Here is a 45894-nt window from a genome sequence, read left to right as displayed (position 1 = left end):
GCACCATTCTTATTTTTTTCCAAGCGAGTATTAGCATTTTCGTTTGCTGCTTTGGCATTATTATTCGCCGCATTCGCAAAGTCATAAGCCGCTTTTACCGCCTTCGGTGTTGCCGCATGGGTTTCGCTATTGCTGTCCACTGCGCTGCTCAGGATGACAAATCCCTTCTCTTTCAGCGTCGCGTCAGGATGGTTACGGCTCTTTGCATGTTTCTGAATGGAGTCATCAACATATTCACGAGTCGCCAGAACCACTGACGGATCAACTTTCAATGTCACCGCGTTAGCGCTGCTGACAATCAGAATCATACGAATGGTCTGGGTACGACCGGAACCTTCCTGCAATTGAGGTTTGTAAGTTTCTGCGCAGTTACCTACTGCAATCAGAATACCGTCTTTATCGAACAGGCCAATTTCACGTATCCACCAGCCGCCTTCGCTTTCAGGGATAACCTGCTCTGCAATGATCTGATTAGTATTTTTAGGATCAATACTCAGCATGTTAATCGCCGCACGACGTTTTTCATTAATCAGTTTAGTTTGTTTGGTGTCCGGTGTTGGCAACTTGCCACCACCATCACCGACGGCCATATGGGTAATTTCAATTTTAGTCCCCAATGCCGCAGCATTTGCCAACTTATCTGCGCCTAACTGTGTCAGTAACGCAAAATATTTGGTACTCATGGTCTAATCCTCATGTCATCAATAATATGTATGCCCGCACCCACAATTTCTGAGCCGGATACTGTTACTTGTTCCGGGAAATAAGGGTAAACTGTCAGTTCGTCACCGCTGTAAGTTGCCGCCGAGTAGTGATATTCACCGCGTGTATCCAGATTGATGTCCAACCCAATCAAATGTCGGCTCACTGGCTTGGCATCAAAAATCAGGTTTTCCAATTCTTCGAACATTTCATGGGTGATACCGCTATCCAACACACCAATATCCAGTCGGAAGGTGCCCGGCGCATCGTTGGTCTGCCACCACTCTTTTACGCGGATGAGATAACCCAGTGGTTCGACAACCCGCCGAATTGCTCCGATTGTTCCTTTGTGTTTGTGCAGGAACAGCGAACTTTTGATGACCTCCCTCTTGGTACTCTCAGGCCAGTTCTCGTCCCAACGATCGACTGACCATGCCCATGCCAGATAAGGCAGCAGTGATGCCGGGCAGGTGTCTGGGTTCCACAGTTCACGCAGCGGCACTTTGACCTTCTGCAATTCCGCGCAGGCTTTGGCCGCTGCAATTTCTAGCTGAGTCGAGCCCATTGGTAGAAGGCGATCACTCATCCGAGCCTCCCATCGTCAGGGTGGTTTTGATGCAATAAGATGCCTGGGTTTTATCCAGCACCACGTCTTTCAACGGTGCTTTCAGTTCCACGCGCTGGACACCTTCCACATGCAATGCGGCATAAATCGCCGACAAGCGAATATCACGTCCCAGACGATGCTGTGCCTCGACATAGTGTTTCAGCTTCTGCTCTGCCGCCTTGCGGATAGGCTCCGACTCTGGTGTCGGGAAGATGTACAACACCGCATTAATTTCATATTCCACAATGTTGGCCGACTGGACTTTCAGACGATCCGCCACCGGACGCACGTTTTCGTCGTTCAGCGCTTTTTCGACTATTTCCAGCAACTCTTTGGAAGCAACGCCTTTGTCTTCTCGTGACATAATGGTCACAGTAACGTTAGCTGGCGACGGGCTGATTGCTGAGGCATCAGCAACACGGCCATCTGCACTGCGGGCATGATATTCATACGAACCAACCGGGCCGGCGACGCTCAAGCCTTCAAAAGCCTGTGGAATGCGAACACGATAGTCGTTGTCAGATTCCATTACCGCAGGGGTTGGTGGTACGGTAGAGTTATCCGCAGGACTCAGAACCATGCGGGATACATTGTTGTTCGCCCCCAGCTGATCCAAATCGCTGCCTGTTGAATAGGCCACCATCACTGCCCGAGCAGCTTCGTTAACCCGTTGTCGCAAGAGCAACTCGCGATAAACGTTCTCTTCCAACAACTTGACCAAAGGTTCGGATTCCAGTTGCAAAGTACGAGCAATGGCATCTTGCTGATCGTCTGGATAGAGTGATATCAGCCCTTTTTTACGCTCTTCCAGCAGTTGTTCATAATCCAGTGACTCAACCACATCCGGTGGTGGCAACTGGCTTAAATCGATTGTTGGCATGTTTTACCTCTCAGAAATAGCCTCATCGGGAATGGCTCACCGGAATAGAAAGTGAAAACTCCTTGGCGGATTGATGATAAGTACCTGTGATATCCACCACCATTTTGCCGTCCTGTAGGGTTTCCATCGTGATAGATGTCAGCGTTATACGTGGCTCCCAACGGCTGATTGCGGTAAAACTGGCCGCCATGACCTGAAGCCGGAGCGCCGGGTTCTGTGGCCAGTCGATCAGCTCAGGCAGCAAAGAGCCATAAGTACGACGCGCGATACGGCTGCCTACGGGAGTTAGTAAAATATCGCTGACGGATTGCCGGACGTGTGCCAAATCTGTCAACTCTCGGCCCGTTTGCCGATTCATTCCCAGATACATCATACGGGGCCTCCTGATGTGTCACCGCCTGACCTGATGCCGGTGTGTTTGTGGGAATCCACGACCACGCCGTTGGAACTGAATGTGCCTCCGGTGTGTTCAATATTGCCCGTCATTTTGCCGCCGTTGCGCACAATCAAGTTGCCTGTGCTCATCAGCTGCGTACAGATGACTTCCGGTGTATCCAGCGTAATTCGGGTACTGGCAACACAGGTGATTTCCGGCGCGGTAATATGGACGGAATCCGAAGCAGTCACTGTCGCGGTTTTAATGCCAGTCACAGTCAATGCGCCGGATTGCGGTTCATATTCCATCACGGCACCGTCCGGGAACTGGATATGTGCCGCTTCTGGTGATGTCGATGGAGCCGGAAACTCATCTGAAAAAATCGCTGGCAATACAAAGGCGGTGGTCAGCTCTCCGCCTATGGACAGTAATAAAACCTGCTCACCGACACTGGGTGCCCACCATGTGCGGGCGTTTCCCGCTCTGGATGTCAACCAGTGCAGCCAATTGGTTTCAAGATTGCCTGTCGCGACCCGGCACATTCCCTTTGTGGTATCCACTTGGGTAATAACGCCTGTTCGAATCAGGTTGCGCATTAAGCGCAGCAGTTCAGTGAGTTGTGTGTTCATGGCGTAAGAATGCCATGAAAAAGCAGGCGGGACATTAAACTGGGTTTGTAGGAAACAGCATACAAATCCAGAGATAAAATCCTTTTAAATCAAAAGATTTTAAATAAAACAAAAAGCCTTCTCCGGAGTGAAAGAAGGCTTTTTACGATTTATTGAATGATGCTGAACGGCATTGCAATGAGATGCGATTATTCTGGTTTACACTGCCGAGTAACATCACGTACATACTGTTGCAAATAGTCTAATTTGGTTTGGTCACTGATCATTCCGGCTCGGATATCGTAAATAGCGCGTCCAGCTTTTGCAGTGAGTTCGACTTGGGTTCCATTGCCCATGCTGCGGGCGCTGGTATCTCGGTTTTGGGTGAGCTGACAGGTAGCAAGATTGGCGCCAGCGATTTGCACCCGCCGATGACCAGCAGTAATGTCAGCACGCAAAGCCGCATTTTTTTCGGTAGCATAAGCTAACTTTCCTGAATAATATTCATCCAATTGCGCTGCCCGGTTTTGTGCATCTTTCATTTGCTGAATAACAGCCAACATTTCTGAACGTGCTTTTTGATTGATGGCAACAAGCTGTGCAGCATGTTGCTGTTTCAAATTCGCCACTTCATTGAGAGACAGAGAACGATGCCCCCACCAGCCAAGGCTTCCGCCAATGACCAAACTCACAATTAAAGGCATTTTCTTCATCGTTCTAATTCCCAGCAAATCGGTTCAGCCTCCCCCCTTAATCCCAAAGCTGGATAATGGGTTTACTGGCAGCAGGCATAAATTCTGGCATTTCAACTTTCGTTCCATGAGGCAATACCGCGCCAAAGTCAGCCAATCCGGGGTTTGCCTGCAACACACGCTCAGTCATTCCCAACGTGCGGCCGTAATGACGCCAACAAATGGCATCAACCGTTTCATTTTGTTGTGCAATAACTTGCATACACTCTCCTTTTCTTCGCAGAAAATAGTCAGTAAATCGGAGAGTTATGATCAAATAATCAGGAAAATACCTCAATGAGGTAAGATTGTTAGGTAAGTAGTACAAATGAAGAACAATTTTGAGTCTGCATATAAATTTGTTTCAGTAAGCACAAAGGCAGGAAATCATTTCCTGCCTTTGTGCTGTTTTATCTTAATTATAATTACGTGCTATCCCATCCATTGGAGAATACTGATTCTTTGTCAGCGTTAATCAGACAACCAACTATCATCTTCCCAAACCTCTTGAATGAGTTCCATTATGTGATCGTGTTCACTACTTTTTTTAGTCCCTGTCACTCTTACGGAGGTACTGCTACTGGCTGCAATTCTAAAATTTGTATCAGGATAATGTGGTAATATTCTTTTTTTTAATTCACTTTCTAGTGACGACATGACTGATTCAGAAACATTAGCTCGTTTATCGAAAAGTATCTCTATTCGCATCCTTTTCCCCCCGCCAAATCTATTCTTCTATTGAACCCGAATTCCTTAACATTTTGTTACCGGTCACCTCATTACCTAACAGATTACTATCCAGTTTACTCTGGTAACTGTTAAATCTTTTTTCATAAGGTGCAGATAGCTCCGCTATCCAAACCAGTGCCAGCTCTTTGTCTTCCGCATGATTACATTCGCAACTTGTTGCCATTCTAGCAATGAAATTGATACGTTGCGCTACCAATGATTCCATAAGAGATTCCACTGATTTATCCGTCTCCATATAATAAGCTGTATGTATATACAGTACACGTAATAAGACAAAATTTAAAGTAGTTTTTACCTTTTCTAGTGATTAAATTTGATAGTTAATAACTATTATCTTTTGTTTTCGTAGAATTATTTTCCAGTTTGATTGATTTTTCTACTATGACAACTTTGCGATCTGTAAAATACTTTATCTTTCTATTAGCCTGTTCATCCGTACAGTTATTGACAGAACTCCAAGATGGAAATTTTTTGCTCGTTTTATAAACAATCCGTTCTGCTCCTGATATGGCAGTAGATTCTGATTTAGGGACAATGGTCCATTGATGAATGCGTGTACAGATAAATCCTGCATAAGGCAAGAATGGTGAAGTCACGCCTTGTATAGATTGAACATCTTCACCATAAGGACTGCCAAAAGGGATATGCTGGTAAAATAAGCGAATAACTAAATCACAACGCGCAACCCACGGCCCACCCTGTGCTTGAGTATAAGCGGCCCAATTTCCTTCATCTGCCGCCTGCAAAACGGCATTTACCTTATTGTCAGGTAAACGTACTTCCCTGAGACGACGTAATTCGCGCCAAACCGAAACCGGGGCACCACCAATTTGTTGGAATTGACGAATACGCCAACGGCTCGCCCAAGCAGTCACTGATTTTGCCATATCGCGCAAGGATTCGCCGGTTTCATGGTCTTTTTCTTCTTCCAGCGCATAACCGTCAATATTTTTGGAAATGTACTTCGCAATGTAACCTGTTGCACTACCTTTGTTCGGATCGATCGTCCTATAATCAAAACGAGCTTTTTGAGCGTCATCGCTCTGTAACTCTTTCTGTTCTTCCTTGCAAGCGTAATGCTTAAGGATCCCTCTGACTTGCTGCAAATACTCCGGCAACATGAACAGCACCATATGCCAATGAGGAGTACCATCATGATGTGGTTCCACCACACGGAAACCAAATAGATTGATTCCTGCCCGAGCTAACGCAGCACGGGCTTTTGCCCAGACACTGCATAAATAACGTTGGGTATCACGTGGAGTTGCGCCATCCCAAGATTTAACAAATCCTCCCTTGTACTGGGTAGCATGATATTTTGCAGGAGCTGTGATGGTATAAAACTCACCAACACAGTTCATTTTATTGGCAACATCTTCAAAACCGCGCATTCTGACCATTAATTCACAACGTCTGATCGCAGGATTCGCGTTGCTATGAACAACTGTATCCGCCAGTGAAATTCGTTCCCCTTTTTCATTTTCTAAATCAAAGTGTTTGAAAAACTCGCGATTACGCCGTTTTTGTTCCAGCCACTCCCGCAATGCCTGGCGTGAAACATAAGGAGAAGCGGCTTGCTGTACCTGTCCAACGGCAATTGCCATATGTTCAGATTGGATATCACGCAGACGCTTTAAGCGAAAATACCACCAGCGGGCAGACATCATGCGCAACATGCCAGAACAGAGTTGATCGACCGATGGCATTTTTCGCCCGCAATTGAAACGCTGCCAATAAGGGGGGCGAGTGCCGCATTGCAAAGTCAGCTTTGCCAGCAACCGGTACAACCTAGCGACACGGGAAAATGACTCGTCTTTACAATCAACGGAAATTGATGCGTGCTTTTGGGAAAAAGCCGAAGAGTAATGCTCATAATTACCAGAAATAAAAATGGAAATGTCGTGAGCAAGTTTCAAAAGTTGTTTGCGATCATACGTCGCCACATTTTCCAATTGTTCAATAAAAGGAAAAGGTGCCATACCAGAAACACAATGGTGAAATTGATACCGTCCTTTTATTAACTGTAATCGCGGCAACACATTCTGCCCGACCGTTTTTCTCAGGAAAGAATTTGCATCACGGCGGCCTGAGCGATTAAAGATATCGACATAACGACGACTGAAGTATTTCGCCAGAAAATCAGGCATTTGTCCTATATATTGGTGACGCCATTGATGATCTTCCGCGTTGATTTCCCATAGCAAACGTTCCGCCATTGAAACGCCTTGCGGTGTATTTGGCTGGAACATCGCGGCTTGTTTATTCTTGGCTATCAGATAATCACTGTTCTGTTTATGAGTAATTACGTTACTATTCATCAAGTTCACCATATTAAGGACATGCAGGAGTCTGGCGTACTCATGCCATTTGTTACGTGTTTAAGACGCTGTAATTAACGAGATAGCTGCAATTACTTAGACAGTGTCAGGTACTTCGGAAACTGGCTGACAACGACCTTTATATGATTCATCGCCTTGATCAGAGCCTGTTTTTCCTCTTGGGTGAAATGGTTGAATTCATTATCGTGGCGGAAACGCGGGATATTCGCCAAATAGAAAATGGCAGATAACGCTCGTTTATTCTCTTCGTAGTGGCTGTCTCTTTTATCACGCATATCAGCAAAAAACCGATTTAACTCCCTTTCATTGTCACCCCAGTATGTCGCCCTGATCCTCGACAGGTGATTCAATCCTTCCAGCCGCTGACCGAGGTTAATCTGGGCAAACTTTTCTTTCTCAGTATTCGCCATATTTTCCCTCAACATTTTCCGACGAAATGATCCTCAATCATTTTCGAAATATTTTGATATCTGGATAAAGATTGAAATCTGGGCGTTCATGATGCAATATCTCTCAATGGTTTTTAGCTTAACCAATCTGGGCTCATCAAAGATCTCATATCGAGAACATTGATGAGATACTAATAGCTCTTATCTGTACTGTCAATGAAAAATACCAATATTGAGATCAAAATGGGGGCCGATAGTGGGGGAAGACCTGCTATTGAGCGTCTTGTCCGTGCATATGGGTTTAAATCACGCCAGGCCCTAAGTGACCATTTAGGCGTTTCCAAAAGCACAATGGCAAACCGCTACCTTCGTGATAGCTTTCCAGCGGATTGGATCATCCAGTGTAATCTCGAAACTGGCGCTTCACTACTGTGGTTGAGCACGGGTCAGGGAGAAATATTTCCAGATGGAGAAGACGGCAAAAAAACGGAACGATTGGAAGATATCATTGCTCCATCCATCTCTCGCGTAAGATTATCGGGCGGTAAGCTCAATGAAGCTGGCCCTGTAATTTTGGATAGCGAATTGATTCCTAAGGAACTCACAAATCCACTGATTATTGATGATGGTGCCTCATGGTATCTGCTGGATACTCAGGAAGACAATATTCAAGATGGCTTATGGCTGGTGGATATTGAGGGTATGCACAGCATCAAAAAGATTGCCAAAATTCCAATCAGTAAGATTCGGGTCAGCGATAATGACGTCACTTTTGATTGTGCAATCAGTGACATCAAATTCATCGGTCGCGTTACTCTGGTCATATCCAGACAATAGCAACCCGGCATAAAACGGTTTCCATCAAGGTTATCTCTATCCATTAGGATAACCTTGATGGCATTCAATCATTTTCATACAAAATTTGGTTTACATAAAATCTGAACGCCGAAGCCGATATAGAACTGCCGGAAAATCATACCCATTTTCCGGCAGTTTTATTTGGATTTTTATTTTATAGACGATTATCAGGCGCTATTTTTCATTTTTGATTTATCGCCTTGATTGTCTCTGATGGGAACAACCCGTTCCATTTCTGATTTTTTCTTATTCTCAACTTGTTCGGACTGACCAACAAATAGCCCGCCACGTCGAATTGACATACTACCGCAACGGCTAATGCCCCGTAACTCGCCATGTTCGAGAATATCCAATGTTTCCGCACAGCATGTACCTTCAACATGGCCATCAATGATAATTTCAGGTGCATTCAGCTCACCTTCCACTTTGCCGGCATGCATAATACGAATGGCGCCACCTTTGACACGAATATTGCCAATGACTTTACCCCAGACCTGAATATCACCTTCCATTTCTATATCACCCTTGAATACAGAGTTTTTAGCAATAATGGTATTTGGGCGAGTTTCAGCTTCAGGTAATTTTTTCTCTTCAGGCTTTATGCCCATAGCTGGTTTCGTAGCAATTGGTGCTTCTGTTGTTTTTTTTCCAAACATAGCGTTTATTCTCAATCTCATATTCGTAAAGTAAAACACTAAGGCTAAAAAAGATAAAATTGCTGTTATGGCACAACTAAAATGAGCACCATACAGATATAGCCCCAATGCAATTCCCCAAAGGAGCCATATACTGTATAAAAAAGCATTATCTGAAAAACGATACTTTTCCATATTTTTCTCGTTTTTGTAGTTTTTTCTTATATTTCATCAGCAAATATATCTATGCATATGCCTTAGCAGGTAATAGAAAACAGGCCGTGAAAACACATCTTATCATTGTACAAGTATAAAAAACAATCTACCAAGCTATAACAGAGGTATTTATAGTGTTATTACACGGATAAAGGTTTCATTTGAGTTTAATCCTCTGAATTGTCATTGAATTATCTCATATTTATTAAATAAGAAAATCCAGAAAGGTAAATTTAATTTTCTATTTGCAGATGGAAAAACCATATAACTTCATAAACTTATAACAATAAAAACAAAAAATTAATAAATCCGCATCATATTAGAGCTACAGAAAATATTGCATATCTATTGTCTTATAATTACCTATAAACATTTTATCGCCATTAGGTTTCTGGCTGTAACATGATGGCAAAGAAACACATTACTTAGAAGGTTAAATAGTCCTACCAAATAGCCATCTGATTTATAATTATTTTCTTTATAAAACAACCAAACAAAAGTTGGATTTTTAAATCAGCCAAATAGTGTTTTTATGTTAACTATTCTGAATGCACATAGATAACTTTCAGTTAAAAATCACTTGGTGAGTTAATTCACAATTTCTCCATTTTGTTAACTTTTTATTTAAATATATAAATTCATTTAAAAAATAAATTATTCTACATTTTAAATATTATCTAAAAAACATCAGATATCGATACTTATTCATTAAATCATCGCTATAAAAAACCACCCACAATGCAAAGTTAAGTAAAAATCATTAAAAATCAATCAAATAAAAATCATTAAAAGTATTGTTGATATTTGTTAAGGATGAAAAGTTTTAGGGTAAGTAAATCAACAAGCAGAACACATCAATATCCGTAAATTATTTCAACATTAATTATTAAACGAAAACAATCCCTTAAAACAGCCAGTTGAAGACAATCATATAAAGATCAATCAGCACAAGGTAAAAAACAAACAAACTATTTTCAATCACAAAATTTTTCACTTAAACCTAACACAAATATCTATTTATCTATATAATACTAAAAGTGATTTAATTGATGTTACGCATGAACTTTCGAGAACTTTCAATACTGCTTCAATCGGCATTCAGTTTTATCAAGATAATCCAAGTGCCATAAGGAAGTTTTTTCTTAATTCATTAATTAATAAAATAAATACACCATGCACTCATCAAAAAAAATGATTACTCATGATACGGAAAATTAGGAGTATTAAATGAAAAGGACGACGGGCTTAAATCAAAATAATATTTGCACAGTCCAATTAACCATGCCGGATTTCAATATCCTGGAGCATAAACAAAGAGGGCTGTATATTTTACTCGATGGTGAAATGGTGTGGAAAGATGGCATAAACACTTATCACATCACATCGAATGAGATCCTTTTTACCCATCCTGGAAGCTATGCAGCCAAAACCAATACAGAAAGTTGTCAGGTATTGTGGTTACCCTTACACATGGAGTTTTTACGCAATTTTTTAAAGCGTTTTGGATCATTATTAAGTCAGATAGAGAGGCAGGAGTTTCCTGCTCACAGGCTGATTCCTTTTAATCAGTTTCCCTTGCTGGCAGAAAGCATTCGCGGGCTAGCCAATTTACTAGCACATGATTCTCCTCCAGCGTTGGTTCAATTAAGAGTTGAAGAGTTATTATTGCTGCTTTCCTTGGGTAATCAAGGGGCATTGTTAATGTCTATTCTGCGGAAATTAAGCAACCGTCAGGTCGAACGACTGCAAACGTTTATGGAAGCTCATTATCTCAAAGAATGGAGACTGAATGACTTCGCGCGTGAATTCGGTATGGGGTTGACTTCCTTTAAAGAGCTTTTTAACAGTGTCTATGGTACTTCACCCAAGGCTTGGATCAGTGAGCAACGTATTCTTTACGCACATCAATTATTACTGAACAGTGAAATGAGTATCGCCGATATTTCATTGGAATCGGGTTTTTCCAGCCAGTCTTATTTCACTCAAAGCTATCGCCGACGTTTTAGCTGTACGCCTAACCGCGCCAGATACGGAAAAGATTAACGATTCGTTTAACAACTAACCTAAAGTTAGTCAACTGATACTCAATAATTGATACTCAACAACTAAAACTTAGTGCTATATCCCATAAACCAAGGCTTTCCAGTTTTATGTAAACCTGTTTTAGATCAAACTGAAAAGCCGCAATCACGATTATCCTTTGGATTACTTCACACTTTCCACGACTGATGGATCATGAATGATCGTTTTTATCGATCAATATCCTCTGATTGATCTGTGCAATCCATTGGACGGCACTATCTCATCTCACATATAGTCATGGTGACTCGTCACTATTTGGAGCTAACCCGACTAAGCTCTAAGTCACCACCAGGGATTTTATATTTGCCGTATCTTATGGCCTGCTTCCGTGCAGGCTTTTTTTTTGAAAATCTAACCTAAGAATATAAAGCAAAATATAAACTAGGTTGATTTTAATTTACGGTATAAAAATAGCTGGCAGGCCCGATACTAAAATGAGAATAAATCACATCAATAAAAATTAATGCGATGCACGATCTTTTTTATCGCTATCTGCACTATAAAAGATCGTACCCAATTTAATTCTTTCACGGCCAGAGGTCAGACGATGGCGATTAGTATCCCGAAGAGAATAAACACAACCACAATATTCCTGCTGATAGAACTCTTCACGTTTGCTGATTTCTATCATACGGGAAGATCCGCCGCCCTTGCGCCAATTATATTCCCAATACATTAAATCAGGATAACGAGACGCTGCGCGAACACCGCATTCATTGATCTGCTGCATATTTTTCCAACGTGAAATACCAAGTGAACTGGTAATCACAGGGAAACCATGTTCATGGGCATACAACGCTGTTCGTTCAAAACGCATATCAAAACACATTGTGCAACGAATACCACGTTCAGGCTCATTTTCCATGCCTTTCGCGCGTTCAAACCAATTATCACGGTCGTAATCTGCATCGACAAAAGGAATGCCCATCTGCTCCGCAAAACGGATATTTTCATTTTTGCGCAGTTCGTATTCTTTCAGAGGATGAATATTCGGATTATAGAAAAATATCGTAAAATCAATTCCTGAAGCCAACATTGCTTCCATTACTTCCCCAGAACATGGTGCACAACATGAATGCAACAGCACTTTTTGGTGACCGTTTGGCAGTGGAAGCGGGCTACGCTCATAGTTCAGTGACATAAGATTTCTTACCTGATTCAGACAATAAAAAATCAGGAAGAGGACAAACTCCCCTCCCTGTGTTTATTGGGCAGGCATATTACCCGTTTCTACTGCCTTACGACAATCTTTGTAAGATAATCAGGCTTCCTGCATTTCTGGCAAAATCTGACCACCATCGACAACAATCGTTTGCCCTGTAATATATTTCGCTTCATCAGAAGCCAAAAAACAGGCAGCATAACCAATATCTTCAGGCATACCCAAAGTCCGCATTGGGGTAGTATCTTTCACATGATTGAGGAATTCATCACCAAATTCCTTTAAGCCCTCAGTCATGATCAAGCCTGGCATAATCGCATTAATAGTGATGCCTTGCCCCGCGTATTCCAATGCAGCACTGCGCATGAATCCCAGTTGTCCTGCCTTACTGGCACCGTAGTGACTATAGCCCGAAATACCTGTTATCTCGCCTGTTATTGATGAAGTGATAACCACACGCCCATGACGCTGTTTTTCCATAACATTCAGCGCGGCCTGTACTAAGAAAAATGTCCCTTTAAGATTGACGGTATGCACTAAATCCCAATCTTCCGCGGTCATATCTTTCAGATAATGCTGTGGAAAAATACCTGCATTGGAACAAAGAATGTCGAGCCTGCCATACTTTTCAACAATCTTATCTATCGCGTTTTTACATGCCGTCTGATCAGTAACATCAAGAGGAATAAAATCGACTGCCAGTTCTTTGGCAATTGCTTCGCCCCTTACTACGTCAGTGCCTGCAATAATGGTAATAGCGCCAGCTTGCTTCAATACTTTGGCAATTCCTTTGCCGATGCCTTTAGTTCCACCTGAAATAAAAGCAATTTTTCCCGCTAAATTGAACATAGCATATCCTTTAGTATTAGTGGATAGAGTTTTTTATCTTAATTATAATTTTTCAATATATTTTCAAACCGTTACATCAGCAATTATAATAAATAGAATCAGTGTATTAAAAAAGTAAAATAAAGCAACGTGATAAAACCATTATTGGCATCAGTATAAAAACATCCACTTTGGATAAAACTGAAATTGCTTATTCGTCTGCCAGCGATTACTTTTAAATAACACACTATTTTTCCTAGAAATAATGATACTTCTCAAAAAATAATATGAGGTGGAAAGTATGATTCTCGATAATTCATTCTTAAGTGAATATACTGGTACAGCACTATCACCAATTTTATTTCTCAAAAGAGCCGTATTAAGCAATAGCAATGATATCGCTGTCATTGATGGAAAGCACCGTTGGACTTGGCGCCAATATGCCAATCGCTGTGAAAGAATTGCTATCTCTCTTCAACAAATGGGGGTGGATAAGGGAAGCGTCGTCTCAACCCTTCTACCAAATATCCACGAATTACTGGAATTACATTTTGCAGTTCCTTTGTCTGGTGGCATCCTTAATGCTTTAAGTACCCGGACAGATGCGGCTACATTAAATTTTGTCTTTGAAAAACTAAACCCCAAAATATTATTTATTGATAAAAGTTATCTTCCATTATTAAATCATGTCTCTTTCAACAATCCAGTTAAGATAATTATTATTGATGACAATAGCTTAACTACTCCTATACTCCCTACCAAATATAAAATTATCCCTTATGAATCATTGATAACCGAATATTCATCAAAAGCATTATCATTTATCCAGTTTGACGAGCAAGAAGCTATTAGTATCAATTCCACTTCAGGCACCAGTGGACAACCTAAATTAGTCGTTTATTCCCATCGTGGCACATTTTTAAATGCCATTTCCAATATTCTGGATTGGGATATGCCCAAGAATCCTACCTTTTTATGGACGCTGCCCATGTTTCATTGTAATGGCTGGTGTTTCCCATGGGCAATTGCGGCACGGGCGGGTACACACATCTGTATAAGGAAATTTGATGCAGAGGAAGCAATGCAACTTATACAGAAACATAATGTAACACACTATTGTGGTGCTCCGATTGTTCACTACTCTTTGGGCAAGATAGCGCAAAAATGCGGAAAACATTTTGGTGGCCGCGTTTATGGTCTTATTGCTGGTGCACCACCAACAGAAATGGCATTTTCACTGATGGATGAGGTTGGTATCAATGCGACACATGTCTATGGTTTGACCGAAACTTATGGGCCTGTGGTTGTTTGTGAAAACAAGTACGAATGGAACGAACTGCCAAAATCAGAAAAAACTTTACGGAGAATGCGTCAGGGCATTGTCTCCAATTTACAAGGGCAAGTTAGCGTTATTGATGAAAATAACCAACAAGAAGTTCCTTTTGATGGCAAAACCATTGGTGAGGTCGCTATTCGCGGTAATATTGTGGCAGCTTATGATCCTGTACGTCACGTCACACCGGAGATCACCGACCAATGGTTTTATACCGGGGATCTGGCAGTTGTTGATCCTGATGGCTATATTAAAATCATCGATCGAAAAAAAGATATCATTATTTCCGGTGGTGAAAATATTTCCAGTCTTGAGCTTGAGAATGCCCTATCCAGTTATCCTGGTGTTTTAGCTGCTGCTATCGTGGCGAAACCCGATCCCTATTGGGGAGAAGTTCCCCATGCCTTTATTGAACTTGACGAGAATACATCAATCACTGAGCAAGAATTAAATGATTACATTTGTACGGTAGTAGCACGTTATAAACGCCCCAAAGGATATACTTTTTTAACTATTCCCCGGAATGCCAATGGCAAAGTTATAAAAGATCAATTGAGAAAACGTATCAAAGAAGGCAGATTTATTCTGATTGTGGAATAAAAATATGACAAAAATCGTCAGCATCACAGAAAAGTTCAACTAATTTGTCCATGCCTGTTCCTTATTGAGATCGTTTTTTCTTGGTTGAAAGTTGATCTTGGAACAGGCACTGAGTTCAATTTTTTATCCAAGATTCAGGTGGTATTCTCTGTCCACTTATTATCGGTCATTTTCATGACTACATATTCCTTGTAAGGCTATATTAAAGCCAGTTGCTGACCAATTTGAATTAAAGTGCGAATACTATAGTCCAACTCCTCATCGCTCAGGTTGGCACTCAGGTTCATCCGTATTCGTGAACGTGTTTTGCTTACAGCAGGATATGCCACAGGATTAACATATATACCTTTCTCATGAAGCATTCGAGCCATGATGTAACAACGATGCTCGTCACCTGTCAGCAATGGCACTATGGCAGTTTCGCTATTGAGCAAATCGAATCCCGCATCATGTAATTTTTGACGGAAGTACTTGGCCTTGCTTTGTAATTCTAATGTCAACTGAGGTGAAACATCGAGGATGTCGATGGCACTGATGATCGAAGCCAGTACAGCCGGAGGCAGTGAAGCGGAATAAATATAAGGATTTGCGGCTATGCGGATGATTTTTCCGGTTTCTCTGTTGGTGCCAATGAACCCGCCAATGCCCGGCAAGCCCTTGCTCAAACTACCAGTGATAACATCAACCTGATCAGTCACTCCGAAGTGTGCGCAGCTTCCTCGACCGTTAGGGCCAACATGTCCAGTTCCATGGGCATCATCAACAATGACGAAAGCATTATATCTTTGTGCTAGCTCGACAATTCCGGGCAATGGTGCCAGATCGCCATCCATGCTGAAAACGCCATCGGTGATAATAAATTTGCGTGCTTGAAATGAAGTTTGGCGAAGCTTGTTTTCGAGACTTTTCAGAGAAACATGCCTGTAAACTTGAACCTTTGCGCCGCTCAGTTTCAGACCATCAACGATAGATTGATGGTTAAGGGTATCACTGAAAACTACGTCATCTTCACGGCATAGAGTGGAGAGAGCGGCGAGATTAGCGCAAAATCCAGAGCTGAAAGTAATAACTTCTTCCACGCCAAGAAACTTAGCCAGCCGTTGCTCCATTTCAAGATGTAGATCACTCGTACCATTGAGAAGGCGCACGCCGCTGGATGTGGTTCCATAGCGATGAATTGCATTGATGCTGGATTCGATGATCTGTTGATGGCCATTGAGTCCAGAGTAATTGTAGGAACCTAAATGCAAAACTTCACGTGCATACTTGCTATCGGGGCTGGTAGGACTGTAACTGACTGAAACATTCTTGCAAGGAATGCTATGAAATACTCTGCCAACCATATCCATTTTACCAGCGGAGATAAAATGATCGTACCGTGCAATTATACCCTGTAAATAATCATTAGATCGTGCAATATTACGGTGATAGTTATCTATTTTGGGGACAGTAAAACTCGGTTTACTCATGGAATTTGTTCCTTGCATATAAGGTAAGGAGTAAGGACAATAACAAGTACTCCAATATTAATAACCAGACTCAATCAAAGTAATGATTGCACATTTGGTATCGTTTTGAACTATCATACTTTCTGCAATTATTTTCAATAAAATTATTTTCACAAAAAAACACACAGCTATTTTCATTGAAATAGCACTATGCTTATTATTTTTGTAAAGGATATTTTTTAGTGTCAGATAAACATTATTTAATCTGAATTCTGGATAAATATCGGTGATATTATTCGTTGGAATATTAGCGTTATTGATAAAAATAGCCGGTAAGAAGTTCTACACACCATTTTGTAGCATCTCAATTCTATTTAAAATTAGATAAAACAAGTCCCTTTATGTCGGATAGCTTGCAATAACTATTATAACCAACCTTTATTTAAAAATAGCATCTATATATCCAGCCTTATATAAGATGGGCATTCTAATATTAAGCAGTAAAATCCTTCTGACTGGCAAGAAGTTTAGCGCCACAGGCCGTTAGCATACCTTCTAGAGATATCTCAAGCGAATTCCCTTGTTTAATTCGTCTACCGCAACTTTATTGGCACCACTTTTATCAATAGTCGCCACGTCAGGCTGCCCATGCTGACACATCGCCTTTTTAAAGAAACGCAGTGCGACCTTCTTATTCCGATGAGCCGTTTTTTGGGGTTTTTATTGATGCTGTTAACGAACAATTAGGATGGGTGGGGGATATCATTGCTATTGTGTGCATTATTCTGGGACAGCCAATACTAAAAACTCGCGGTAAGTTCGCTGGAGCAACCAAAGGAACGTCCTTGGCGTCAGTGTATTCGCGCAGATACTTGAATAGAGAATTGCCGTTTCAATTACCGACATTCACCAATGCCAGCTTGAAGACACTAAAACCTAAGTTGGTTAATAACCTAGGCGCTGTTGTTGGGCGAACAGTACCTGTCGTTGGGTGGGTTATTTTGGCTTATGACGTAACGACCATCGTATACAAAGCGACAACAAGATATAACAAAATTGCCCGTAAGAGAGACAAGATATGGTGAATGAAGTAGAGATTCTGGAGTTTTTCCGAAAAGAATTGCCAACAATTGTGAGCCTGACAGGGAAGCGGGAATATCTTGGTCTTGATGATTCATTACAGGAGTATTCTGAAGTGGATGATCTTGTTCCTGTCATCGATCTGTATAGTGATAAATTCAATGTCGATATTTCAGCTATGAACATTGAAAACTATTATCCTTGGATAATCCCGTGGTTCTTCAGAAAGTGGTTCACCAGCAAACCTGTTGAGCAGAAGAAATCCATCCTAACCGTTCGAATGTTCGCTGAATCCGCGACAATAGGAAAATGGATTTACCCATAATTTTAAGGGAGCATGTGGAAGAAAGTCTATAAGATCCTTGATGGAAAACATAAATCTATGGTCGCTTTCGTTTTTAAAGAAACGCAGTGCGGCTTTCTTATCCCGATGAGCCGTCAGCAAAAAATCAACGGTATTACCGCCCGAATCCACTGCCCGGTAAAGGTAACGTCATTGTCCTTTGATTTTGAAGGCCAGATACCCGCAAACACACTGAGCGAGGATATCAACAGGGTAATGCAGGCGTTTGAACGCTTTTCGAGTCAGGGACATCGTCAGTTCAACCAATAAAAAAATGCCATATTATCCAAACAGGACTTAATGCGACAGAACCTGTCAATAATATTGACAGTTACCGCCCCAGTCACATAGTTATATGACTGGGGCGCGCTTTGCATCCGATCTGCAATCCGAATGCCATTAGCTAGATATTATTTTTTGTCGGTTAGCATATGGTATGAAACTGCAATACCTGCGGCTTGACCAGCAAGTGAAGGCTCATCGCTGGCTAAGTAAAGCCCTGCAATATAGTGACCATCAACAGCGAATTTTCTGTATTTTCTGGCATAGCGTTGACCGATACTGAATTGACGACCATCACTTAACCTAAATAATGCTTCATCAACAGCACCATTTCCCCATACTTCCAAGCTTTCAATAAAACTATCATTTAGCTCAATTGAATTTATTTCTGATGTCACCGTGCCAAGTGTATAAGATGAATCGTTGGCAAATGTGATTTTAATTCCACCGACTCTAGGTGCGTTCCCAATTCTTCGCACATATCCAACCAATGATTTTATTTTATTGTATTTGCCATTAACTAAAGACGGCTTAAAAGGTTCCTGCATTTTATCGTCTTCTGTCAGAGCCTGAACTCTCGTTTTATTAGTAGGGCGATCAAATACCGTTGAATAACTGATGGTTTTAGGATAAAAACCACTTTCAAGGCTATTATTTTGTAGATGTTCAATTGATTCAATACATTCTAAACCGTGTAATAAACAATACCCTCTTACAGACAATAAATTATTAGTGATACTCTCTGCCGTCGATGTATTTATGGCATTATTATATTCATTAGTATACATCGTATGAATATAGTCTTTGGCCTTGCCAACCAATTTGGCGATAAGTTGTTTTAACTCATTAACTTCAATGTCTGTCAGCCCAATATCATTTTTCTTCTCTACCCCCATTTTCCAATAAGGGATCTGTAACATAATGGTATTAGTGTACATCGGCAGGATCTGGTAGTTTGTTTTATTATCAAAAGACTTAAATTTTTCATCTATACTAACCAGATATCTAGCCAGGAACATATATGCGTCATGACTTTCTTGACTGCCAGGCGAGGTTTCCAGCATGTATTGTACATGTTCCATTTTCCCATTGATTTCTTGTATATCTCCATTAAGTATTCCTTTAATAGTTTGTAGAGCAGCATTTTCTATCATCTGCTCTACTTTTTGGAGAATTTGCTCCCAAGTATTATCTTTCTGTTGAGGCCAAAATAGTCCTAACAGGAAGGACATTGCCGGACCTGCTCCCGGAATAAACCCTATGCCACCAATAATCGCATCTTTTACGATTGATGACATATCCCATTCATAATCAGGAGTAGACGTTGTATAAGGCACTATAAGCATGACGTCAGTGAGTACAGGTAATGTTTCATTTTCAGATACATTAATCGGTGTGGTATTCATAATGTTACTTTAATTCCTTAGTTAAATAGTACTTTAATTAGATAGTGCTTTAATTAGATAGTGTTTTAATTAGATAGTTATTAAATTAAAACCTGTTAGTTATAGATAGTTTTTCATCTTGTTACTTATTATATCCAGTAACAAAAGCTCGTTTATCTGTATCGTTATAAATGACGACCTTGCTGTAATACACAGAGTTGCTCGGTGATTGTAATATTCCGTCCTCCCCTGCTTTCACTGTGATAGAGGAATATTCGAACCATTGTGATGTGAAAGAATGAGACCAATAAAAAACAGCCCTAACTGATGATGCGGGGCCGGAATTGGCTACGTAGTAATTGGGGCGTGTTTCGGGAATAATCGGCGTGTCAATTCTTATTGCCTCAATAGAGGAGCGTGGTTCTATTGTCATATCCTTATAAATATTTACTGTGTAATTTTCTGATGCTGGTGTACCTGAATTATAATGTATTTTTGTTGAGGTGCTCTCATTGTTTTTTGTATCTGTAGATTCATTGGTATTTATGTTTATTGTAATCATGAAATATTCTCCTGAGTATTGTTGTATAACTATAGGGTTGTCTATCATTATGTAATGATCCACCCCTACAGTTAAGGTGGTTTCTTATTGAGTATGTTGAATCAATATATTATTCAGGAAGGTATTCTAATCGCACTGAAAAATAAATGTGAAATATAAAAAATGGCAACTTGGCTTAAAAATTATATAACTTATTAAAATAATACCAATAGTGATTAGATATAATTGATATATATCTTGCATTCACATAATAAGTTCAACACCATTATAAACGAAGTAAATGAGTTGGTATTTCTTTAAATAACTCATTCGGTTTTTTGTAACCATGTGTTTTACGATGGCGGTTATTTAATCGGTTTGCCACAAGGTTAATCTCTAGCTCTGCTACCTTATTAAAATCAGTTTCTTTTGGGAAGTAATCTCTGATTGAACCATTAGTATTCTCATTTATCCCTCTTTCCCAGGGGGAATACAGGTGAGCAAAATAAATTTTTTCCCCTAAATTTTTACTGATAAGCTCATGCCCGGCAAATTCAAGGACATTATCAAAGGTTATAGTTTTAACCTTTTGTTTTATAAGTGATAAGTACTTCGCTCAATGGTAAAAATAAAAACACTTACAAAGTAAACTTATAAAATTTATGCGTGTCATATTAACCATAATAATAAAATTAAGAAAATACCATGAAATCATTTTAATAAATATGATTGATAAGCAATACATTTTAAATATAATTTAAATAAATTTTATCATGATAAATTTATTTTTTTATTAGATTCTTTTTATGGTTTGTCTTTTATATTTTTTTGTTATTATATAGTCCGTAAGCAGCTTATAAGATGAAGTGTCGGGCCCAGTGGTATGTTGGTCGCGTATAAAATATGCTAATAACGTTAACTAATGAGGGTACTACAATGAGAACTATTGATATGTTAGTAGCAGTAAAAGCTGAAGAAATTATGAATGATTATGGCAAACTTAGCAAGGATATAAATAAGCCTTCCGCACTTCATCCTTCATCTATATATCATAAGTATATTCGCATATTGCCTGAAGATGACATGCTTGTTTCAGTAGATAATGAACTGAACATGATGATTAAGGCTGATGTCGGTGATACTGTTCGTTGGAATATAACAACATTAAATATTGATACTTTATATTCTTGTGCTTTAGTAAAAGCGATGCCAATGGATATGAGTTTAATGAGTAATGACACCACTCATATGATGGGCAAGCATGTCATGAAAAACTTTATGACATTCATGCCTGTCGTTAATATGGTAAATCCATTAAACATAGAGATGCAGCAAATGAAAGACTGTTGCTGGATGTCTACAATCACTGACCTGCCTCATCCTGGCACAGCACGCATTATGTATTATGAGTGTGTCATCGCAATTTATAGAGAAATGACTCTGATGGGCTATATTGCTCTGGAGCCAGGCATTATTCTGGATCAGAAAATGATAATGTCTTAATAATATATCTTTAGCTTAATACCCTTAGCTTAATTTATATTCTTAAAGGCCGTGCTATATACGGCCTTTTTGACGCAGGAAAACAAATCCCGCTACTTGCCAATGTTCCCATATGACAATACATCGTGCAGGCTGCATCAACCAGAGACATTGCAATAGCCGCCCCGCTGCCCTCCCCAAGACGTAAACCTAAATTCAAGTATGGGTGCAAATTCAAATGTCGTAGCGCCAGCTTCGCACCTTTTTCAGCCGACATATGGGACGGAATGCAATAATCCCGTGCAATGGGGGATATCTGACATGCTGCCAAGGCTGACGCATAAGACAAGAAACCATCAAGTACAACCGGCACGCCAGAAGCCGCAGCCCCCAGAATCACACCAGTCATGCCTACAAGCTCAAATCCGCCCACTTTTGCCAACACATCAATCGCGTTTTTGTTATCCGGCTGATTGATGGCAATCGCCTGTCGTACAACGGATTGTTTATGCATCAGCCGCTCAATGGGGAAATTAGCGCCCAACCCAACGACATCACAGGGATCACTTCCGGTCAGGACACTGATAACCGCAGCAGCCGGAGTTGTATTGGCAATCCCCACCTCCCCGACACCAAATACGGTTATTCCTGCCACAATGCGCTGTTTCACCAACAATGCGCTTGCCAACAACAACTTTTCTGCTTGTTCGTAATCCATTGCGGCACCTTGGGCAATATTGCCGCTACCTCGTGCAAGTTTAAGGGACAACATTTGTTCAATAGGATCACAATCAATGCCAATATCCACAGGTAAAACATACGCACCACTGTTTTTCGCCAGCGCACAAACACCTGTTAGCCCTTTCAACATATTACGTGCCTGTATGGCCGTAGCATTTTTAGGTGAAATAGCCACGCCTTCGTCATACACACCATGATCAGCACACATGACAATGATCTCTTTTTGCAGGTTTTGCAGACTTGAAATGCCTGGCATGCCAGATAAATGTATTGCCAATTCTTCAAGACGGCCCAAGCTCCCCAATGGCTTGAGCAAGCTGTCAATGTGCCGTGCCGCTTTTTCCATATTGTCCTGATTCAGGGGCCGAATCGCATCAAGCAATGATTGTAATGTCATGTTTATTCATCCAGCCAGCCAGCATTCTGTCCGAGCATTGAATACCCGCAAAGTGATAAATCCCGCATGATTATCGACGATACTGTAAGCCCCCTGCTGGAAGGGAAAAGACCACATGGCGGTTACCGGTAGCTTAAGTAATTTTGCAATCATCACACCTAAAACTCCCTGATGGGCAACTATTAGCCGATTAGCCAAAGCGGTAGCAGAACGTAACTCTTCGGTATATTCTTCCACCCGCGCTGAAAAATGTCGGAATGGCTCTCCTCCGGTTGGGCAACCATTTTGCCAATCTGACAACCAACGTGACCAAGCCTGTGGTTCCTCGTTCGCAATGTTTTCGTGATGACGCAATTCCCACTCCCCAAAATCCAACTCATTGAGACGGTGATCACTGTGTATGTTTGATTTACCGGATTTACCTGATTGAGAAATGATTTGTGCGGTTTGTTGTGCTCGCTGCATTTCACTACAGCGGATAGATTGGAAGGTTATATTTTTCAGCGCAACAGCGACCTGCTGCCCCTGCTGCACCCCAATTTCAGTTAAAGGCAAATCGGTTTTGCCACAAAAGACACCATCAATATTGGCTTGTGTCTGTCCATGTCGAACGAGAAACAATCGCATCTGATTATTCTCTCCAGATTGATTTTGTTTATTGCCAACTCATCATTTATTGCCAACTCATCATTTATTGCCAAATCATTGCCAACAAAAAAGTAACTTCTCCCACTTCAATAGAAGCCCCCAGCGTATCGCCCGTTTGTCCACCGAGACGATAATTGAAATAGAGAGCAAGCCCATAAACCACAAGCAATGTCACCATCATTGCCAATAAGGCTTTCCAGTTTCCTAATATCATCACCAATACCGCACCACTCAACAAAGTCAGCATAGTTGCAGAGAGAGTAATCCGGCCAATATAACTGCTTCCCATGCCCTCGCTTTCACGGGCATAAGGTTGCGCATACATTAAAAGCACCACGGCTGTACGCCCAACAATCGGGGCACACATCAACAAAGTAAGCAAGTAAAAAGGGGAATGATAAGATAATTCAGCGACAACTAATATTTTCAGAACGATACAGAAAATTAACCCGACACCGCCATAAGTCCCGAGTCGGCTATCACACATGATCTCCAGCATTTTTTCGCGCTGGCGGGCAGAAAAAAGCCCATCACAAGTGTCAGCCAGCCCATCTAAATGTAATCCTCCCGTCAAAAAAGCCAAAACCAACACATAACCCATCGCGCCGATATAAATTCCGCCACCCGACTGACTGATAGAAAGTGATACCAGACCAGCCAAACCACCAAGAATCAACCCGATCACAGGAAAATAGGGAACACCACGCCAATATTGGCGAAAATCGACACCTTCCGCCCATTTTTCGGGGATCGGAAGCCGTGTCATAAACTGTAGCATTGCCCAAAAAATATTCAGCTTCATTTAACCTTCACTCCAATGCCTGACACCATCAACCAGACTTCCTTAGCAGCCCGTGCCAATTTTTGATTAGCGCGCCCGGCAATATCGACAAAATGACGTGCCAGACGATTTTCAGGTGTGATGCCCATTCCCAACTCATTAGTCACCAAATACACGGGCATCGGACACATCAAGCTGGCATCAATCAAATCATCAATCTGATGGTGGATAAGCACTTCCAATGATGCGAAATCAAGTTCCTCAGGTGACATACCACCCGATAAGTCAAACAATAAATTGGCAATCAGTGTGGTAACACATTCTAGTATAACGCCCTCTTGAGGTTGGCGATGCTGGCGGATAACAAAGCCTAAATCCTGATGGCCTTCCCAAGTTCGCCAATGTGCCGGACGATCCTGTTTATGCCGCTCAATACGAGCCGCCATCTCTTCATCCGTGACCTGCGCCGTAGCGATATACAATACCTGCTCGCACTGTTCCGCAAGCAGGTGTTCAGCGTAGCTGCTCTTACCACTGCGGGCACCGCCTGTCACTAAAATCATGGCATGACTCCATCATGCAAAATTTCATCTCATAGAATGTCTTTACATAATGCCCTATTTTGTCTGAATTTCCTCTTGGTAATTTGTGATAAATCATTATTTATGTTCATTCATTAATTGATAAATCCGTGGGATATCCAGATGCTCACGCATACTGGCCGCCAATATATTGAACTGTTTTTCTTTGTGTTGGACGTAATTAAAGGCAACATTTTCCAGTGGAACGTAACCTTTTCTTATACGCAATTGATTTAATAGTGGGCGAGTGAACGTGTTTTGATCAAACAAACCATGCAAGTAGCTCCCCATCACCAAACCATCCCGCGCAACAGCACCATCAAACCAGATTTTTTCCTCGCCATTATGCAAGTGCATTTTGGCAAAAGGCACAGCTTGCTTACCAAGCTGCGTGGTTCCCATGTGAATCTCATAACCCGCAATCGGTTGTTCACTGCATAATTTCAACATGCCTGATAACGCAGGCACTACGATGCCTCTAACCTGTGCAGTCTGCTTTTCACTGGCAAATTCTGTTTCAGTATCCAGTAACCCCAAGCCTGCCATTTGAGTTAAGCCGGATTCCACTTCATCCACAATCTGCTTGCCCAATATTTGATAGCCACCACAGATCCCAATAATCGGTACACTTTCCTGCCGGGCTTTGATAATGGCCTGATCAAGACCTTGAGTTTTCAACCATGCCAAATCCTCCAAAGTATTCTTGCTGCCGGGAAGAATAATCAGATCAACGCCTTGAAGTTCAGAAGGCTCAGAAACATAACGCAAATGCACATCCGGTTGTGCCGCCAGTGCATTGAAGTCAGTGAAATTAGCGATATGGGGGTATTGGATAACAGCAATATTCAGGCAATTTTCATCCAGACAATTTTCATCTAAACAATTTTCATCCAAACAACCGTCTGTTTTTTGTTTCCGCCGATCATATTTGCCCACTTGCAAGGCGACGCTGTCCTCATCTTCCAGATCAAGATCCAGCCACGGCAAAACTCCCAGTATCGGTACTTGTGTCAGAGCTTCGATCTGATCGATACCTGATTGCAACAAAGATATATCACCGCGAAATTTATTGATGATAACGCCCTTGATCCGGGCTTTTTCCTCAGGTTTAAGCAAGGCTAATGTACCGTAGATCGACGCGAACACACCACCACGATCAATATCTGCCACCAGAATTACGGGAGTATCCACCAATTCGGCCATCCCCATATTGACGATATCGCGATCACGCAGATTGATCTCCGCCAGACTGCCTGCTCCTTCTAATACCATGATGTCCGTTTCTGCTGCCAACCCGTTATATGCCAGCAAAATCTGCTGAAGCAATTGGGGCTTATATTCGTGATATTCCACTGCATTCATGCTGCACATCACTTTCCCCATAAAAATCACTTGTGCCTTGCGATCGCTGGTAGGTTTCAACAATACAGGATTCATGCGTACATCCGGGGCAATTCCCGCCGCTTCCGCCTGAAATATCTGCGCTCGCCCCATCTCTTTACCATCTGCGGTAATCCCTGAATTAAGCGCCATATTCTGGGATTTAAAGGGAGTGCAACGATAACCATCCTGCGAAAATATCCGACAAAATCCCGCTACCAGCACACTTTTGCCTACATCAGACGCCGTTCCCTGAATCATCAGCGATAATGTCATTGTCTGTTCTCCCTCATTTCGTAGTTGCTTGTTTTTGATAGATCAAAGTTATGTCGTGGCTGGAAATAATGGTCCGTCTTCCTTCAATCAACGCGATAATTGCCAGTTTTTATTAACCAAAATCGTGGAGAAATACGATAACTCATGCTTCCAGTCTTTTTCACTAAAGGATAACGTGGCAAGATCGCGCCAACATTGTTCTGTCGGCAAAGTGGCATCTGCTATCATCAGAGCATGTTCCAGTAGATTGTGTCGATGCAGCAGGTCACGTATCAGGGGAAAACGCGAATAAACTTTCATCAGGACAATGCAGTCGTGATTGAGCAATGCTTGCTCTAAGACGGCTTCAGAAGCGGTACAGGAAATAACCGCCAAGGTTTGGTTTTCCATTGCCAGTGGCATCATGCTGACAGCGGAAATAGCAGAAAATGAGGTGATCCCCGGCACAATTTCCAACCATGAAGGAGGATTCATTTGTTTCGATACCATCCGTTCCAAAAGAAATACCCACGTGCTGAACAGCATGGGATCGCCCAATGTGATAAAACCGACTTTTCGGCCGCTGATAACGTCCTCTTTCAAGGTTTGCGCCACTTCATTCCATACCGCTTTTTTTTCTGCCATATCGGCTTTCATTAAAAAATGGTAGGTACAAACTTCGGTTTTCGGTGAAAGATATTCTTCAACAATGGAGTGGGCGAGGCTTTGGGCACCTTTTTTCCCCGTTGGGGTATAGACAACATCAAGCTCAGAAAGAATACGCGCCGCCCGTACAGTAATCAGGTCACTGGCTCCGGGGCCAACGCCCATGACATACAGCTTTCCTGCTTTTTCTTTTCCGTTCATTCGGCTTTCTCCTCATCATTCAGCGCGTAAGCAAGGTGATCGACAAACATCTGCCGAATCATTGGGTTTTCCCCCAACCCCTGTAACCAGGGAATTGCGACAATTCCCGCCTGCTCCAACTGTGATTTCCAAGAGTCTTCTTCATTTGAGGCCATATCATTGGTGGCATGATCGCCAGCTACCAACATCAATGGCATCAGATAAACTTTGCGGATCTTCTGCTCTTTTAATCCTTTGATGATCAGGGGAAGTTCGGGATAACTTTCAACCGCTCCTACCCGCGCCGGAAAATGGTAATGATTCATCAGGTGATCCAGACAAGCGTAGGCAGAAAAAGCAGGGTGTGTTGTACCGTGTCCCATAAAGACGACACATTCACTCTCCGCCAGTCGGGGAAGCTGGTGGCGCAGCGCCCGCATTAATTGCAGATAGTCATTAAAGTGGCTGAGTAACGGGGCGCCCAACACCAATCGTTTAAAGCGGGGGCGGAATTTCTCAACTTCACGCAGCACCTTTTCATATTCGTCGCCATTAATGATATGCAGGCACTGAACAGCGACATCGTTATAACCCGCGTGATGCAATCTGGTCAGCGCATCATGGGGAGTGTCAATGTGAATTCCATCACGCTGATGCAATTTTCGAATGATCATGCCAGAAGTAAATGCCCGAAATAGCGCCCTGTCCGGAAAAACTGATGCCAATTGCTGTTCACAGGCTTCAATATTGCTTTTTAGTGTTTCGGGATAGCTGGTTCCGAAGCTTATAACCAATAGTGCTTTTTTCATTCCGCTCTTTCCTTATTGGTATATTTGTCGGTCTATTTGCTGGCCTGTTTACCTTCAAACATTCGCCAATAGCCGTGCCATTGCTTCCAATCCGTTAACCTGTGTGATCCCCTCGCCTTCAAATTGATGCCTTGGGCGGCAAAGTACAATGCAGGGCAATCCGAGGGAAAGACAAGGTTCGACTTTTTCCTTGAAACCGCCTTGTTCACCAGACTCTTTGGTAATCATGACCTCCGCCTGACAATATTGGTAAAATGCCCGATTGAAATCGGCACTGAATGGGCCTTTCAGGGCAAAAATCTGATCGACTGACAAACCACAGGATTCACACATCGCCAAAACTTCCGCTGTCGGCAATACACGAGCCAACACGGTTTTTCCTTTCAGGTGAGTGACATAATCGGCCAATTGCTTACTGCCAGTCGTCAGCAAAATACGTGTTCCCAAATTGGCTGCCACTTCACACGCCTGTTCAATGGTTGCCACTTTATGGATGAGAGGATGTTCAACGGCGTCAATATCGCTGGGACGGATATAACGAATGAGAGGCACACTCAATGTTTGGCAAGCGCTGACAATATTTTGGCTCAAGCGTTCGGCATAAGGATGAGACGCATCAATTACCATTCTCACCTCCTGCTTTTGCAGGTATTCGGTCATGCCTTCGGCTTCCATCCTGCCAATGACAATTTCACCACGAATACCCGTTGCCTGCTGTGCTCCCGTTGGGGTCGCCACTGACAAGCAATAATCTATGCCGGCAATATCCATCATCACGCAAATCTGGCGGGCATCGCTTGTGCCACCAAAAATGTGGATCAGTGGCCGTTTCATAGCTTGTACCCTCTCGGCGTGATCATCAGCCCATCACGTATATAGGTTGACTGATTGCCCACAATCACCAGACTGCGCATATCAACACGGGAAAAATCCATTGCCGCAAAAGTCGTCAGCCACTTATCCTCATGTTTGCGCCCCGCCGCTTTCACCACCCCCACGGGAGTTTCCGCCGATTTCCACGGAGCCATCAGAGAAAATGCCCGTGCCAGATGTTCTTCCCGCCCACGGCTGCGGGGATTGTAGAAACAGACCACAAAATCAGCTTCTGCCGCAGCTTGTACCCGTTTTTCAATTACCGCCCACGGGGTGAGTAAATCACTCAGGCTGATATGACAAAAATCATGCATCAACGGCGCACCAAGCAAGGTAGCGCAAGCCGTGCTTGCCGTGACACCTGCCACCAGCCGAACTTCCACATTGCGCTTTTGCTGGCTGACCAATTCCAGAATCAAGCCAGCCATGCCATAAATGCCCGCATCGCCGCTACAAACTACCGCCACATTTTTGCCCTGCTCTGCCAGCTCAATGGCTATCTGACAGCGTTCAATCTCTTTGCACATGCCGGTTTTGATAATTTCTTTATCGCCCACCAGCGGTTTCACCAAATGGGTATAAGTTTTGTAACCCACCACGATGTCAGCCGCTTTCAATGCTGCAATCGCTTCCTGCGTCATCATGGCTTCGCTGCCGGGGCCAATTCCAATGACAGTTAACATGGATGCAATACTCCTAATGTGATGGTGACGCCCTGCTCACGCAGGGTATGTCCAACCAAGTGCCCTTGACTCATCAGCCAAGCCACAGGTTGGGAAACACAGCCTATGCCCACCGTTTTTCGGACAAATTCAGAGGCCGGAAATGCTTGTTCACACTGGGCAAGCTGATTAACAGAGAAGATTTGGAATGGAATCTGGCGTTTTTCGGTCAATTGGATTAACGCTGGCTCGGCTTTTTTCAATTCGATACTGCCAACGGCTTTTAGCGCCAAAGGTTCAAGGCCGTACTCCGCCAGATGGCGATCCAATAATTCAGCGAGCCGTTCTGCTTCCACTCCACGTCGGCAACCAATTCCTGCAACAATACGGCGAGGAATTAATTTAAAGGTGGGAATTGCCAATGCCAGATTTATACGTTCATAACTGACATATACCAGAGCATCCAGCTCAGGCTGATCATCCAGAGCATCAACGGGAATGAACCCGCGCGTGTCGTAGCGATCTTTTTCGCAACGCAAGGAGGGATGCCACCAAATTCCCACCCGTTTACCATTGACCAGCATTTGATTGACGGTTTTGACATTGGCACGGAAATTCTCCATTTCTCCGTCAATTTGTTGAGATAACAGATCCAATGCTGCGACGTGGTTAACATCAGTCGCAGTCGTGATCACCGCCTGACCATCAAGAATATCGGCGATCTGTTGTGCCAGCTCATTCGCGCCTCCCATATGCCCTGACAGTAAGCTGATGGCAAACTGTCCTTTTTCATCCAGCACCACAACCGCCGGATCGGTCATTTTGTCCTTGAGCAGAGGGGCGATAACCCGAATGGCAATCCCCGTCGCGCCAATCATAATCAACGCGCTGTATTGAATGAATGCCTTGCGCACCGTACTGGCAAAACCATCCTCAAAAGCCATGAATCCGCTGTCCGCGTCCATAAATTCACTCTCCAACAATTCAGGAGAAGTGAAGCAATCTATCGCCAAATGGGATTGCAAACGACGGGCCAATGCCATGCCTCCTTCTGTCAGACAAAACAAGGCATATTCTTTATTCACAACCGCTTTGCCCAGAACGGATTTATTCAGAATGCTTTTACCAACAGCGGATTTGCCAGAAACTGTTTTTCCAGAAACCGTTTTTCCAGAAACCGTTTTTATAGAAATAGCTTTGTCAGATGCCATTTTGTTAGGCGCTACGGTATTCATGGCTGAACCTCGCATCGTACAATTTTGAGTAGTGATACTCTTCCCCAAGAAAAGCCCCCACCAGAATCAAGGCAGTTTTACGAATGTCGGCGCAACGTACCTGTTCAACAATTGTCGCCAATGTCCCCCGCACAATCTGGCAATCCGGCCATGTCGCCTTGTAAACCACAGCAACAGGTGTTTGCTGCTCATATCCCCCTTGAATCAATCGCGCAACAACCCGCGCAATGTTCTGTACCGAAAGGAAAATCGCCATTGAAGTCTGGTGGGCGGCAAAGGCTTCCAACGTTTCCCGTGGCGGCATTGGCGTTCGGCCTTCCATACGGGTGATAATCAAACTTTGCGCGACTTCGGGCACGGTGTACTCCACCCCCAACTGCGCGGCAGCACCAAGAAACGAACTCACTCCCGGCACAGAGACAAAACCAATATCGTGATTTGCCAGCTCTTCAGCCTGTTCACGAATAGAGCCAAACAGTGATAAATCCCCCGTTTGCAAGCGAACCACCAACTTGCCCGCTTTCACACCATTCACCATCAATGCCGTGATTTCCGATAACGTCAGCCTCGCACTGTCATGGCATTCGGCATCTGCGCGGCAATACTCCAGCAACTCCCGATTAATCAGCGAACCGGCATAAATCACGACTTGAGCCTGCTGCAACAATTGATAACCTTTCAAAGTAATCAGGCTCTTATCTCCCGGCCCCGCACCAACAAACCAGACTTTTGCAGTATCAAAACTGGCTTTATCAATTTGTTCAGAATCAATTTTTTCAGAATCAATCTGTTCAGAATTAACGTGTTCAGACATTATCCTGCTCCTCTTGCCAATGCTTCTCTTGCCAACGTTCTTCTTGTTCAGAATCTTTTTGGCAGGACAGCAAATAGGTGGGATTGTTGGGTTTGAAATAATGCCCTTGTCCCAATGCCGTCAGTTCTCCCACCTGAATTTCACGTCCATCAAGCGCGGTTATCTGACAGGATTTCAGATGTGACAATGCTTGGGTGAAGTTTTCCAGCAAGATAAAAGTCATCACCAAACGTCCGCCTGAATTCAGGTGGACCAGCGCCCAATCAATGATTTCCGTCAGATGCCCACCGGTTCCGCCAATGAAAATTGCATCTGCGGTGTTGTCCAATGGCATGGGAGCAACCCCAGACTGGATGAGAATGCTATGGCAGCCAAAATGCCGAACATTTTCTGTAAGCAGTCGCAACGCTTCCTCTTTGCGTTCAATGGCGAGGATATCCAGTGTGGGATAGCGCAATGCCGCTTCAATACAGACGCTGCCAGTACCCGCACCAACATCAATAAAGCGGCGGGCATTTTCCAGCGCCAAGCGTTCCAACGCCAGCGCCCTAACCACTTCTTTGGTCATTGGGATGCGATGACCACGCAAAAACAGTTCATCTTTCATTCAGGATCACCACCATTTAGGATCGCTACCATTCAAGATCACTACTATTCAAGATCACTACTATTCAAAATCACTACCATTACCATTCAAGATAACGACTACATTCAGACCATAATTAATGTCGCCGTGTTGAACGATCTGTTCAGCGTTCAAACACATAATTTGCTCATGTTCCTGAGATAAATTTTCACCAATCACCATGCGGCGTTGCTGCCCTCGCGCCAGAATTTCTTGTGCAATCTGGTAAGGGCCAATGACATCATCCGTTACCATGGCGATTTTTTCGTGTTGAAGAAGCCAGTCAAAATCCGGTTTGCGGCCGTGGCTGCTGGTGAGGTAAATGTCGTTCATATCCAGCAAAATATGGGCACACAGATATTGGATCGAACTGATGCCAGAGATAATGCGAATATTTTTTTTACCGGAGTTTTGTCTGCCAGTAGGCAGCCCAGAGAAATGCTCAGTAATTCGTTTGCCAATGCCATAAAAAAGGGGATCACCCGAAGCCAGTACAACAACCTGCCGATGCTGATTCTGTTCGAGCCATTGCATCAATCCATCTATATCCGCATTCAAACCGCGGGTTTCACCACTGAAATGGGGAAACTCAGCAAGATGACGTTTTCCACCCACTAACACTTCTGCCTGTTTGATAGCATCCAGCGCGGCCAACGTTTGGTTTTCTGCGGCTCCGGGGCCAATACCAACAACGGTGATCATCGGCAACCCTCCCCAAAATCCTTCACAATCTCGTTCACAGGCCGATTGCAGCCCAATACTTGGTTATCAAAGGAGAACAGAATGGCATCACATTGCGGTTTACCGCTGGCAAAGCGCAGCATTTGGTCGATACGCCAACAGATTTTCTGGGCAATTTGGTGATATACCCCCTGCCAGCCCTGTTCAGCTATCAATTCAATGGCGGCTTCGGTGGTATCACATTGATCCACCGCCTGAATCAGTTCGAAAGGGGCTCCCATTAAGGCCAGATTGGCAATCAGCGTTTCCATGCGACCATCGGCAATATGGCTGTGGGTGTGAAAGATACCGGCGGCGATTTTCACCAATTTGCCGACATGCCCTACCAGCACTACATGGCGGAACTCCAAGCGCACCGCTTCTTGCAACATATAACCGACGAAATTGCTCATCGTAACGACACAGTTCGCATCAATGCCCAACTGTTGGCTGACAAAACGTTCACCATGATTTCCCGGCACAAAAATAACGCGATCTAACCCGCTGGCACGTTTGGCCTCCAATTCAAGCGCCAGAGAACGTTTCCAGCTCTCTTCCGACATCGGCGTCACAATGCCTGTCGTGCCGATAATCGAAATTCCGCCCTTAATCCCCAATCTGTCGTTATAGGTTTTCTTCGCTCGTTCCTCGCCTTCTGGCGCAAAAATGACAATATCAGCCCCACGATGCGGGCCAATTACCTCCCGCACCGTTTCCTCAATGGTATGCCGTGGGGTTTTATTAATCGCAGCCAAACCAATAGGCAAACCGACCCCCACTCGCGTTACCCTGCCAATACCTTCACCGCCATCCAGTGTGATCACACCGCTGTCATTGAGGGAGACACGGGCAAAAATCAACATTCCGTGGGTTGCATCCACATCATCGCCACCATCTTTACGGATAGCCGCAACCGCCTGCTGTCCTTCAATCAAGGGTTGCTCGACATTCAGGGCCAATGTGACACCAGAGGGCGTGACAATAGAAACCTGATGAATAACCTGCTGGCGCAAGATCATCAACGCAGCGACGCGAGCGGCTGCGGTAGCGCAAGATCCGGTGGTATAACCCTTGCGATATTGCTTGCCCCTGTGCCAGACCGTTCCGAGACCATCGGCTTGTTTATCATCAATAAATTGTTTATCACGGATTTCACTCACCCTTCACCTCCGGCACCCGATGGCATCCGGTAAAGGATGGCGTTGATAATGGCGGCTGCAATATTGCTGCCGCCCTTGCGTCCTTTTGCCGCAATGCAACTTAATCCACTATTGATAAGGTCATGCTTTGATTCCTCCGCGCCAACAAAACCGACGGGAACACCCACTACGGCAATCGGTGCAGATTGATGTTCCATCAAGCGAAACAGCGCAGTCGGGGCATTGCCAAAGACAAAGATCTTCTCCCCTGACTCTTGCAGGGCCAGATCAACGGCTGCCATTGAACGTGTGATTTGCTGTGCTTTTGCCATTTGAATGGTGCGGGGATCGCTGACATAACAACGGCATTCGCTACCGTACTGAGCCAAGCGGGTTTTATTGATGCCAGACAGCGCCATTGTCGTATCGGTATATAACGTACAGCCACGCAAAATACCGTCACGAATGAGGCGAAAAACATCAGGGGAAAAATAGAGAATATCCAACCAATCGAAATCGGCAGTGGTGTGGATCACCCGTTTGATCACCGCTTCTTGATCTGCATCTACAAAACGATAATCAGGACGCGATTCGAAAATAAGTCGGCTGATGATGTCGAAACTATTTCTTTCAATCTGTTGGGGTTGTTGGATGTAATTGCTCATTCTATTTCCTCCTTATATCGTCACACTGACCAAGCTATTCATCAAACTGACCAAGCTGTGCAGCAGCGAAAACAGCAGCAGCGCCATCACTGATGCCACCATCATCATTTGAACAGACAGTGGAATATCGTCAGGTGTGACCTCACGTCTTGCATCACCAATCCACGGCTTTTCAACGCGCTGGTTAAAATAAACACTCGGCCCGCCAAGACGAATGCCCAATGCCCCCGCTACTGTGGCTTCCGACCAACCGCTGTTAGGGCTACTGTGTTGATAGCGATCACGCCAGCCAATACGTAACGCCTGTCGAAAATCCAACCCCTGCCATTTCGCAGCCATTGCCAGCAGAAGCCAGCCCAAACGTGCAGGCAGCCAATTCGCCATATCATCCATACGCGCTGAAAACATCCCCAGCGCCCGATAACGGGGGGTTTTATAGCCAACCATTGAATCGAGGGTATTGACTGCTTTATAGGCCATCGCAAGTGGAGCACCACCAAGCATTAAGAACAACAACGGTGCAATCACACCATCTACACTGTTTTCTGCCACGGTTTCAATGGTAGCGCGGCTGATCTGTGGGACTTGCAATTGAGCCGTTTCCCGCCCGACAATTTTGGAAAGCTGCTCACGGCTGGTCAGCAAATCCCCCTGCCGTAATGCCTGATAAACCGCATTTGCCGACTCACCTAAACCACGTCCTGCCAGCACGGTATAAATCAGCCAAATCTCAACCAAACACCCTGACCAGAACGCCACACCATAAGCCAATTGCAAAACCCAATAGCTCGCCAGCCAGACACTTCCCACTACCACCAGCCATAACAGTACACCGCCCCATTTCAAGTCGGTTTCGGTTTGGCCAATCCGGCGGATAAACTGTTCAGTTTGATTGATAAGCTGCCCCATCCAGCGCACGGGGTGCGGCCAATGAGGAGGATCACCCAATTTCATATCCAGAATAAAAGCCGCAAACCACAGTAAGACGGTCATAACAGCCTCCGTGCCATCATCAGCCAACGATGAAGTAAACCGGGGCGTTGGGCAAAATGAATATGCAGATAGCCCGCCAGCGTATTGCCATTCTGGTAGCCGCCCAGCCAGTTTTTCTGCGCTTTTTTGAATGTCCCTTTTGATTCTGGAATATCACACGATTTGACACACTGAAAAATGGGCGGCTGCGTCGTGATAAAATCTGAGTAATGGAATTCATGCCCACGCAGTGTTTCCCCTTTCGCCACTAAAGGCGTATCGCACATTGCCGTGGCTTCACAGTAACCAAAGCGTTGCAGGTGATCTCCCATCTGGCTTTCACCGACAATCAATCCCACCATGTTATGCCGCACGCCATTTGCATCAATCAGGGCATCACTGAGATACATCAGACCACCGCATTCCGCATAAATGGGAATGCCTTTTTGATGTGCCCGACGTAATGCTTCATGCATGGCGTAATTGGAAGATAAAGTCTGAGCATAGATTTCAGGATACCCCCCACCCAGATAGATCATCTGGCATGTGGGTAACTGGTGATCATGCAGGGGACTGAAACGTTTGATCGTCACACCTGCTTTTTCCAATAACAGCAAGTTATCGGGATAATAGAAGTGGAATGCTTCATCTTCTGCCAAAGCCAACGTCAAACCTTGCCCCATCGCGGGATCAACAAGGGAATCGATATTTCCTTTTGGTAAAGAAGATAGCTGAGTCAATGTCAGCAATTTATCCAAATCCACCGAGGCTTCAATCTGCTGAGCAAGATAAGACCAGCATTCATCGCGTTGACTATTATTTTCACCATGCTGACCGTTTTTATCATGCTGACAGCCTTGTTCTTGTGCCGGGATCAGCCCAAGATGGCGGGAAGGAAGCGCAATATCAGGCATTACGGGGATTCGCCCCAAAACAGGAATACCGCAATAACGTTCGATCGCTTGCTTCAATAACTGAAAATGACTATCCCGATTAACGCGATTTATCAGCACTCCCACAATATTGACCGCCGGATCAAATTGCTGAAACCCCATCACCGTAGCTGCAATCGAGGTAGAAACCGCCTTACCATCCACCAATAACACCACCGGACAACCAAGCTGCTTTGCCAACGCCGCGCTACTGCAATAGTTGGGGTTAGTACCATAGCCATCATATAACCCCATAACGCCTTCAATAACCGCAATATCTTGATTGGTCATAGCTTGGTTAAACAAACCATTCAGAATGGATTCGGGGAGCATAAAAGCATCAAGATTATGTGAAGCAACCCCCGTCACAGCACGATGCCAACCACCATCCAGATAATCAGGCCCGATTTTGAACGGCTGTACCCGCAGTGAACGGTTCATCAAGGCTCGCATGATACCCAGCGCAACCGTTGTCTTCCCACATCCGCTACCTGTACCTGCAATGACAAAAGCATATTTCTGTTGCATGTGCTTGCCCCAAAATATTTAAACCCTGCATTGGTTTTCAATTGACATTAGCGTTAAACCAGTATTGATATTAAAAACTAAAACTAATGTTCTCATTCATTGATATTTATCAAACAAAAGGCTTTTAATTCTTTTCTGACAAATCAATTAATATTTCACGAACAATACAAACATCAATAGTTTCTTTATTTTTCAATAAATTAAACCTTATAATGAAAAATTATTATCACGAAATTAATTACAGTTAAAAAATAGAAAATGGATTTATTTAAAAATACACATTTTTTATATTTATAAAAATACCCATGATCACTTTTGTGATCTTGTTCATGATTCTTAAGCTATAAAAAATGTTTTTATAATAAAGAAAATAAAAATTAATACACAAACACAAATGCATCAATTAACCGCCAAAATTTAACCCTATGAATTTAAATAATAAAATAAAGATTCATCCATTAATAAAATGAAAAAATATTCCTAGCGGTAAATATTTTCAATGGAAAACATCATTCATTTTTAAAATAATTAAAATTTAAAAATACGAACATTGATATAAATCAAATTTTCCAACACCATATTGAAGTAATAATTATCAAAAAATTTAGATTGAAATAACGCCATTCATAAATGCAAGAAAAAAACATCAAAAAAATCAACTAAAGCATAAGACAGAATAGGCAAGCCTTTATAACAAATAAAACTCCGTCTTAATTATCATGATGAGAATACTTTTCCATTTCTTTAATTATTTATATTTTAAACCCATAGAGGTAATCCAATGAATAAAGGCAATGTATGGTTAGTGGGAGCCGGCCCCGGTGATGCTGGTTTAATCACAGTCAAAGGACTGCGCTGTATTCAATCTGCTGATGTCATTGTTCATGACCGTCTCGTCAATCCTGAACTCATTGCTCAAGTGCCTGATCATTGTGAAATTATTAATGTTGGGAAAGAACATGATTACCATCCCATTCCACAGGAAGCGATTAATCAAATTCTGGTAAAACATGCACAGGCGGGAAAACAGGTTGTTCGCCTAAAAGGTGGCGATCCCTATGTCTTTGGTCGCGGAGGAGAGGAAGCGGAAGTACTGGCACAACATGGCATCAAATTTGAAATCGTTCCGGGGATCAGTTCTTCAATTGGTGGCTTGGCCTATGCTGGCATTCCTGTCACTCACCGCAATTACGCATCAAGTTTCCATGTCGTAACAGGGCATACGTCTCAGGACAATGCGCAACAGAACTGGGAAATACTCGCCCAGTTGGAAGGAACATTAATTATTCTGATGGGAATGACCCGTCTGGAAGAAATCTGCCAACAACTGATGCTATATGGCAAATCCCCCGCAACACCTGCTGCGGTGATCATGTACGCCAGTCAGCCCAAACAAAAGAGCGTTATAGGCACACTGGAAACTCTGGCTGCAAAAGTAGAAGAACAGAACCTGCATGCACCAGCGTTGATTGTGATTGGTGAGGTCGTTAATCTTGGGGCAACCCTCTCCTTTCTTCCGCTGACGGAGCAATTTAATGAGTGAGCATGGTGGCAATATCCTTGGCGTTGCCGAGCAATATGGTCTTCCCGCTAATACGCTTATTGATTTCAGCGCCAATATCAATCCGCAGGGCGCACCGGAACGGGTTAAGGCGTTGATCAAAAATAGTCTTGCCGATATCGAAAAATATCCAGATGTGGAATATCGTCATTTACATCAGGCGATCGCCAAAGCCCATCAATGCGATTATGCAGCAGTGATGGCAGGCAATGGCGCAACAGAACTGATCTATGCCGTCACCCGTTATCTCCATCCCAAACGAGCCTTGCTGCTTACCCCAGGCTTTGCCGAATACCGGCGAGCCTTGCAGCAAATTGGCACTGAAATCATCGACTATCCGTTAACAGAAGAAACCGGATTTCAACCGGATTTACGCTTGTTAGATACGCTCTCCACAATCCAACCTGATTGCGTTTTTATAGCCACTCCCAATAATCCCACCGGATTAATGCCAGACAGCCAGTTTATGCAATCACTGGTGGAATATTGTGAGAAACAAAGGATCTGGTTGATTGTTGATGAATCCTTTATTGATTTTCTACCTGATAACCGAGGGTTGATTCCCCAAGTTGCTATCACTAAACACCTTTATATACTGCGTTCAATGACAAAATTTTTCGCCATCCCAGGGCTACGTTTGGGCTATTTGGTCAGCGGAAATACAATGGGGATTGCCGAGATGAAAAATCGGCGTGAACCGTGGTCAATCAACGCCTTTGCCGCACGGGTTGGTGAAATTTTGTTTGATGAGCATGATTATATTGCTGCTACACATCAATGGCTAAAATCGCAGCAACATTATCTCTGGACTCAGCTTTCAGCTTTTACTGAACTGACTGTCTGGCGGCCATCGGCTAATTTTCTGTTCTTCCGCTGCAATAAACTCAATGTTGATTTATGGCATTCCCTGCTTAAACATCAGTTGTTAATTCGCCATTGTAAAAACTATGCAGGATTAGACGAACGTTACTATCGCGTTGCCGTATGCAATGAATGGGAAAATCAGCGCCTGATCGCAGCCATGCAGCAGGTTTTTGCCCATGGCTGAAGCCTCTTGCCCCGCTTCTTGCGGAGAACTTTTACAAGGATGGCTGTTTGGTGGAGAAAAATTAATTTCCTGCCCAATTAATTGGTTCAGTTGTGTTTCTGTCAGTGAAGGCATTCCTACGCCACATGAACGACCACGTATGCGCCAGATGGTAAATTTACTACTGGATTACTGGCAGGAGCCTCCCGAATTGACTTCTGGCTTGCGCATTGAGTATCAATCAACAATTCCACTCGCCAAAGGCATGGCCAGCAGTACAGCAGATATTGCTGCTACCGCTCAAGCCACCGCCAGATTATTAGGAAAATCATTAAGCAGTGCAGAGCTGGCACAACTTTGTGTCAAATTGGAACCCACTGACAGCACGATATTCAAACAATTAACCTTGTTTGATCATCTCACCGCCCAGACTCAAATTCCTTTCGATTGGCAACCGGATATCGATATTTTGCTGCTGGAAAGCCCACAAACCATTTTGACGGAAGAATATCGCCGGCAGGATCGTCAATCACAATTGCAAGATAACGCGTCTTTATTACAACAAGCCTGGTTGCAATTCAGTACGGCAAATCAACGGCATGATAATTACCGTCTTGGAGAAGCCTGTACATTAAGCGCCATCGCCTGCCAATCGATATTACCGAAACCCTGTTTTGATCAACTGAGGGATTTGGTTGAGCAGACAGGCATTTATGGCCTGAACGTTGCCCATAGCGGCAGTATTGTTGGCCTATTATTCGATTCACACCACCATGACACAAATTATCTATGCTGGTGGTTGCACCAAAAGAAGATTTCTGAGCACTATCCGAAAATCCATCAGGTCAAACTGATTACAGGCGGTGTTCGCTGAATTCGCTGAAATAAACTTGAGAAGCGAATCTATCTCTCATTACATATCTAATCTGAAAGATAACAGGCAAAAATTACGTTATCCTTCCCATATATAGTGGCGGGATTTAAATCCGAAGTTTTAGTTTTGGCTGCCGTCTGTGACGATCAAGGAACAATCCTGATCCAGCCAGAAAAAGGTGTGAACTTAGGCACCCGCATGCTGTAATTTTTAAATCAGAAAATAGTAGGAATACCATGAGAACACAAAAAAGGTGTATGGGTTACGTTGCTATCGTTGTGGATGATTATGATAGAGCTATCGATTATTACACCAATAAACTGGGATTTACGTTGGTAGAAGATACACCACAGCCGGGAAAAAGATGGGTTGTCGTCACCCCAAATCCTGAAAGTGACTGTAATTTATTGCTGGCAAGAGCATCTAACGCAAGGCAAGAAGCATTTATCGGTAATCAATGTGGTGGGCGTGTATTCCTGTTCCTGCAATCTGACGACTTTTGGCGCGATTATCACAAAATGAAAGAAAATGGCGTCCATTTCTGTGAAGAACCCCGTCAGGAAGAATATGGCATGGTGGTAGTTTTTGAAGATATTTATGGTAACCGCTGGGATTTATATCAGAATACGATTATTTAAAAAGCAATAACATAAACGTTAAATATCATCATTAGCCCAATAATATCGGGCTATATGTAATACTTTACTTAACAGCTTCCTAGCCATGTATTTCCCTCACATTTCAAATCAAAACAGTAGTTAGTTCTCCTGAGATAAGCGGAGGTTTCGCTATTCATTGAATATGGAATCTCAATTCCAATTAAACGAAATACACATACAGAATATTTTTTAATCAAAAACTATTCTGTAGTGATATAGCTTTCGTCTCATTTAAATGAGAATAAGGGGTAGTGACAGAATATGGTAGATATAGAAGAGGAAATCTTAAATTTTATTGCAAAATATTCTGGCACACCTCTGTTTTGCCGAAAACAGACGCTTCCTATTGAAACCGATATTGATACTGATCTACATTTAGAAAAAGAAGAAGCTGAAGAATTAATGAATATTTTTTTTGATAAATTTAATGTTAATCCATTGAAATTTAATATTAATATTTATTATCCAGAAGAGGATTTTCATTTCATAGCCGATTTACTGGCAATCCTTATCCCGTCAAAAAGGCCAAAACCCACTCTCGTACCTGACTTCACTATCAGAATGCTCATAGAATCAGCAAAAGCTGGTTATTGGCTCTATGACTAAACATAGTAAGTTGGAATAATCCCAAATGATAAAGAAGAAACGCCAAAAGCCTTACCCTATCTGGCATTAAAAAATCTTGATCAAGATCCATGAACACGGTTCGGAGATATTGGTGTTTAAGCAGGCTAATCAAACGATTGTATGGAAACAAACATATGTTTGCTATTCCTAACAACCATAGCAACGCCTTGTTTTAAAAGAGATTATTACAGGATAAAATATAGTTTACTAATTTGATCTATTAATCAGCCTGATTTTTATTAATTTTTCAGCATAATATTAGAGATATTCATCACATTTTTTTGCAATTTGATGACTTTACCAAACTTACGATCGTATTCTCATAATGAGAAAGAAGAACAAAAATAATCTTTACTGTTTGCCTGACATGAAATAAAACATCAGTGTAAAAAATAGCTAAGGGGATGATATGTCAAAAAGGGAAAACCAGATATTGCAACTTCTGAAGCGTGATCCTTTTATTCAGCAACAAGAACTTGCTGATATTCTTGGGATCAGTCGCTCATGTGTTGCAGGACATATTATGAACCTAAGTAAAAAAGGTTATATCAAAGGCAAAGGGTATATTTTATCTAACGATGTTTATGCTGTAACAATTGGCGCAGCCAATATAGATTTGACAAGTTATACCTCAGCCAAATTAATTTATGAAGATTCCAACCCAGGGAAAATTATTTCGACACCAGGTGGTGTCGGAAGAAACATTGCTCAAAATATTGCCTTATTAAAAAATGAAAGTTATTTAATTTCTGTTGTTGGTAACGATTCAAATGGAAAGGCATTATTTGATTATACAAAGTCAACAGGTGTTAATGTTAATCATTTATATAAATTAGATGATGAAAAAACCTCGATCTGCAATTCTCTTATAGACGAAAATGGAAAATGTGTAGTTTCAGTTAATGACATGAGTATTCTGGAAAAATTGACGCCTACGTTATTATCTCAATCTAAATCTTTAATCCAGCATGCCAGCGTACTCATTGTTGACTGTAACTTAACTGAAGACGCTCTGAAATGGTTATTTAATAATGCCAGTAATGTTCCAATTTTTGTTGATACTGTTTCAAGATCTAAGGCATCCAAAATCCGCCATTTACTATCGCATATCCATACCTTAAAACCCAATCGTACTGAAGCAGAAATCCTCAGTGGAATAAAAATCGAAACTCAAAAAGATGCCGCTGATGCGGCTAATTGGTTTCATCAACATGGCATTCAGCGTTTAATTTTAAGTATGGATGCAAAGGGTGTTTATTACAGTGAAAGGGATAATACCTCAGGATGTTCAGATGCAATCAACACTAATATTATTAATGCCAATGGAGCGGGTGATGCCATGATGGCGGGCCTTGTACACTGCTGGTTAGAAGGCATGAATCTGAAAGAAAGCATTCGCTTTGCACAGCAATGTTCCGCACTGACGCTATCGTCGGAAAATATTGAGATATTCCCTAAAAATCGCCTGTGTATTTAAAAATAGGGTCATGACTCCAAAGCATTAATTTGATGTTCTTGTGTTTTTTTAGTGGAGCCATCATATGACTATGACGATAGAGGTTGTTTGTCGATATTGCGGTCAAACCAAACCTGTACCTAAACACGGGACAGGTAAAACTGGATTCCCTCGCTATTATTGCAAAAATTGCCAGAAAACCTTTCAACTTAACTATCGTTACAATGGTCATGAATCTGGCACGAAAAATAAAATCATTGATATGGCAATGAATGACTCTGGCGTAAGAGGTACTGGTCGTGTTTTAAGTATCGGTATAAATGCGGTAATACACACGTTAAAAAACTCTTGCCAAAACAAGTAACAACGAGATAGGTTGTTTACGAAGATGTCACGCTCATCTGTGAATTGGACGAGCAAGGGTCTTTTGTCGGGAACAAAAAACAACGTCATTGACGAGAGTATAAAATAGTGTGGGGCACTCTGTTCAATCGGCGATATAATGAGCAATTAAGCCCATTTTTATTTGATACCTCACCATGAAAGCCTACATCGTGAAAGTCGCCCTTCGAGGTATCAGTCCTATGGTCTGGCGCCGATTTAGGCTGTCAGGTGAGACTTCTTTAGCGGCTTTTCACTGTATCATTCAGATCGCTCAGGGATGGCAGGATGATCACCTGCATCAATTCCGTATTTATGGCAAAAATTACGGCATTTCCTACTCCGGTGGGATCGGGTTTCCTGACAACCCCCACAAAATTACGCTTGGTGACTTTGAATTTGATGCCGGTGACCGTTTTACCTACGAGTACAACTTTTTCGAGCACTGGCTTCACGATATCCGTATTGAAACCGTTCTCGGAAATTCTAACCTGACGCTTCCTTTTTGTTTGACCGGAAATAGAATGCCTGGCGCGATGTTAGCCGATGAAACCGCTAAAACACTGGTATTGCTTAACGCGATTATTCATGCTGATGAAACGACAACAGTCAGAGAAATTCTCCCATTGATAGATGGTCTTGATACTGTCAGATTCAACCGGTCAAAGGTTAACCGCCAATTAAATAGACTTAACCTTGATTCACCAGAACTTGAACCCATCGTGATAGAGCTATAGTAGATAGCAGTGATCGGTATCCATAAGGGTATAAAATTAAAGCTGGTCTGCGATAACGTGGGATTAGGTGTTTCTACGTATTATAAACTGCGTCACCGGCTAAAAAACGGGGAGATACAGTAATCATAGCCCTGAGAGGACAGTATCATGCAGGGCACGAGCATACTTTGATTGATTTTCACCCAAAGAAAACTCTTGCCCGATAATCATCACACCAACTCGCTTTTTTAAGCTTATTTCTTTGGCTGGGTGCCCCGCAATTGCACTGTTTAACCATATTCAGCACGATACGTCGAAATAAAGCCAGATTCTCAACGGCACCATCCAAAACAATCCGTGAATCATCTTCTTTAAAAACAACATCAAGAATATAATGCTGACTATTTTCAATCCGCCAGTGTTGGCGAATGTAGTGCCCCAATAATTTATGCTTGGGCGAGAGAGAACTCACATAATACGAGGTCTCTACCGTTCCTTTGCCATTTTGTGTCCGATGGCGTTCAACGGCAATAATACTGCGGATTGTCGGCCACTTATCTGCCAGTTCTGGTGGCAGTTTTGCCTTTAATTGAAAGACATAGCGCTCTTCACGTCGACCATGTGCTTCTTGCTTCATTTCCGTGATAATTTTTTCTTTACCTGCATCAAATACCACCTGAAATTGAGACTGGACGGCCTCCCACAGATGAGGCTGATTTTTCTTCACCTGAACAACCACATGCGCTTTTTTTTCACTGAGCTTTTCCAGCGTTTGGCGCTGACAATGCAAGGCATCCAGCGTCACGATACTGCCTTTCAGGTTAAGGAGCTCCAACATCTGCTGGACGATACGGATTTCCCCATTTTTCGTGGCCGCCGCTTTTTGGCTCAACACTAATCCCCGTTCAGTGTCATAGGCGGTCACCAATTGAACCGCATTTTTCTTTTCATTCCGGTAGGCATGTCGCAGCACTTTACCATCAAAAGCAATCACCGGTTTTCCGCCCTGTTCACGTTGCTCATTAACCCAATGAAGTAAAGCGTCCAGTAACGAATCAAGCTCAATCGCGCGGACAATCCTGGCAATCGTGTGTCGACGCGGGATCCCACAGAAAAAACCTCGGTATTTTCTCAACCACTTAATTTTGGCACGGCCATAAGTTTCAATATCCTGCCAGCCTTCAGCCCCGGCCATAATGGCACTGATGACAAGAAAAATAACATCAATCAGATCATATTGACGATTGATATCAGAGCGGGTTTCTTTGACAACGGATAAGTATTCAATCAGGAAGTGGTTAGGATTCATGGGCGAACATTCGAAAGGGAAATA

At 42.9% G+C, this 45894-nt stretch carries 49 protein-coding genes and 3 pseudogenes; 14 read left to right on the top strand and 38 right to left on the bottom strand.

From position 1 onward, the window contains the following. From PSI14_RS16395 to PSI14_RS16345, 11 genes are all read right to left on the bottom strand, one after another. On the bottom strand, positions 1 to 683 hold a 683-nt coding region (locus PSI14_RS16395; RefSeq protein WP_273576904.1), incomplete at its 3' end, for a phage tail protein. After that, positions 680 to 1288, bottom strand: a complete 609-nt coding sequence (locus tag PSI14_RS16390; RefSeq protein ID WP_273576903.1) for a phage tail protein I — start codon at positions 1286 to 1288, stop codon at positions 680 to 682. The genes PSI14_RS16390 and PSI14_RS16395, both read right to left, overlap by 4 nt. Further along, positions 1281 to 2189, bottom strand: a complete 909-nt coding sequence (locus tag PSI14_RS16385; RefSeq protein ID WP_273576902.1) for a baseplate assembly protein — start codon at positions 2187 to 2189, stop codon at positions 1281 to 1283. The genes PSI14_RS16390 and PSI14_RS16385 overlap by 8 nt, the downstream gene beginning before the upstream one ends. Before the next feature lie 22 nt (positions 2190 to 2211). Further along, entirely contained in the window at positions 2212 to 2562 is a 351-nt protein-coding gene (locus PSI14_RS16380; protein WP_273553563.1) for a GPW/gp25 family protein, read from the bottom strand. Further along, a complete protein-coding gene (locus PSI14_RS16375; RefSeq protein ID WP_273576900.1) occupies positions 2559 to 3194 on the bottom strand; it encodes a phage baseplate assembly protein V in 636 nt (211 codons plus the stop codon). Before PSI14_RS16375 ends, PSI14_RS16380 begins: the two co-directional genes overlap by 4 nt. 188 nt (positions 3195 to 3382) lie before the next feature. Next, a complete protein-coding gene (locus PSI14_RS16370; RefSeq protein ID WP_273576899.1) occupies positions 3383 to 3886 on the bottom strand; it encodes a lysis system i-spanin subunit Rz in 504 nt (167 codons plus the stop codon). Positions 3887 to 3923: 37 nt separating this feature from the next. Further along, on the bottom strand, positions 3924 to 4127 hold the full coding sequence (locus PSI14_RS16365; protein ID WP_086110225.1) for a tail protein X: 204 nt from the start codon (positions 4125 to 4127) through the stop codon (positions 3924 to 3926). Between the two features lie 248 nt (positions 4128 to 4375). Further along, positions 4376 to 4612 (bottom strand): DinI-like family protein, encoded by a 237-nt coding sequence (locus PSI14_RS16360; RefSeq protein WP_273576898.1) that lies wholly within the window; start codon positions 4610 to 4612, stop codon positions 4376 to 4378. Between the two features lie 19 nt (positions 4613 to 4631). Beyond that, positions 4632 to 4859, bottom strand: a complete 228-nt coding sequence (locus PSI14_RS16355; RefSeq protein ID WP_273576897.1) for a hypothetical protein — start codon at positions 4857 to 4859, stop codon at positions 4632 to 4634. A gap of 115 nt (positions 4860 to 4974) precedes the next feature. Further along, complete coding sequence (locus PSI14_RS16350) at positions 4975 to 6972, bottom strand: replication endonuclease (protein ID WP_273576895.1); 1998 nt, start codon at positions 6970 to 6972, stop codon at positions 4975 to 4977. Positions 6973 to 7064: 92 nt separating this feature from the next. Then, the gene (locus PSI14_RS16345; protein WP_273576894.1) at positions 7065 to 7403 is read right to left on the bottom strand and encodes a DUF5347 family protein; all 339 of its coding nucleotides are present in this window, start codon (positions 7401 to 7403) and stop codon (positions 7065 to 7067) included. 195 nt (positions 7404 to 7598) lie between these two features. On the opposite strand from PSI14_RS16345, the gene PSI14_RS16340 reads away from it, so the two are divergent. Then, entirely contained in the window at positions 7599 to 8219 is a 621-nt protein-coding gene (locus PSI14_RS16340; RefSeq protein WP_273576893.1) for a phage repressor protein CI, read from the top strand. A gap of 188 nt (positions 8220 to 8407) precedes the next feature. On the opposite strand, the gene PSI14_RS16335 is transcribed toward PSI14_RS16340, so the two are convergent. Further along, complete coding sequence (locus PSI14_RS16335) at positions 8408 to 9070, bottom strand: bactofilin family protein (protein WP_273576892.1); 663 nt, start codon at positions 9068 to 9070, stop codon at positions 8408 to 8410. Between the two features lie 1248 nt (positions 9071 to 10318). On the opposite strand from PSI14_RS16335, the gene PSI14_RS16330 reads away from it, so the two are divergent. Beyond that, positions 10319 to 11134 (top strand): helix-turn-helix transcriptional regulator, encoded by an 816-nt coding sequence (locus tag PSI14_RS16330; RefSeq protein ID WP_273576890.1) that lies wholly within the window; start codon positions 10319 to 10321, stop codon positions 11132 to 11134. Positions 11135 to 11633: 499 nt separating this feature from the next. Here the strand turns inward: PSI14_RS16330 and PSI14_RS16325 are convergent, their stop codons facing one another. Beyond that, on the bottom strand, positions 11634 to 12314 hold the full coding sequence (locus PSI14_RS16325; RefSeq protein WP_273576889.1) for an epoxyqueuosine reductase QueH: 681 nt from the start codon (positions 12312 to 12314) through the stop codon (positions 11634 to 11636). A gap of 120 nt (positions 12315 to 12434) precedes the next feature. Next, complete coding sequence (locus PSI14_RS16320) at positions 12435 to 13184, bottom strand: SDR family oxidoreductase (protein WP_273576887.1); 750 nt, start codon at positions 13182 to 13184, stop codon at positions 12435 to 12437. Positions 13185 to 13464: 280 nt separating this feature from the next. Between PSI14_RS16320 and PSI14_RS16315 the strand changes: the two genes are divergently transcribed. After that, a complete protein-coding gene (locus PSI14_RS16315) occupies positions 13465 to 15096 on the top strand; it encodes an AMP-binding protein (RefSeq protein ID WP_273576885.1) in 1632 nt (543 codons plus the stop codon). Positions 15097 to 15293: 197 nt separating this feature from the next. On the opposite strand, the gene PSI14_RS16310 is transcribed toward PSI14_RS16315, so the two are convergent. After that, positions 15294 to 16565: an aminotransferase class I/II-fold pyridoxal phosphate-dependent enzyme gene (locus tag PSI14_RS16310; protein WP_273576884.1), complete on the bottom strand. Its 1272-nt coding sequence runs from the start codon at positions 16563 to 16565 to the stop codon at positions 15294 to 15296. A gap of 555 nt (positions 16566 to 17120) precedes the next feature. Beyond that, a pseudogene (locus PSI14_RS16305) lies at positions 17121 to 17252 on the bottom strand (IS6 family transposase); the annotation flags it as partial. Between PSI14_RS16305 and PSI14_RS16300 the strand changes: the two are divergent. After that, entirely contained in the window at positions 17225 to 17629 is a 405-nt protein-coding gene (locus PSI14_RS16300; RefSeq protein ID WP_273576883.1) for an STM2901 family protein, read from the top strand. The pseudogene PSI14_RS16305 and the gene PSI14_RS16300 sit on opposite strands and share 28 nt — an antisense overlap. After that, positions 17623 to 17949, top strand: a complete 327-nt coding sequence (locus PSI14_RS16295) for a DUF1493 family protein (protein WP_273576881.1) — start codon at positions 17623 to 17625, stop codon at positions 17947 to 17949. The genes PSI14_RS16300 and PSI14_RS16295 overlap by 7 nt, the downstream gene beginning before the upstream one ends. 72 nt (positions 17950 to 18021) lie before the next feature. Here PSI14_RS16295 and PSI14_RS20385 read toward each other — a convergent pair. The 4 genes and pseudogenes from PSI14_RS20385 to PSI14_RS16275 all read right to left on the bottom strand — a co-directional run. Then, a pseudogene (locus PSI14_RS20385) lies at positions 18022 to 18135 on the bottom strand (DDE-type integrase/transposase/recombinase); the annotation flags it as partial. A gap of 242 nt (positions 18136 to 18377) precedes the next feature. Continuing rightward, positions 18378 to 19655, bottom strand: coding sequence for an insecticidal delta-endotoxin domain-containing protein (locus tag PSI14_RS16285; RefSeq protein ID WP_273576879.1), 1278 nt, complete (start codon positions 19653 to 19655; stop codon positions 18378 to 18380). A 121-nt stretch (positions 19656 to 19776) separates the two neighbouring features. Then, positions 19777 to 20196: a JHE-like toxin PirA gene (locus tag PSI14_RS16280; protein WP_273576878.1), complete on the bottom strand. Its 420-nt coding sequence runs from the start codon at positions 20194 to 20196 to the stop codon at positions 19777 to 19779. Between the two features lie 265 nt (positions 20197 to 20461). Next, positions 20462 to 20788 (bottom strand): annotated as a pseudogene (locus PSI14_RS16275) (IS30 family transposase); the annotation flags it as partial. A 323-nt stretch (positions 20789 to 21111) separates the two neighbouring features. On the opposite strand from PSI14_RS16275, the gene PSI14_RS16270 reads away from it, so the two are divergent. Further along, positions 21112 to 21678, top strand: coding sequence for an AidA/PixA family protein (locus PSI14_RS16270; RefSeq protein WP_273576877.1), 567 nt, complete (start codon positions 21112 to 21114; stop codon positions 21676 to 21678). A 34-nt stretch (positions 21679 to 21712) separates the two neighbouring features. On the opposite strand, the gene cobT is transcribed toward PSI14_RS16270, so the two are convergent. From cobT to PSI14_RS16185, 17 genes are all read right to left on the bottom strand, one after another. Then, positions 21713 to 22795: a nicotinate-nucleotide--dimethylbenzimidazole phosphoribosyltransferase gene (cobT, locus tag PSI14_RS16265; protein WP_273576875.1), complete on the bottom strand. Its 1083-nt coding sequence runs from the start codon at positions 22793 to 22795 to the stop codon at positions 21713 to 21715. A 6-nt stretch (positions 22796 to 22801) separates the two neighbouring features. After that, the gene (locus PSI14_RS16260; RefSeq protein ID WP_273576874.1) at positions 22802 to 23422 is read right to left on the bottom strand and encodes an adenosylcobalamin/alpha-ribazole phosphatase; all 621 of its coding nucleotides are present in this window, start codon (positions 23420 to 23422) and stop codon (positions 22802 to 22804) included. Between the two features lie 64 nt (positions 23423 to 23486). Then, positions 23487 to 24245 (bottom strand): adenosylcobinamide-GDP ribazoletransferase, encoded by a 759-nt coding sequence (gene cobS / locus PSI14_RS16255; RefSeq protein ID WP_273576872.1) that lies wholly within the window; start codon positions 24243 to 24245, stop codon positions 23487 to 23489. Continuing rightward, complete coding sequence (gene cobU, locus PSI14_RS16250; protein ID WP_273576871.1) at positions 24242 to 24787, bottom strand: bifunctional adenosylcobinamide kinase/adenosylcobinamide-phosphate guanylyltransferase; 546 nt, start codon at positions 24785 to 24787, stop codon at positions 24242 to 24244. Before cobU ends, cobS begins: the two co-directional genes overlap by 4 nt. 96 nt (positions 24788 to 24883) lie before the next feature. After that, entirely contained in the window at positions 24884 to 26461 is a 1578-nt protein-coding gene (locus tag PSI14_RS16245; RefSeq protein WP_273576869.1) for a cobyric acid synthase, read from the bottom strand. A gap of 87 nt (positions 26462 to 26548) precedes the next feature. After that, the gene (locus tag PSI14_RS16240; RefSeq protein ID WP_273576867.1) at positions 26549 to 27307 is read right to left on the bottom strand and encodes a cobalt-factor II C(20)-methyltransferase; all 759 of its coding nucleotides are present in this window, start codon (positions 27305 to 27307) and stop codon (positions 26549 to 26551) included. Then, positions 27304 to 28095: a sirohydrochlorin cobaltochelatase gene (cbiK, locus tag PSI14_RS16235; RefSeq protein WP_273576865.1), complete on the bottom strand. Its 792-nt coding sequence runs from the start codon at positions 28093 to 28095 to the stop codon at positions 27304 to 27306. The genes PSI14_RS16240 and cbiK overlap by 4 nt, the downstream gene beginning before the upstream one ends. 54 nt (positions 28096 to 28149) lie before the next feature. Next, a complete protein-coding gene (locus PSI14_RS16230) occupies positions 28150 to 28929 on the bottom strand; it encodes a cobalt-precorrin-6A reductase (RefSeq protein WP_273576864.1) in 780 nt (259 codons plus the stop codon). Then, positions 28926 to 29651 carry a precorrin-3B C(17)-methyltransferase gene (locus tag PSI14_RS16225; RefSeq protein ID WP_273576862.1) on the bottom strand — a complete coding sequence of 242 codons (726 nt, stop codon included), beginning with the start codon at positions 29649 to 29651 and terminating at the stop codon, positions 28926 to 28928. Before PSI14_RS16225 ends, PSI14_RS16230 begins: the two co-directional genes overlap by 4 nt. Beyond that, complete coding sequence (gene cbiG / locus PSI14_RS16220) at positions 29645 to 30745, bottom strand: cobalt-precorrin 5A hydrolase (RefSeq protein ID WP_370688871.1); 1101 nt, start codon at positions 30743 to 30745, stop codon at positions 29645 to 29647. Before cbiG ends, PSI14_RS16225 begins: the two co-directional genes overlap by 7 nt. A 100-nt stretch (positions 30746 to 30845) precedes the next feature. Continuing rightward, positions 30846 to 31679, bottom strand: a complete 834-nt coding sequence (locus tag PSI14_RS16215; protein ID WP_273576860.1) for a cobalt-precorrin-4 methyltransferase — start codon at positions 31677 to 31679, stop codon at positions 30846 to 30848. Beyond that, positions 31672 to 32286 (bottom strand): decarboxylating cobalt-precorrin-6B (C(15))-methyltransferase, encoded by a 615-nt coding sequence (locus tag PSI14_RS16210; protein ID WP_273576859.1) that lies wholly within the window; start codon positions 32284 to 32286, stop codon positions 31672 to 31674. Before PSI14_RS16210 ends, PSI14_RS16215 begins: the two co-directional genes overlap by 8 nt. A gap of 60 nt (positions 32287 to 32346) precedes the next feature. Next, on the bottom strand, positions 32347 to 33006 hold the full coding sequence (locus tag PSI14_RS16205) for a cobalt-precorrin-7 (C(5))-methyltransferase (protein ID WP_273576857.1): 660 nt from the start codon (positions 33004 to 33006) through the stop codon (positions 32347 to 32349). Continuing rightward, positions 33003 to 34175: a cobalt-precorrin-5B (C(1))-methyltransferase CbiD gene (gene cbiD, locus PSI14_RS16200; RefSeq protein WP_370688870.1), complete on the bottom strand. Its 1173-nt coding sequence runs from the start codon at positions 34173 to 34175 to the stop codon at positions 33003 to 33005. Before cbiD ends, PSI14_RS16205 begins: the two co-directional genes overlap by 4 nt. Positions 34176 to 34180: 5 nt before the next feature. Next, entirely contained in the window at positions 34181 to 34828 is a 648-nt protein-coding gene (locus PSI14_RS16195; RefSeq protein WP_273576854.1) for a cobalt-precorrin-8 methylmutase, read from the bottom strand. A gap of 12 nt (positions 34829 to 34840) precedes the next feature. After that, positions 34841 to 35821, bottom strand: coding sequence for an adenosylcobinamide-phosphate synthase CbiB (gene cbiB, locus PSI14_RS16190; protein WP_273576853.1), 981 nt, complete (start codon positions 35819 to 35821; stop codon positions 34841 to 34843). Next, positions 35818 to 37260, bottom strand: a complete 1443-nt coding sequence (locus PSI14_RS16185; protein ID WP_273576852.1) for a cobyrinic acid a,c-diamide synthase CobB — start codon at positions 37258 to 37260, stop codon at positions 35818 to 35820. Before PSI14_RS16185 ends, cbiB begins: the two co-directional genes overlap by 4 nt. Positions 37261 to 38041: 781 nt before the next feature. On the opposite strand from PSI14_RS16185, the gene cobA reads away from it, so the two are divergent. From cobA to PSI14_RS16145, 8 genes are all read left to right on the top strand, one after another. Further along, the gene (cobA, locus tag PSI14_RS16180) at positions 38042 to 38803 is read left to right on the top strand and encodes a uroporphyrinogen-III C-methyltransferase (RefSeq protein WP_273576851.1); all 762 of its coding nucleotides are present in this window, start codon (positions 38042 to 38044) and stop codon (positions 38801 to 38803) included. Next, positions 38796 to 39869 carry a threonine-phosphate decarboxylase CobD gene (gene cobD, locus PSI14_RS16175; RefSeq protein ID WP_273576850.1) on the top strand — a complete coding sequence of 358 codons (1074 nt, stop codon included), beginning with the start codon at positions 38796 to 38798 and terminating at the stop codon, positions 39867 to 39869. Before cobA ends, cobD begins: the two co-directional genes overlap by 8 nt. After that, entirely contained in the window at positions 39862 to 40722 is an 861-nt protein-coding gene (locus tag PSI14_RS16170) for a GHMP family kinase ATP-binding protein (protein WP_273576848.1), read from the top strand. The genes cobD and PSI14_RS16170 overlap by 8 nt, the downstream gene beginning before the upstream one ends. Before the next feature lie 236 nt (positions 40723 to 40958). Further along, positions 40959 to 41360, top strand: coding sequence for a VOC family protein (locus PSI14_RS16165; protein ID WP_273576847.1), 402 nt, complete (start codon positions 40959 to 40961; stop codon positions 41358 to 41360). 282 nt (positions 41361 to 41642) lie between these two features. Beyond that, positions 41643 to 41987 carry a DUF1493 family protein gene (locus PSI14_RS16160; protein ID WP_273576846.1) on the top strand — a complete coding sequence of 115 codons (345 nt, stop codon included), beginning with the start codon at positions 41643 to 41645 and terminating at the stop codon, positions 41985 to 41987. A gap of 430 nt (positions 41988 to 42417) precedes the next feature. Further along, positions 42418 to 43485, top strand: coding sequence for a PfkB family carbohydrate kinase (locus PSI14_RS16155; RefSeq protein WP_273576845.1), 1068 nt, complete (start codon positions 42418 to 42420; stop codon positions 43483 to 43485). Positions 43486 to 43549: 64 nt separating this feature from the next. After that, positions 43550 to 43828: an IS1-like element transposase gene (locus PSI14_RS16150; protein ID WP_273576844.1), complete on the top strand. Its 279-nt coding sequence runs from the start codon at positions 43550 to 43552 to the stop codon at positions 43826 to 43828. Between the two features lie 175 nt (positions 43829 to 44003). After that, positions 44004 to 44582 carry a plasmid pRiA4b ORF-3 family protein gene (locus PSI14_RS16145; protein ID WP_273576842.1) on the top strand — a complete coding sequence of 193 codons (579 nt, stop codon included), beginning with the start codon at positions 44004 to 44006 and terminating at the stop codon, positions 44580 to 44582. 178 nt (positions 44583 to 44760) lie between these two features. Here PSI14_RS16145 and PSI14_RS16140 read toward each other — a convergent pair whose 3' ends face one another. Then, the gene (locus PSI14_RS16140) at positions 44761 to 45870 is read right to left on the bottom strand and encodes an ISAs1 family transposase (RefSeq protein WP_273576906.1); all 1110 of its coding nucleotides are present in this window, start codon (positions 45868 to 45870) and stop codon (positions 44761 to 44763) included. Positions 45871 to 45894: the final 24 nt, after the last annotated feature.

It is taken from the genome of Xenorhabdus anantnagensis (assembly GCF_028598555.1).
Lineage (GTDB): Bacteria > Pseudomonadota > Gammaproteobacteria > Enterobacterales > Enterobacteriaceae > Xenorhabdus > Xenorhabdus anantnagensis.
Note: the sequence above shows the minus strand (reverse complement) of the source record. Positions and strands in the feature narration are given on the sequence as shown.

What these genes read in the sequence shown, in the direction of transcription:
- PSI14_RS16390 (WP_273576903.1), bottom strand. Translation starts at nt 1,288, where the DNA reads ATGAGTGATCGCCTTCTACCAATGGGCTCGACTCAGCTAGAAATTGCA.
- PSI14_RS16385 (WP_273576902.1), bottom strand. Translation starts at nt 2,189, where the DNA reads ATGCCAACAATCGATTTAAGCCAGTTGCCACCACCGGATGTGGTTGAG.
- PSI14_RS16380 (WP_273553563.1), bottom strand. Translation starts at nt 2,562, where the DNA reads ATGATGTATCTGGGAATGAATCGGCAAACGGGCCGAGAGTTGACAGAT.
- PSI14_RS16375 (WP_273576900.1), bottom strand. Translation starts at nt 3,194, where the DNA reads ATGAACACACAACTCACTGAACTGCTGCGCTTAATGCGCAACCTGATT.
- PSI14_RS16370 (WP_273576899.1), bottom strand. Translation starts at nt 3,886, where the DNA reads ATGAAGAAAATGCCTTTAATTGTGAGTTTGGTCATTGGCGGAAGCCTT.
- PSI14_RS16365 (WP_086110225.1), bottom strand. Translation starts at nt 4,127, where the DNA reads ATGCAAGTTATTGCACAACAAAATGAAACGGTTGATGCCATTTGTTGG.
- PSI14_RS16360 (WP_273576898.1), bottom strand. Translation starts at nt 4,612, where the DNA reads ATGCGAATAGAGATACTTTTCGATAAACGAGCTAATGTTTCTGAATCA.
- PSI14_RS16355 (WP_273576897.1), bottom strand. Translation starts at nt 4,859, where the DNA reads ATGGAATCATTGGTAGCGCAACGTATCAATTTCATTGCTAGAATGGCA.
- PSI14_RS16350 (WP_273576895.1), bottom strand. Translation starts at nt 6,972, where the DNA reads ATGAATAGTAACGTAATTACTCATAAACAGAACAGTGATTATCTGATA.
- PSI14_RS16345 (WP_273576894.1), bottom strand. Translation starts at nt 7,403, where the DNA reads ATGGCGAATACTGAGAAAGAAAAGTTTGCCCAGATTAACCTCGGTCAG.
- PSI14_RS16340 (WP_273576893.1), top strand. Translation starts at nt 7,599, where the DNA reads ATGAAAAATACCAATATTGAGATCAAAATGGGGGCCGATAGTGGGGGA.
- PSI14_RS16335 (WP_273576892.1), bottom strand. Translation starts at nt 9,070, where the DNA reads ATGGAAAAGTATCGTTTTTCAGATAATGCTTTTTTATACAGTATATGG.
- PSI14_RS16330 (WP_273576890.1), top strand. Translation starts at nt 10,319, where the DNA reads ATGAAAAGGACGACGGGCTTAAATCAAAATAATATTTGCACAGTCCAA.
- PSI14_RS16325 (WP_273576889.1), bottom strand. Translation starts at nt 12,314, where the DNA reads ATGTCACTGAACTATGAGCGTAGCCCGCTTCCACTGCCAAACGGTCAC.
- PSI14_RS16320 (WP_273576887.1), bottom strand. Translation starts at nt 13,184, where the DNA reads ATGTTCAATTTAGCGGGAAAAATTGCTTTTATTTCAGGTGGAACTAAA.
- PSI14_RS16315 (WP_273576885.1), top strand. Translation starts at nt 13,465, where the DNA reads ATGATTCTCGATAATTCATTCTTAAGTGAATATACTGGTACAGCACTA.
- PSI14_RS16310 (WP_273576884.1), bottom strand. Translation starts at nt 16,565, where the DNA reads ATGAGTAAACCGAGTTTTACTGTCCCCAAAATAGATAACTATCACCGT.
- PSI14_RS16295 (WP_273576881.1), top strand. Translation starts at nt 17,623, where the DNA reads ATGGTGAATGAAGTAGAGATTCTGGAGTTTTTCCGAAAAGAATTGCCA.
- PSI14_RS16285 (WP_273576879.1), bottom strand. Translation starts at nt 19,655, where the DNA reads ATGAATACCACACCGATTAATGTATCTGAAAATGAAACATTACCTGTA.
- PSI14_RS16280 (WP_273576878.1), bottom strand. Translation starts at nt 20,196, where the DNA reads ATGATTACAATAAACATAAATACCAATGAATCTACAGATACAAAAAAC.
- PSI14_RS16270 (WP_273576877.1), top strand. Translation starts at nt 21,112, where the DNA reads ATGAGAACTATTGATATGTTAGTAGCAGTAAAAGCTGAAGAAATTATG.
- cobT (WP_273576875.1), bottom strand. Translation starts at nt 22,795, where the DNA reads ATGACATTACAATCATTGCTTGATGCGATTCGGCCCCTGAATCAGGAC.
- PSI14_RS16260 (WP_273576874.1), bottom strand. Translation starts at nt 23,422, where the DNA reads ATGCGATTGTTTCTCGTTCGACATGGACAGACACAAGCCAATATTGAT.
- cobS (WP_273576872.1), bottom strand. Translation starts at nt 24,245, where the DNA reads ATGAAGCTGAATATTTTTTGGGCAATGCTACAGTTTATGACACGGCTT.
- cobU (WP_273576871.1), bottom strand. Translation starts at nt 24,787, where the DNA reads ATGATTTTAGTGACAGGCGGTGCCCGCAGTGGTAAGAGCAGCTACGCT.
- PSI14_RS16245 (WP_273576869.1), bottom strand. Translation starts at nt 26,461, where the DNA reads ATGACATTATCGCTGATGATTCAGGGAACGGCGTCTGATGTAGGCAAA.
- PSI14_RS16240 (WP_273576867.1), bottom strand. Translation starts at nt 27,307, where the DNA reads ATGAACGGAAAAGAAAAAGCAGGAAAGCTGTATGTCATGGGCGTTGGC.
- cbiK (WP_273576865.1), bottom strand. Translation starts at nt 28,095, where the DNA reads ATGAAAAAAGCACTATTGGTTATAAGCTTCGGAACCAGCTATCCCGAA.
- PSI14_RS16230 (WP_273576864.1), bottom strand. Translation starts at nt 28,929, where the DNA reads ATGAAACGGCCACTGATCCACATTTTTGGTGGCACAAGCGATGCCCGC.
- PSI14_RS16225 (WP_273576862.1), bottom strand. Translation starts at nt 29,651, where the DNA reads ATGTTAACTGTCATTGGAATTGGCCCCGGCAGCGAAGCCATGATGACG.
- PSI14_RS16215 (WP_273576860.1), bottom strand. Translation starts at nt 31,679, where the DNA reads ATGTCTGAACACGTTAATTCTGAACAGATTGATTCTGAAAAAATTGAT.
- PSI14_RS16210 (WP_273576859.1), bottom strand. Translation starts at nt 32,286, where the DNA reads ATGAAAGATGAACTGTTTTTGCGTGGTCATCGCATCCCAATGACCAAA.
- PSI14_RS16205 (WP_273576857.1), bottom strand. Translation starts at nt 33,006, where the DNA reads ATGATCACCGTTGTTGGTATTGGCCCCGGAGCCGCAGAAAACCAAACG.
- PSI14_RS16195 (WP_273576854.1), bottom strand. Translation starts at nt 34,828, where the DNA reads ATGAGCAATTACATCCAACAACCCCAACAGATTGAAAGAAATAGTTTC.
- cbiB (WP_273576853.1), bottom strand. Translation starts at nt 35,821, where the DNA reads ATGACCGTCTTACTGTGGTTTGCGGCTTTTATTCTGGATATGAAATTG.
- PSI14_RS16185 (WP_273576852.1), bottom strand. Translation starts at nt 37,260, where the DNA reads ATGCAACAGAAATATGCTTTTGTCATTGCAGGTACAGGTAGCGGATGT.
- cobA (WP_273576851.1), top strand. Translation starts at nt 38,042, where the DNA reads ATGAATAAAGGCAATGTATGGTTAGTGGGAGCCGGCCCCGGTGATGCT.
- cobD (WP_273576850.1), top strand. Translation starts at nt 38,796, where the DNA reads ATGAGTGAGCATGGTGGCAATATCCTTGGCGTTGCCGAGCAATATGGT.
- PSI14_RS16170 (WP_273576848.1), top strand. Translation starts at nt 39,862, where the DNA reads ATGGCTGAAGCCTCTTGCCCCGCTTCTTGCGGAGAACTTTTACAAGGA.
- PSI14_RS16165 (WP_273576847.1), top strand. Translation starts at nt 40,959, where the DNA reads ATGAGAACACAAAAAAGGTGTATGGGTTACGTTGCTATCGTTGTGGAT.
- PSI14_RS16160 (WP_273576846.1), top strand. Translation starts at nt 41,643, where the DNA reads ATGGTAGATATAGAAGAGGAAATCTTAAATTTTATTGCAAAATATTCT.
- PSI14_RS16155 (WP_273576845.1), top strand. Translation starts at nt 42,418, where the DNA reads ATGTCAAAAAGGGAAAACCAGATATTGCAACTTCTGAAGCGTGATCCT.
- PSI14_RS16150 (WP_273576844.1), top strand. Translation starts at nt 43,550, where the DNA reads ATGACTATGACGATAGAGGTTGTTTGTCGATATTGCGGTCAAACCAAA.
- PSI14_RS16145 (WP_273576842.1), top strand. Translation starts at nt 44,004, where the DNA reads ATGAAAGCCTACATCGTGAAAGTCGCCCTTCGAGGTATCAGTCCTATG.
- PSI14_RS16140 (WP_273576906.1), bottom strand. Translation starts at nt 45,870, where the DNA reads ATGAATCCTAACCACTTCCTGATTGAATACTTATCCGTTGTCAAAGAA.